The following is a 57671-nucleotide window of genomic DNA, read 5'->3' as shown; positions in this document are numbered from 1 at the left end:
CAGTTGCTCGATATGTTCGATGCCCTCGCCGTCTGCCAGTTTCTTCAGCATCGCGATACGCTCGCGCATTTCGCCGAAACGCCGTTTCAGTCCGGCCAATTGCAACCTGTCGATCTGTTCGGCGGACATTTGCTTCCAGTTCTGCAAGCTATGCTCGACCAGGGCCGCCGGGTCGGTCAGCAGCAGTTCGACCTGTTCTTCTGTTGTTGTTTTCAAGGGTCAGTCTCCTGGGATTCACCTGGCCGTCGATGTGCAACGGCCTTCATGGCTGAGCCAGTTTAGGGGCACAAAGGGCAAAACCATTTCCGGATTCCGCGGCCTTCAGCAGTTCCCCAAGCGGCTGTTTTTAATCAACTTATTGGCGAAATCAGGCGCACCCCGGCAGGGTTAATCCGTGTTCGGCGTGGTCAGCAACGCATGGAGCATGCGCGTCAGCATGCCAATGGTGTCTTCCTCTACCAGATAGGCCGGCTGTTCGATCAGCAGCGCACGGGGCAAGGCGGTGACGGCCTGATAAGCCAGAAAACCGGCCTTGGTGCGATCACGCACGCAGATCTCATCGGAAAACCGCTGCACCAGCGCCGGAATCACCATCGAGATCCAGAAGCGTTCGGGCTTGACGATCTCCAGGCGTACCAGCTCACCGTACCAGGCGCTCTTGATGCTCAACTCGGAATCGATCTGCACCCAGTGGTGCAAGGCGGCAAGCCCCGTGCGCAGCAGCATTTCGATGCCGTCATACAGGGTCGCCGATGCCGGTAGCGCGTGGATGTTGGCGATTGCCTGTAGCCGGATGTCAGCACGGTAATCCTCGAAAATGGCGGCGATCAGCGCTTCAATCGTGGGGAAATATTCGTAGATGGAACTGACGGCAACGCCGGAGTAATCGCAAAGTCGATAGATCGTCAGCGCCGCCCGCCCCTCCCTTTCAAGGATCTCGCGCCCTGCGGTTTTCAAGGCGTCGACCAGGGCGACCGAACGGGCCTGTTTCGGCCGCTTGCGGGGCCTGGCCGGCAGTTCGACCAGGACGTTGTCCTGCTGGCCTGATGGTGTATTTTCCCGACGGGCCACGGTGTCAGGGGGTCACGATGTTGAACGTGGGCTCAAAGCGGGTCAGCATGCCCAGCAGGGCCTTGAAGCGGTCCGCATCGCCTTCGAGCTTGATATCACCCTGTTTGAGCGCCGTCGGGAAGTCCAGCTGACGCAGACTGATCCGGTCCAACACGTCCTTGGTCATCGTCACCGTCACATCGGCCTTGGCGTGACTGGCGCGCTCGCGATACGTCAGCACACCGTTGCGCAAGGTCAAGGCGAACGGCTGACCGAGGTCAGAGAAGTTCCAGTTCAAGGTCATGTCATGGCCCTGGGCTTTGTCCGGGTCCATGCGCACGCTCAGCACATCCATGAACATTGCGGGGGTCGCCGCCCGTGTCAGGTCGGCAGTGGCCGGGGCGCCTTGTGGCGGCGCAACCTGACGCAGCTCCTGCGCACCGGTCAGGTACATGTTGCGCCAGATCGCCGATTCGCTGCGGTAACCCAACTGCTCCAGCGCGTCGGCCTGGGCTTGGCGAGCGGTTTGATTGTCAGGCTCGGCGAACACCAGGTGATTGCCCAGTTGCACCGCCCAGCGGTAGTCGCCCTGTTGCATCGCGACGCGCATCAATTCCAGCACCTTTTCGGCGCCGCCCATGGCCTGTACGTAATGTCTGGCGGATTCGACCGGCGGCAGCGGGTCCAGATTGGCCGGGTTGCCGTCATAGAACCCCAGATAGCGTTGATACACCGCGCGTGTATTGAAGCTCAGGGTTCCGTAGTAGCCCCTGGCGTACCACTTCTGATCGAGATTGCCGGGCAGTTTCTTGACCGTGTCAGCAATTTCCAGCGGGGTCATGCCCTGGTTGAGGAGGTTCAAGGTGCGGTTGTTGATGAAGGCGTACATGTCGCGCTGATCGGCCAGCATGTTGCGGATACCCTCGGCGCCCCAGGTCGGCCAGTTGTGCTGGGCGAACATCACCTGGGCCCTGTCGCCATAACGAACCAGGGCATCGTCGAGAAACTGCCACCAGGCCTTGGCATCGCGCACTTCCGCACCCCGTGGCGTAAGCACGTTGTGCATCGACATCACGGCGTTTTCGGCAATGCACAACGCCTGCATCTGCGGCAGGTACAGGTTCATTTCCGAGGGAGCCTCGGTTCCGGGGGTGAGCTGGAACTCGAATTGCACGCCGGCGATGACTTTCTTCACCACCGGTTGATCAATCAGGTCGGTCGGCGCAATGAGACTGATGGTACCGCCCACCGGGGCACCTTTGCCGATCCCCGTATCCACTTGCCCGCGCTCACTGCGCTCCACCGATGCGCCGCTCTGGTACTTGCCGCGGCGCAGCATGGCATTGCCGGCCAGGACGTTTTCCTGGATCGCATGCTCCATGAAACCGCTTGGAGCGAAGATGCGCACCTTGCCGGCCTTGACGTCGGCCTCGTCGACCACACCGCGCACACCGCCAAAATGATCGAGATGACTATGGCTATAGATCACCGCCACCACAGGCTTGCGCGGGCGGTTCTTGTAATAAAGCTCAAGGCCGGCCTTCGCGGTCTCGATGACGTAAAGCGGATCGATGATGATCAACCCGTCGTCGCCTTCGATGATGGTCATGTTCGCCAGGTCGATGCCGCGCAGCTGATAAATCCTGTCGGCGACCTGGAACAACCCGGCATTGGCGTTGAGCTGCGCCATGCGCCACAGGCTGGGGTTCACCGAATCCGGTGCCTGTTTCTGATTGAGGAAATCGTACTGGTGGGTGTTCCACACCGTTTTCCCATCGGCATTTTTGATCTCGCCTTCAAAGGCCGCCACCAGCCCTTTGCGGGCGGCGTCGTAGTCGGCGCGATCCTGGAAGGGCAGTTGATCCAGCACCGCGTGGTTGACGGCGACGGTTGACGGGCTGGCAGCCTTGGCCAGGTTGCCTTCGCCATCCAGTGCCCAGGTCGGGCTGTTGGCCAGGATGATGGCAGTGACCAATGCGGTCAGGGAATTGCGCATATCGACTCCTCTTGCTTGGATCGAGTCCACTGTTGTTATTCGGGCAAAGCTTGAATGCCATTGCACACAGGTTATGCCCCCCATTGCAGGCCCACCCCCCTCGTTTCGGGAGGGTCCGCTTTACGTGAAGCGCGAATAACCTCCGGCCCATGAGTGCACACGATTGCACACGACTTGAAACGGCCGGGGTAACTGAAATGACGCGCGACAGGACCGACGAAGACTTTCCCGCCCGGCGTCCGCCCGTCATGCGCGTCACCGCCAGAGACCTCGCCCAACGCATCGGCGTCGCCACCTCCACGGTCACGCGTGCTTTCGACGCGCAGTCGCGCATCTCGGACAAACTGCGCGAGCGCATCGTCGCCATGGCCGATGAACTGGGTTATCGACCCAATGCCATCGCCCGCTCGCTCAACAAACGCCGGACAGGCATCGTTGCACTGGTCATGGGTGATATGGCCAATCCGTTTTATCCCGCGCTGCTTGAAGCCTTCTCCCTGAAGCTGCGGCAGACGGACCGGCAATTGCTGCTCTTCGTGGTCCCGCCGGGGGGCGATGCAGACGAGTTGATGCCACAGCTACTGCAATACCAGGTCGATGGCATCGTGGTGACGGCGGCCAGGCTGTCGTCGCACATGGCGGATCTGTGTGCACGCCAAGGGGTGGCGGTGGTGTTCATGAACCGCCGCGTCGATGACCCGACCGTTTGCTCGGTGTGCTGCGATAACGAACGCATGGCCGCTGAAGTGGCCGACTATCTGGTGCGACAGCAACGCAGTGCCTGCGCTTTCGTGTCGGGTGATCCGGACATCTCCACCACCGCTGACCGCCTGCGCGGTTTCGAGCGGGGCCTGGCCATGCATGGCCAACACCTGGTGGCGTGTGTCGAGGGTGGATACACCTATGAAGGCGGGCGTCAGGCCGCGGCCCGACTGTTCCGCGCCGGTCAACCCGCCATCGATGCGGTGTTCTGTGCCAACGATGTGATGGCGCTCGGCGTACTCAGCCATCTGCGAATGAACACGTCTTTGCGCGTGCCCGAAGACGTCGCAGTCGTCGGTTTTGACGACATCCGGGCCGCAGCCTGGCCGGAAAACGACCTGACCACCGTGCACCAACCTGTGAACCGGATGATCGATTGCGCCATTCGATTGCTGGGCGACGGTGCTCCCGACGACGGCGTCAACCAACCGGTGCACGAGGTGCCCGGACGTCTGGTCCTTCGTTCCTCGGCGTAGCGCCGCTCCCCGGAACATCCTCTGCAAACCACAATAACAATCAGGAGACAGACATGAGTTCTACAGAGTCCCGCAACGATCGTGCGATGTACCGAAAAATAGCCTGGCGCATCATGCCGTTGTTGCTGACGGCCTATGTCGTGGCGTTTCTCGATCGGATCAACATCGGTTATGCCCAACTGCAGATGAAGGAAACACTGGCCTTCAGTGACGCGGTCTATGCCCTGGGTGCCGGTGTTTTCTTCATTGGTTATTTGCTGTTCGAAGTACCCAGCAACCTGATGCTGGAGAAAATCGGCGTGCGCAAAACGCTGCTGCGCATCATGGTCTGCTGGGGCATTGTCGCCATGGCGATGATGTTCGTGCAGACACCGACACAGTTCTATGTGCTGCGTTTTTTGCTCGGCGCCTTTGAGGCCGGCTTTACCCCGGGTGCGCTGCTTTATCTGACCCTCTGGTACCCGCCGGCCCGGCGTGCGGGCATGATCGGGATATTCCTGCTTGGGGCCATCGTGGCCAGTTTGATCGCCGGCCCGTTGTCCGGTGCCATCATGAAGTTTCTCGATGGCTTCAACGGCTGGCACGGCTGGCAGTGGTTGTTCCTGGTGCAAGGCCTGCCCGCACCGCTATTGGGTGTTATTGCCTGGCGAGTGCTGGTGGACCGCCCCGAACAGGCGACCTGGCTCAGCGCCGCAGAAAAGATCCGCCTGCGCCTGCAACTGGACGCCGAGTGTCAGTCGTCGACCAAGGCCAACCATGGCTCCCTGCGTGATCTGCTGGGCGATGCCAGGTTCTGGGCGTTGGCGCTGGTTTATGTGGTGATGGTCGCCGGCACCTATGCCATGGCCTTCTGGATTCCGACCCTGATCAGGAGCTGGGGCGTCTCCGATCTCATGCACATCGGCCTGTATGCCACCTTGCCGCAATTAGGCGCGGTAGCCGGGGTGATCCTGCTTGGCCGCAGCTCGGACCGTTTGCGCGAACGACGCTGGCATTTCATCGCCGGCGCGCTGCTGGCCGCGTGCGGCCTGGCGGTCATCGCCCTGGGCCAGGGCCAACTCGCCATTTCCTTGACCGGCCTGTGCCTGGCCGTGACCGGTATCGCCTCATTGACGCCGGTGTTTTTCGCCCTGGTTTGCGAGTACCTGCCCCGCACTTCGGTTGCGGTGGGCATCGCTCTGATCAGCAGCATAGGCAACCTTGGCGGCGCCATCGTTCCTTCACTGACCAGCGCCATCAATACCGCCAGTGGCGGCACAACCTACAGCCTGTATCTGGTGATGGTTCTCTACCTGCTGGCCAGTTTCATCATTGTGCTGGCGGCCCGCCGGCCCGTACCGGTTTTCCAGTCCGCCTGACGCGGCAAACCCTGAAACCCCAAGGAAATATCCCGTGATTCAACAACTCAAAAAGGGTCAATCGGCCCAGGCCAAGGCCAGCAATCAAGCCCAGGTGCGCGCGACCGTGGAAGGCATCCTCGCCGACATCGAGCAACGCGGTGACGCCGCGGTGCGCGAGTATTCCGAGAAGTTCGATAACTGGGCGCCGCAAAACATGCGCCTGAGCCAGGAGCAGATCGATGCCTGCATTGCCAGCCTGCCTCCTCAGACACTCGACGACATCAAGTTCGCCCAGGTGCAGATTCGCCGCTTCGCCCAGATCCAGAAGGATTCGATGCATGACGTCGAGGTCGAAACCCTGCCCGGCGTAGTCCTGGGCCACCGCAACATCCCGGTCAATTCGGTGGGTTGCTACATCCCCGGCGGCAAATACCCGCTGATCGCCAGCGCGCACATGAGCGTTCTGACCGCCAAGGTCGCCGGTGTCAAACGCGTGATCGCCAGCGCACCGCCATTCGAAGGCAAGCCGTGCCCGGAGATCGTTGCCGCCATGCACCTGGCCGGCGCGGACGAAATCTACTGCCTGGGCGGCGTACAAGCCGTGGCCGCCATGGCCATCGGCACAGAAAGCATCGTCGGCGTCGACATGATCGTCGGCCCGGGCAACGCCTATGTGGCCGAGGCCAAGCGTCAGCTGTTCGGTCGCGTCGGTATCGATCTGTTCGCCGGTCCCACCGAAACCCTGGTGATCTGCGATGACACCGTGGATGCCGAACTGGTTGCCGTGGACCTGCTGGGCCAGGCCGAACACGGCCCGACCTCCCCTGCCTATTGCGTGACCACCAGCAAAAAAATCGCAGAAGAGCTGCCGGCCGCCATCGACCTGGTCCTTTCGCGCCTGGACACCGCGCCGGTCGCGAGCGTGGCCTGGAACGACTTCGGTGAGATCTATTTGTGCGACACCGACGAAGAAGCCCTGGAGGTCGCCGAGCGCCTGTGCTCCGAACACGTGCAGGTGATGACCAGGGATCCGGCCTGGTACCACGATCGCATGACCAATTACGGCGCCCTGTTCCTCGGCCATCGCACCAATGTCAGCTATGGCGACAAAGTTATCGGCACCAACCACACGCTGCCAACCATGGGTGCCGGCCGTTACACCGGCGGGCTGTGGGTCGGCAAGTTCATCAAGACCCACACCTACCAGCGCGTGCTGACGGATGAAGCGAGCGTGATGATCGGCGAGTACTGCTCGCGCCTGTGCGGCTACGAACAGATGTCCGGACATAAAGAGCAGGCGGACATCCGCGTGCGCCGCATGAAGCAGGAGGCTTGAGGCCATGAGCAAACCTGTACCGCATGAGCGCGACGACTATCGTTACCTGCGCGACATCACCACGCGCTGGATGGACAACGACGTCTACGGTCACGTCAACAACGTTATCTACTACAGCTGGTTCGACACCGTGGTCAACGGCTGGCTGTTGGAGCAGAACCTGCTCGACTTCGAGCAGTGTCCAACCGTCGGTCTGGTGGTCGATACCCATTGCAGCTACTTTTCCTCCATCGCTTTCCCCGATCTGGTACGAGCCGGCCTGCGCGTGGCAAGCCTCGGCACCTCAAGTGTGCGCTATGAAGTCGGGCTGTTCGCCAACGACAACGCCCACGCATCGGCGCAGGGTCACTTCGTCCACGTCTACGTCGACCGCGTGACGCGCCGGCCGGTGCCGTTGCCGGCAGAGCTGCGCCGTGCACTGGAGAGCATCGAGGTCGCCTCATGAAAGACTTCAAGGGCCGCGTAGCGGTGATCACCGGTGCAGCCTCGGGCTTGGGCAAGGCGTTTGCCGAGCGTGCTGCTGCGCTAGGCATGCACCTGGTGCTGGCCGATATCCAGACCGAAGCACTCGAGGCCACTGTCACCGAGCTGCGCGCCCGCGGAGCCTCGGTGATCGGCCTGCGCACCGACGTCTCGCAGGCGGCGCAGGTCCAGGCGCTGGCCGATGCGGCACTGACAGCGTTCGGTGCAGTACACCTGTTGTTCAACAATGCCGGCGTTCTGGCTGGCGGCCTGGTGTGGGAGAACAGCGAGAAGGACTGGGACTGGATACTGGGTGTCAACGTGCGCAGCGTGATCCATGGCGTGCGGATCTTCACGCCACTGATGCTTGCGGCAGCTGCACGTAACCCGGACTACGAAGGGCACATCATCAATACTGCCTCGATGGCCGGGTTGCTCAATGCGCCAACCCTGGGCGCCTACAACCTCACCAAGCAGGCGGTGGTGTCGCTCAGCGAAACGCTCCATCACGACCTCGCGCTGGTTTGCGAGCAGGTGCACTGCTCGGTGCTGTGCCCCTACTTCGTACCCACAGGTATCAGCCAGTCCGCGCGGCATCGTCCGAACGAGCTGGCCAATTGTGACGAACCGACACGCTCACAAGCAGCCGCTCAGGCGCAGAACCAGAAGGCCACTGGCGCTGCCAAGGTCAGTGCCGGGCAGATTGCCCGACTGACCTTCGAAGCCATCCGCCAACGCAGTTTCTATATCTACTCGCATCCCCACGCCATGGGCTCGGTGCGCGAGCGTTTCGATGCGATTGTCGAGCAGCGCAATCCACCCGACCCGTATGCGGGCAAACCGGAACTGCGTGCGCAGTTGGTCGAGAGTTTGCGCAGCTGACTTACCCGGATCCGGTATCCATTCACGATAAGGAGACAGTTCATGATCGAAAGCATCAAACGGCTTGTCATGGCAGGCATGGCCTGCGCCGTGCTTACCGCTCCGCTGGCACAGGCCCAGTCGGCCAAACCCAACATCCTGGTGATCTGGGGAGACGACATTGGTTGGCAGAACGTGAGTGCCTACGGCATGGGCACCATGGGCTACACCACACCGAATATCGACCAGATCGGCATGGAGGGCATCCGTTTTACCGATCACTACGGGCAGCCATCCTGCACGGCCGGTCGCGCGGCGTTCATTACCGGGCAATATCCGATTCGTTCCGGGATGACCACCGTGGGCCAGCCGGGTGACAAGCTCGGGTTGCAAGCCGCCTCGCCGAGCCTGGCTGAAGTATTGAAGGAGGCCGGTTACCGCACCGGCCAGTTCGGCAAGAACCACTTGGGCGACAACAATCCCAACCTGCCGACGGTACATGGCTTCGACGAGTTTTTCGGCAACCTGTATCACCTCAATACCGAGGAACAGAGTGAGTACGCGGACTACCAGAATTTTGCCAGGCAGTATCCCGGCGGACCGCAGGCCTACGCCAAGAAGTTCGCCACCCGTGGTGTGCTGCACAGCTTCGCCAGCGACAAGGACGATGCCACGGTAGACCCGCGTTTCGGCGTGATCGGCAAGCAGACCATCGAAGACACCGGAGCGCTGACAACCAAACGCATGGAAGACTTCGATGGCGCAGAAGTGATTCCCCATGCACTGGACTTCATGCGCAAGGCGAAGAGCGACGACAAGCCGTTCTTCGTTTGGCTCAATACCAGCCGCATGCACCTGTACACCCATCTCAATGACAAATGGCAACACGCTGCCGACAAGTACACCCACGAAGACGACATGCAAGGCAGCGGCATGATGCAACATGACCACGATATCGGTCAGGTGCTCGAATTCCTCAAGCAGAACGGCCTGGATGAAAACACCATCGTCTGGTACTCAACCGACAATGGCCCGGAACACTCTTCCTGGCCACATGGCGCGACGACCCCCTTTCGCGGCGAGAAGATGACCACTTACGAAGGCGGCGTTCGTGTTCCGTCGATGCTGCGCTGGCCGGGGGTAATCAAGCCGGGGCAGATCAAAAATGGCATCCAGGCGCACCAGGACATGTTCACCACCCTGGCAGCGGCAGCGGGTGTGCCGGATGTGGTTGAGCGCATGAAAGTGCAGAAAAAACAGTACATCGACGGCATCAACAACCTCGACTACTGGACGGGCAAGGCGCCAGAAAGCGCGCGAACCAGCCTGTTCTACTACATCGAGAGCAAATTGACCGCCGTGCGCATGGGCCCGTGGAAGCTGCACTTCTCGACCAAGGAAGACTATTACGCCCCGATAAAAGCGTTGTTTGCGCCGCTGATGTTCAACCTGCGCAGTGACCCGTTCGAAAGCTACGACAGTAATGACTCCTACGGACACATGATCCAGAAGTCGTCGTGGATTTCCGCGCCGATGGGCGAGTTGATCGGCGCTCACCTCAAGTCCCTGGCCGAGTACCCGCCGGTGCAGACGGCCAAGTCGTTCGACCGTTCGAACCTGGTGCAGGACTTTCTCAGAAGCCAGCAGAAAACCCCCTGAAAAATCGGCCCCGGCGCACCTCACGCAACCCCATCGACCGGCTGTGCTCCGGCCTACCCCAAAGGAGGGGGCAAGTGCCCGGGGCATCGCTCTATCGTGGACGACTGCAACGGGCGATGGATCATCCCATGCCCCCGACTGGACACTGCCTGACGAGAGATGCCATGACTGACCTGCTGCTCAACGAGCGCGAGTTGCACTTCCAGCTTTACGAGCTGCTCGATACCGAAGCGTTGCTGCAACGACCGCGCTACGCCGAACACGATCGCGGCGTGTTCGACGCCTCTCTGACCACCGCCCGGCAGATCGCCAGCGAGCTGTTCGCCCCGCACAACCATAAAGCCGATGCCAACGAACCCACTTTCGATGGCGAGCGGGTCCACATGATTCCCGAGACCAAGGCCGCCTGGGATGCCTTTGCCCAGGCTGGCTTCCTGGCCGCTCACCACGACTTTGCCGATGGTGGCCTGCAGCTGCCGGAAGTTGTCCTGCGCACCTGCATGGCTTATTTCAATGCCGCGAATATCTCCACGGCTGCCTATTCCTTCTTGAGCATCGGCGCGACCAATCTGCTGAAAGCCTTTGCCGGTCCACATCTGCGCGAACGCTTCCTGGCGCCCATGCTCGATGGCCGCTTCAGTGGCACCATGGCCCTTACCGAACCTGGCCAGGGGTCAGCGCTTGGCGACCTGCGCACTTCGGCACGCTTGGCCGGCGACGGTACCTACCGGATCTTCGGTCAGAAAATGTTCATCTCCGGTGGCGACCACGAACTGACCGAGAACATCGTGCACATGGTGTTGGCCCGTATCGAAGGCGCACCGGCCGGTACCAAAGGCATTTCGCTGTTTCTGGTACCCAAGTTCCTGGTCAATGCGGATGGCAGTATCGGTGCGCGCAACGACGTAGCGCTCGCCGGCCTGCTGCACAAGCTGGGCAATCGCAACACCACTTCCACTGCGCTCAGTTTCGGCGAACACGATGGTGCCGTGGGTTATCTGATCGGCGAGGCGCATCAGGGACTGGGCTATATGTTCAAGATGATGAACGAGGCTCGTATCGGCGTTGGCCTCGGTGCCGCCAGTCTCGCTTATCAAAGCTACATTCACGCCCTGGACTATGCCCGGCAGCGTCCGCAGGGTCGTCTGCCAGGCAACAAGAGTCCGACAGCCCCTCAGGTGCGCATCGTCGAGCATGCCGATGTGCGCCGGATGTTGTTGCAGCAGAAGGTCTATGCCGAAGGCAGTCTGGCACTGTGCCTGTATGCCAGCAGTCTGGTGGAAGATGCGCACACCGCGGCCACGCCGCTGGAGCGCAACAATGCCGCCGAACTGCTTGACGTGCTGACCCCCGTGGTGAAGTCCTTTCCATCGCGCTACGGCCTGCTCGCGTCCGAGATTGGCGTTCAGGTCCTTGGTGGCGCCGGTTACACCCGCGAATACCCACTCGAACAGTACTACCGCGACAATCGCCTGAACCCGATCCACGAGGGCACCGAAGGCATCCAGGCGATCGACCTGCTGGGCCGCAAACTGGGCCCTCGTGGAGGCGACGGTTACCGGCTGTTCACCGCCGAAGTGCTGGCCACCCTGCTCGTCGCCAACAGTGACACGCATTGCGCGCCTCTGGCGGCGTTGCTGGCCGATGCCTTGAGCGTCCTCGAGCAAGTCACCGCCAGCCTGCAAGCGCAAGTGGCTTGCGATGCCAATCTCGGCATGGCCAATGCCACGCCCTATCTGGACCTGTTTGGTCGCGTGGTGGTTGGCTGGATCTGGTTGCGCAAGGCATTGCTGGCCAGTCGGGCCCTGAGTTCGGACACCGCCGGCAGCGATGCTGATTTCTATCAAGGCAAGTTGCAGGCTGCGCACTACTTCATGACCTGGGAACTGGCGTCGCTGGAATCCCAGGGGCGTCTGCTCATCGATGCCAATCATGTCGCCTTCTACATGCAGGACAGCTGGTTCTAGACCCTGTGCAGGAGCGAGCTTGCTCGCGATGGTCGTCAACGAAAACGCAGGGGTTCCTGGATGAGCGCGGCGTTCTGTAGACCATCGCGAGCGAGCTCGCTCCTACAGGGGCCGCGATAACAATAAACTTCAGGAAAGCATCATGAGCACTCTGGTCACCTACCACGTCGAAGACAATCTCGCACTGATCGGCCTGACATCAAAGCCCGTCAACGCACTCGGCCAACCGCTGCGTGCGGCCATTCTGGAAGCCTGCGACCGCGCAGCTAGCGACCCCGCCGTGTCGGCGATCATTCTGCACGGTGCAAACGGCTTGTTTTGCGCCGGCGCCGATATCAGCGAATTCGGCCTACCGGCATCATTCGCTGCCCCTTCCCTGCCAGATCTGCTGTTGCGCCTGACTCAGATCGACAAGCCGCTGATTGCCAGCATCGACCGCTTCGCCCTCGGTGGCGGGCTGGAGCTGGCGCTGGCCTGCGGCTACCGCATCAGTGCCGCCAACAGCCGTCTCGGGTTACCGGAAATCAACCTGGGTCTGCTGCCCGGGGCGGGCGGCACGCAGCGGTTGCCGCGGTTGATCGGTGCCGAACCGGCACTGGATATGATGATGTCCGGCCAGCCTGTCAGTGCTGACCGTGCCTTTGAGCTCGGCCTGATCGACCGCTTGATCGACGAAGACGAAGGTTTGCTTGATGGCGCACGCCGCTACGCCCGGGAAATCGTCCGTGAAGGTGCTTCGGCGCGTCCCGCAGAACGTCATTCCAACCCGGCCGCCGCCCTGCCCGATGACTTTTTCGCTCGCTATCGCGCCACCCATGAGCCTCGCTGGAAAAATCGCCTGGCGCCTCGCCTGGTGCTGGCTGCCGTCGAGTCGGCCTGTGTACTGCCGCTGCACGCCGGTCTGCAGCGTGAAGTCGCCCTGTTCAAGGAGGCCGAAGCCTCAGCCCAATCCCAAGCCCTGCGCCACGTGTTTTTTGCCGAGCGCGAGGCTGGCAAGGTGTCCGGTGTCAGTGCGTCCACAGCGCTACGTCCGATCGCCAGGGTTGCCGTAATCGGTGCGGGCACCATGGGCGGTGGCATTGCCATGAACTTCGCCAACGTGGGCATTCCAGTCACTCTGCTGGAGCTCAAACCCGACGCGCTGGAGCGAGGACTCGGGCAAATCCGCACCAGCTACGAGATCAGCCTGCAACGCGGCAGGCTGACCCAGGTCGAACTGGATCAGCGCATGGCCCTGCTGACCGGCACCCTCGACTACGCCGATATCGCCGAGTGCGATCTGGTCATCGAGGCCGTATTCGAAAGCCTGCCAATCAAACAACAGGTATTCCGCACTCTGGATGAGGTGTGCAAGCCCGGCGCGATTCTGGCCAGCAACACCTCCACCCTCGATGTCGACCAGATCGCCGCAGTGACTCGTCGACCACAAGACGTCATCGGCCTGCACTTTTTCAGCCCGGCCAATGTAATGCGCTTGCTGGAAGTGGTACGCGGCGGCCTCACTGCGCCCGACGTGCTCGCGACCGTACTGAAACTGGGCAAGACGATTGGCAAGATCCCGGTGGTATCCGGCGTGTGCTTCGGCTTCATCGGCAACCGCATGCTCGAGCCCTACTCCCGCGAAGCCCATCGTCTTGTGCTGGAGGGGGCGACTCCCGCGCAGATTGACCAGGTGCTGACCGACCTGGGCCTGGCCATGGGCGTGATGGCGATGCACGACCTGGCCGGGATTGACGTCAGCTTCCTGGTGCGCGAGTCCCGTCGTGAAGCGATTGCCCATGATCCGGGCTACTGCCGGATCGCCGACGAGCTCAATGCGCTCGGTCGCTTCGGTCAGAAGACCAGGCGCGGCGCGTATATCTATGAAGGTCGCGAACGCAAGGAAGACTTCGAGGTTATCTCGCTGGCCGAGCGCATTGCCGGCGAACTGGATATCCCGCGACGCCCGATCACCACTCGGGAAATTCATGATCGCTGCCTGTTCATGCTGATCAACGAAGGCATCCAGCTGCTAGACGAAGGCATCGCCGAACGCGCTGGCGACATTGATCTGGTCTGGATCAACGGTTACAGCTTCCCGGCCTGGCTTGGCGGACCGCTGCACTATGCCGAGCAAATCGGCCTGGACAACGTATTGGCCGGCATTCGCCATTACCGCAAGGCGCTCGGTGAGTACGGCGAGATGTGGTTCCACCCAGCCCCATTGCTCGAGCGTCTGGTCGCTGTCGGCAAGACCCGCATCGAACGAATCTGAATCTGATCGGCCCCCGTAGTGGGGCCGAGTCTTCCATCGACAGGAACAACAAAATGAAAGAAGCCGTCATCCTTTCCACTGCACGCACGCCGATCGGCAAGGCGTTTCGCGGTTCCTTCAATGTCACCACTTCCCCGACCATGGCCAGCTTCGCGATTCGTGCCGCTGTCGAGCGCGCCGGTATCGAGGCCGGTGAAATCGAAGACCTGGTGATGGGCACCGGGATGCCCGCCGGTACGGCTGGCTGGAACCTGGGGCGCATGAGCGCGTTGGCGGCCGGCCTGCCGCTGACCGTCAGCGGTCAGACACTGGATCGCCAGTGTGCTTCGGGCCTGATGGCCATCGCCACCGCCGCCAAGCAAATCATGGTCGACGGCATGCAGGTGACCATCGGCGCGGGCCAGGAACACATCAGCCTGGTGCAAAACCGTCATATGGATTGGGTTGGTAGTCAGCATGACGAAAATGTTCTGCGCAATGTCCCCCTCGCCTACATGCCAATGCTGCAAACCGCCGAACTGGTAGCCGAGCGCTACGCTATCAGCCGCGAGGCACAGGACCTTTACAGCCTGCAATCGCAACAGCGCACCGCCGCTGCGCAACAGGCAGGTTTGTTCAGCCATGAAATCGTGCCTGTCACGGTAACCCGGCAAGTGGTGGACAAGGCCAGTGGTGCGGTCCGCCATGAACAAGTCAATTTGAGTCTCGATGAAGGCAACCGCCCGCAGACGATCCTCGAGGACCTGAGCAAACTCAAACCCGTGATCGAAGGTGGCTGCATCACCGCTGGCAATGCCAGCCAGTTGTCCGATGGCGCCAGTGCCTGCGTGCTGATGGACGCGCGCCTGGCCGAACAGCGCAATCTGCAACCGCTGGGGCTGTATCGGGGCATCGCAGTGGCGGGTCTGTCGCCGGAAGAAATGGGCATTGGTCCGGTACTGGCCGTGCCAAAACTGCTGAAGCAGCATGGATTGAAAGTCGATGACATCGGCCTCTGGGAGCTCAACGAAGCCTTTGCCTGCCAGGTGCTCTACTGCCGCGACAAACTGGGCATCGATAACGCCAGGCTCAACGTCAACGGCGGCGCAATTTCAATCGGCCATCCGTATGGCATGAGCGGTTCGCGCATGGTCGGTCATGCCTTGCTGGAGGGTAAACGCCGTGGGGTCAAGTACGTGGTTGTCACGATGTGCGTTGGCGGTGGCATGGGTGCGGCCGGCTTGTTCGAGGTATTGTGATGGACGTTTTCAACGGTTTTTCTCTGGCCGGCAAGACGGTGCTGGTCACTGGCGCTTCCAGCGGCATTGGCGCGCATCTGGCACGTGTCGCCAGCGGAGCAGGTGCACGCGTGGTGCTGGGCGCTCGACGTATCGAGCGGTTGCAGCAGCTCGCTGATGACATTCGCGAGGCGGGTGGCGAAGCGCTTGCCGTGGCTTTGGACGTTACGGATCGGGACAGCGTTGAAGCAGCGTTTGACGCAGCCGAAGGCGCTTTCGGTGTGGTTGATGTAGTACTCAATAATGCCGGCATCGGCAATGGTCAACGTGTGCTGGAGATCAGCGAGGCCGATTGGCGTGCGATGCTGTCAACCAACCTCGATGGCGTCTGGCGCGTTGCCCAGTGTGCCGCGCAACGGCTCGCGAAAGCGCAGCGCCCCGGCAGCATAGTCAATATTGCCTCGATGCTCGGTCTGCGCGTGGGCACAGGTTACAGCCACTACTGCGCGGCGAAGGCTGGCGTGGTGCAACTGAGCAAATCACTGGCGTTGGAGCTGGCGCGTTACCAGATCCGGGTCAATGCGATTGCACCGGGGTACTTCAAGACCGAAATGAACGACGTCTATTTCGAGAGCGACAAAGGCCAGGCGTACATACGCGATACCGTGCCGATGCGTCGACTGGGAAGCCTGCAGGAACTGGAAGGCCCCTTCCTTCTGTTGGCGAGCGAGGCCGGGGCCTTCATGACAGGCGCGGTGCTGGCGGTGGACGGTGGCCATCTGGTTGGCAGCCTGTAGACAAAAGGCTCTTGCAGCTCGACCGGAAGTGCCGTTGCACTTCCGGTCGTTGAGGCGCGATCAGAATTCGAAACGGCTCAACGCGGCGTGGGGATCAAACGCCAGGTAACGCGATTGCCGATCACGCATGATCTTGATCATCGCAACCTCCGGATCACTGGAAAACACCAGACGTCCGCCACTGGCCACCAGGTGGTCCAGTAGCCGTTCTTTCTCGCCAACCAGACCTTCCGGATTGCGATCGTTTGCCGTCGTGACATCCAGGCGCAACCAGTGAGTGCCGGGGATCAGGTCGCCCGCGAACACCACCGGCCCGCCCGGCATGGCGATTTCCGGTATCAATTGCCCTGGTGTGTAACCATCGCTGAAGTGGAACTGCCAACCCTCACCCAACTCTTTGCACCGGGGTCCATCGACGAGCACCAACCGATCGCTGTTTTCAAGCCTGCGCACGATTTGCCGAACGAACAACGCGCGATCATGGGGATGGTTGTGCAGAGCACGGGACCAGTGACGCTCACCGGTGATGTAATGCGCAGCCGGAAACAGCAACCGCGGTGTATTGCCGTCATTGATCGCCGCGCTCATTTCGGGAGTCAGTTGCGCATGCAAGTGGGTCAGCACCACCGCACTGATATCACCTTCAGCGAGACCATGTTGCGCCAGGTTGTCCAGCAATCCCAAGGGTTGATTCTGGCAGCTGCAGGTCCGTCGCAGCGGCGCAAGCAACGCGCTGGCGCCCGCCAGAACCAGGATGTTCCTGCCTCCTTGCTGCACCAACAACCCTCGCGAAGCCAGATCCACCAGGTTGTCCTGGTCAGGCTTGATCCAGTCTGCCCATAACTGCCGCGGCGTATTGCCGAACATCACGCCACCATCAAGCTTGCGACTTCTACCAGTCAGAGTGGATAGACAACGGTTCACGACAAGTACCTCTCTGGATTCGCGCCGCCCTGCAGAACGTGCGACGGGCGCATTTTATGAGGCTTGCAGGTTAATCCTCCCTCTCTTCCTCCCCCCCACCCCAGCGGAGTGGGTCAAGAGTGTTCAACAATCAGGCCTTTTAAAAAAAGTGTCTGGTCGAGGTTACCGATTTCTGCCTGTTACCACCGCCAGCATCCGGTCGGTAGCAGCCCTTCGCGACCGGTTGAACCCTAAGCCAAAGGCGGCCAAATGAAATGCTCCACGAAAGCACGAACACAGTCCTTTTCTCAGCGCGTCCCCCCCGTTTAGAGAGGGTGGGGAACTACCAGGCGCGAGCAGTATTCACGCGGGGTGCACACACGGTTGCACGCAAGAGCGACGACCACATGTCGCGTACTCGCGCAGGATCATTCAATGAATCAACTCGAACAAAGCTTGCCGCTCGCCGGGGAGCGTCCTGGTGTCGATCTGGCGAGTATCTATCGCAAGATCATCTGGCGCTTGATGCCCTTTCTGCTGATCGCGTTCATCATCAACGCAATCGACCGCATTAATATCTCCTTCGCCAAACTGCGCATGGCCGAAGATATCCTGTTGAGCGATGCGGCCTATGGCATCGGGGTCGGGATCTTTTATTTCGGCTATATCCTGTTTGAAGTCCCCAGCAACCTGTACATGCAGCGCGTCGGTGCTCGCGCCACGCTCACCCGCATCATGGTGCTATGGGGTGCAGTCACCGTCGCGACGGCGTTTGTCACTACAGCCAACCAGCTCATCGCCGCACGTTTCCTTCTCGGCATGGCGGAGGCCGGTTTCTTTCCCGGTGTGATCCTGTACCTGACCTACTGGTTTCCTGCCGCCTTGCGTGGCCGCATTACGGCAGCGTTCATGATGTCGGGTGTCGTCGCCGGCTTCATTTGCGGTCCGCTTGCCGGTGCCATCATGACCCATCTCCACGGCTGGTCGGGCCTGCACGACTGGCAGATGCTCTTCGTTCTCACGGGTATCCCGGCCATCGTGCTCGGCCTGTTCGGCTGGTTCTGGCTGACAGACAAGCCGGGGCAAGCCAAGTGGCTCAGTCCGGAACAAAAACAGACGCTGGCCACCGCGCTGGCAACCGAGCCAGGCAAGATCCAGGGCGGTTTTAACCAGGTGCTGCGTAACCCTCGGCTGTATATCGCCGGGCTGGTGTACTTCTGCATCTACAGCGGCTCGAACACCGTGTCTTACTGGATGCCGACGTTGATTCGCGACCTTGGCCTGACCGACCTGAAAACCATAGGCATGATCACCAGCCTGCCCTACCTGAGCGCAATGGCAGGCATGTACCTGCTCGGCCGCAGCTCTGATCGCCACCTGGAACGGCGCTGGCACCTCGGCCTGACCATGTTGGTCAGCGCCTGCAGTTTCGCCCTGCTCGGTTTTGTCCAGGGCAACGCCATGCTTTCGATAACGCTTCTGTCGCTGGGCGCGGCGGCAGCCTTGTCCGCTGTGCCACTGTTCTGGACGATTCCACCGGCCTTCCTCAATACGGCCGGTGCCGCTGGAGGGATTGCAGTCATCAGCAGCCTCGGCAACCTGGCTGGCGTCACCAGCCAGGCCATGGTCGGTGCGATCAAGACCTCGACCGGAGATTTGTACCTGGCCTTCGATGTGATCGCCACCTTACTCGTTCTGGGTGCCTTGGCTTTACTGATCGGAATTCCCGCACACAGCCTCAATGAACGCCGCAACCAGAACTCAACCAAGGAACAAGCATGAACGAGAATTCGCTGAACGGCGCAGAAAGCCTGGTACAGACCCTGCTCGATTGCGGTGTGGACACCTGCTTCGCCAACCCTGGCACCAGTGAGATGCACTTTGTCGCGGCCCTGGATCGCATCCCCGGGATGCGCTGCGTGCTCTGCCTGTTCGAAGGCGTGGTTACCGGTGCGGCCGATGGTTATGCCCGCATCAAAGGCAAGCCGGCCGCCACCCTTTTGCATTGCGGGCCCGGCCTGGCCAACGGTCTGGCCAACCTGCACAACGCCAAGCGTGCCAACACGCCGGTGGTCAACATCATTGGCGACCAGGCCACCTACCACCGACCGTTCGACGCCCCGCTGACCGCCGACACCGAGGGCTGGGCCCGCCCGGTTTCGGTGTGGACGCGTACCGCCACCACAGCCGCTTCGGTCGGCGCGGCAGCCGCCACCGCGATACAGGCCGCCAGTGCCGCACCAGGCGGTGTGGCCAGTTTGATCCTGCCGTCGGACGTCTGCTGGGACGCTGGCGGCCAGGTGGCCAAGGCGCTGGCGCCGATCCCGACGCCCAAAGTCGCGCCGGACGTGGTGGCACAGATGGCGCGCGTGTTGCGCAGCGGCCAACCCACCTTGCTGCTGCTCGCAGGCAGCGCTTTGGAGCAGCAAGCCCTGAGCAGCGCCCACCGCATCGCCGCAGTCACCGATGCACGTCTGCTGTCGACCACCATGAACGCGCGGGTGGCCCGTGGCCGTGGGCGTCTTGCCGTCGAACGCCTGCCCTACTTCGGCGACATGGCCCGCGCCAGTCTCGCAGGCATCACCCAGGTGATACTGGTGGGTACACCGGCGCCTTCGACCTTCTTCGCCTACCCTGGCAAGTCGCCGCGTCCTTATCCTGAAGATGCGGTCGTGCATGTCCTGGCCCGCGCCGAAGAAGACCTGGCCGACGCGCTGGCACGCCTGGCGGACGAACTGAACGCTGCGCAGCTGGCAGCGCCCACCAGCCTGCCGGCCAACCCTGAACCCGGCAGCGGTGCCATCACCTCCCAGGCTGTGGCGCAAAGCCTTAATGCGCTGTTGCCAGAAAACGCCATCGTCGTTGATGAAAGCGTCAGCTTCGGCCAGGCCTTCTACCCCGGCACCCTCCATGCCGCGCAGCACGATTGGCTGCAGGTCACCGGCGGCGCCATTGGCGACGGTCTGCCAATGGCACTTGGCGCGGCCATTGCCGCCCCGGACCGGCGGGTAGTCGCGCTGCAAGCCGATGGCTCGGGCATGTACACCGTGCAGGCGCTATGGTCGATGGCCCGGGAAAAGCTCGACATCACCATTGTCGTTCTGGCCAACCGCAAGTACGCCATTCTCCAGCACGAGTTGGCGAGCGTAGGTGCCATCACCGGCAAAACCGCGCTGGACATGCTCGATATCGGCAATCCGGACCTGGATTGGGTGCAGCTCGCCAATGGCATGGGCGTGGCGGCCGCACGCGCCGACAGCATGGAGCAGTTCAACGAACTCTTTGTCACGGCCAATCGCCAGGCCGGGCCATTCCTGATCGAGTTGGTGATCCCGACATGAGCCATTCGCACCCGGACAGCATGCTCATTGACACCCTGCGCGGCATTGTCGGCCCGGCCGGCCTGCTGATGGCGGACGACTTGCAGCAACGTCACTGCGCCAAGCCGCAGCTCGCCCGGGTGCTGGTGCGTCCGGCCAGCACTGGCGAAGTCAGCGCGGTACTGGCGGCATGTCACGCTGCAGGAACTGCAGTGGTCACACAAGGCGGCCTGACCGGCCTGGCGCACGGTGCGGACTCCAAAGCCTGCGAAGTGATCCTCTCGCTGGAACGTATGCGCCAGATCACGTCAGTGGATACCACCCAACGCGTATTGGTGGCCGAAGCCGGCGTTAACCTCGAACAGGCCCAGGCCGCAGCCAGTGCTGCCGGCCTGCTTGTACCGGTTGACCTGGGGGCGCGCGGCAGTGCCACCCTGGGCGGCATGGTCGCCACCAATGCCGGCGGCAACAGTGTGTTGCGCTACGGCATGATGCGCGACAACGTCCGCGGTCTCGAGGTCGTGCTGGCAGATGGCACGGTACTGGACTCGATGAATCAACTCGTCAAGAACAACACCGGCTACGATCTCAAACAGCTCTTTATTGGCTCCGAAGGCACGCTGGGTGTGGTTACTCGCGTCGTGCTGCGCTTATGCGAGGCGCCGGACGGACATTGCACCGCACTGCTTGCCTTGTCCGACTTCGCTGCCGTGGGTCATCTGTTACGACGCCTGGACAAGGCCCTGGACGGCACGCTTTCATCATTCGAGGTGATGTGGCAGGACTTCTATCGAACGGTGACCACCCCACCGGCCTTGAGCCGCCCGCCGTTGCCACAGCATCACGCTTTTTATGTGCTGGTCGAAGCCAGTGGCAGTGCGCCCGAGCAGGATGAGCGCTTTGTGCGGGTACTGGGACAGGCATTGGAAGATGGCCTTGTAGCCGACGCTACGCTTGCCAACAGCGAACGCGAGCGCCAGGCACTCTGGGCTCTACGTGATGACGTGGCGCAACTGCGCCAAAGCGGCCCGCTGGTTGCGTATGACATCTCCTTGCCTTTGGTCGAAACCGACAGCTACGTGAAACGCCTCCACAGCGCAATCCTGGAGCGCTGGCCAACTGCCCGATGCTGGGCCTTCGGTCATCTGGGCGACGGCAACGTGCATATTGCCGTGCAGGTGCCAGACCTGGATGCCGAAGCTCGCGAAACGCTCGACAGCCTGGTCTACAGCCCCCTGCAAACGCTCAAGGGGGCAATCTCGGCCGAACATGGTATCGGCATGGAAAAGAAAGCCTGGCTGGGCGTCTCGCGTACACCGACGGAAATCACGCTGATGCGCGCACTCAAACAATGCCTTGATCCTGAGGGCGTGCTCAATCCGGGGCGTGTATTCGATCTGCAGTGATTACCTGGATAGACCGGGTAAAACCAACCTGAAGGAATTCAACGATGCCCGTCATTACCTCCATCGAAGACTTGCGCGTGCTCGCCAAGAGGCGCGTGCCGCGTATGTTCTATGACTATGCCGATTCCGGTTCCTGGACAGAATCGACCTATCGCGCCAACAGCGAGGATTTCGAACGCATCAAGTTTCGTCAGCGCGTCGCGGTCAACCTGGAAAATCGTACGCTTGAATCCATGATGGCTGGCCAGAAAGTCGCCATGCCAGTCGCCCTGGCACCCACCGGGCTCACCGGCATGCAGCACGCCGACGGCGAGATACTCGCAGCCAGGGCGGCCGAAAGATTCGGCGTACCTTTCACGCTGTCGACCATGAGCATCTGTTCGATCGAAGATATCGCGGCACATACCAGCAAACCATTTTGGTTCCAGCTCTATGTGATGCGCGACCGCGGTTTCATCCGTCAGCTCATCGAGCGGGCCAGGATTGCGGGCTGTTCAGCGCTGGTCCTGACCCTTGACCTGCAAGTACCTGGGCAACGCCACAAAGACATACGCAACGGCCTCTCGGCACCCCCCAGGCTTACCTTGCCCAACCTTCTGGACATGGTGACCAAGCCCCGCTGGTGCCGCGGCATGCTCGGCACGTCGCGACGCAACCTCGGGAATATTCTTGGCCATGTCAGCGGCGTCAGCGACACCGCCAGCCTGGCGCACTGGGCCGCCCAACAGTTCGACCCTGGCCTGTGCTGGGAAGACATCGAATGGATCAAGCAACAATGGGGCGGCACCTTGATCATCAAGGGCATCCTCGATGCAGAAGATGCACGCCTGGCGGTGCAACACGGAGCCGACGTGGTGATCGTGTCCAATCATGGCGGTCGCCAACTCGACGGCGCACCCTCCTCAATCGCGGCCTTGCCAGCCGTCGTCGAAGCGGTTGGTGAGCAGGTCGAAGTGCACATGGACGGCGGCATCCGCTCCGGGCAGGACGTGATCAAGGCACTGGCGCTCGGCGCCAAGGGAGTCTACCTCGGTCGCGCATTCCTGTATGGCCTGGGGGCGATGGGCGAGGCAGGCGTCAGCAAGTGCCTGGAGATCATTCGCAAGGAACTGGACCTGACCATGGCATTCTGCGGCGTTACGGATGTGAAAAAGGTCGACAGCGCAATCTTGTTATCCGGCACCGAAGTGTCCCGTTCATCAATGGTTTAATGAAACAAAACGCCCATTAAGGATATCGGCCCAGCTCAAGCAAAAACCTATTTGAAGCTTTCAAGTGAACGCTCGCTGGCGACTGGGAGATCTGATTGCCAGATTATCCCTGAGCAATCAGAGGTGGTCTCGCGCTCCGTAACCAACGGTTTACGCCAAGCAGTTGCGGTGGCAATCCCAGGAATCTTCTACAGACAGATTGGGGGCCTTCATGAACATGAATTTGTGAACATTTGGCTCCCCACACCTGCCGAAAACCTACTGGTTATCAGGTATCGACCGCTCATGAACAATAAACATCGCCTACTTGTTAAATCCTGCATCAGGATGGAACTGCTCCCCTATGTGTCCGTATGTCGTCAAAATTCAAAGTCATGTAGAGCGCCCTCCAACTCTCGCTTCTGAGTGTGCGAAACCTGATCCCGCAGTACCCGGTTGCTGACTGCCAATTGCAGGTCAGTGAAGCGAATGATCTCGCCAGCATAGATCCGGTCATGCAATTGGCGAGCGCCTGGTAAAGCCCTCCAGACAGCGCTAAAGGGCTTTGCTTGCGGTACTTAAACTTCAGGTTTGAGGCCACTTTTCTTAGCAAAGAAAACCAGCAGCACTTCGATGATCTTCGCTTCAATGGCATTGAAAATCACTTCTTGCCCCTTGCTGGCCCGCTTCAACTTGTGGCGAAGACGAAGGATAACGCCGGTTAGAGCAACACCAGCCAAGCCAGCCAAGCCGACTCCAACCGGGTACATAATCGGAGTCGCAGAAATGATGCCTGCGGACATCAACCAGCCTGTGATACCAGTAGCGCCCACAGTGGTACCGAAATAGCCGGCGCTACCGATGATCGCTGTCGCTACGCCAGAAGCAGACAAGGCGCCAACGCCCAGAAGAGCTCCTGATCCGAACAGCAACGACGAGATAGCGGCGGAACTCAGATAGGTACCCGTAACGTATCCGCCCGCGCTGGAGACGATCAGGCCACCAGCGGCATGGGGCACAAGGGAGCCGCCTGCTGCAAGAGCGGAGATGATCGGAATTAATGGGAAAGCCATACTTCGAAACCTCTACTCTGGTGTCCAGTTATTATCGAATGATAGCAAAAGAATGGCTCATGCAAATCTATTACAGAGCTATCACCGCGCAGTTGGTGACGTTGGTCGGGATGGGCTGCAATCGCCAAACAGCCGACGTGGCTGCCAGGCCTCGGGACAGCCGAAAGTTTCAAACGGCGACCCCGGTGGCGTCGGGTTGCACCCTGCCCCGCCGGCGTTCAAACCACAGATAGACCACCGGCGTGGTGTAGAGCGTCAGTATCTGCGACACCGCCAGGCCGCCGACAATCGCAATGCCCAACGGCTGCCGCAACTCGGAACCGGCACCATGCCCGAACGCTAGCGGCACAGCACCGAGCAAGGCGGCCAGCGAGGTCATCAGGATCGGTCGCAAGCGCAACAGGCAACCTTCGCGCACCGCTTCCCGGGGCGGCAAGCCCCGTTGCTGGGCCTGTAGCGTGAAGTCGACAATCATGATCGCGTTCTTCTTGACGATACCGATCAGCAAAATGATGCCGATCATCCCCAGCACCGACAGATCCTGACCACAGAGCATCAACGCCAGCAGCGCGCCGAAACCGGCCGACGGCAAGGTCGAAATGATCGTCAGCGGGTGAATCGCGTTCTCGTACAGCACCCCCAGCACGATATAGACGGTGAGGATCGCCGCCAGAATCAACCAGGGTTGCGACTTCAACGAGTCCTGGAACGCCTGGGCGGTGCCTTGGAAACTGCCCGACACGGTGTCGGGCATGGCCACCGCCAGCGACGCCTGGTTGATCGCGGAAACCGCTTCACTCAAGGCATGGCCGGGCGCAAGGTCGAACGACAGGGTAATGGCCGGGAACACGCCCTGGTGGTTGATGATGATCGGCACCTGTTCGGCCTTGACGCTGGCCAGCAGGTTCAGCGGCACCAAGGCCCCGGAACTGGCGCGAACAAACAGATGCTCAAGGGTGGCAGTCGACGTTTGCCAGCCCGGATCGAGCTCAAGAATCACATGGTTCTGATCAAGCTGGGTGAACATCGTCGCAATCTGCCGTTGGCCAAAGGCGTCATACAACACATCGTCGATGGCCTGCACGGTCACCCCCAGGCGCGCTGCCGTGGGACGGTCGATCACCAGGGTCGATTGGGCGATGGCCTGCTGCTGGTCGGAGGTGACGTGTTGCAACTGCGGCAAAGTCTTGAGTTTGTCCAGAAGCACCCCGGCCCAGTGGTCCAGTTCGACACTGTCCGGGTCTTGCAGGGTGTACTGGTACTGGGTCTTGCTGGCCCGACCACCGATCTGGATGTCCTGGTTGGCCTGCATGAACACTTTGACCCCGGACAACCGCTCGAGCGACGGTTGCAGACGACGGATCACCTCGGCGGCACTGGCGGTGCGCTCGCTGAACGGCTTGAGGTTGATCATCACCTTGGCCTGACTGACCGTCGGGTTCGGGCCGATCCAGAAGTACACCCGGGCCACGGCCGGGTCCTGGCCAATGATTTCGGCGGCATGATTGACCTGGGCGCGCATGGCGATGGGCGAAATATCCGCCGCCGCTTCGGCAACGCCCTGAATCAAACCGTTGTCCTGTTGCGGGAAGAAGCCCTTGGGGATGCCGACGTACAGCACCGCCGTCGCCGCCAGGGTGGCGATGGCCACCGCCAGGGTGATGCGCTGATGATCGAGCACCCAATCCAGACTGCGGCGATAGCCGTTGTGCAGACCATCGAACACTCGCTCGCAGGCCCGGGCAAAGAGCCCCTCTTCCTGGTCGGCGTGGGGCTTGAGCAACCAGGCGCAAAGCATCGGGGTGATGGTCAGGGAAACGATACCGGACATGATGATCGCGACACTGACGGTCACCGCAAACTCGCGCATCAAGCGGCCGACAATGCCTGACATCAACAGAATCGGCAGGAACACTGCAATCAGCGACACCGTCATCGAAACAATGGTGAACGCCACTTCCCTCAGGCCGTCAACCGCTGCTTGCAGCCGCGACTTGCCCATTTCCAGGTGCCGCACGATGTTCTCCATGACCACGATGGCATCGTCGACCACGAAGCCGACGGCAATCGCCAGGCCCATGATCGACAGGTTGTCGAGGCTATATCCCAGCAGGTACATCACCCCGAACGTGGCCACCAGCGACAACGGAATGGTCAGGCTCGGGATCAGCGTTGCCGTGGCTTTGCGCAGGAACACGAAGATCACCACGACCACCAGGGCAATCGACAGCAGCAAGGTGAGCTGCATGTCATTGACTGAGGCTTCGATGGTCTGGGTACGGTCGCCTACCACCTGCACCTGTACGTCGCGCGGCAGCGAGGCGGTCAGTTCAGGCAATTTGGCCTTGATCGTGGCGATGGTCGACAGCAGGTTGAAACCCGGTTGTTTGTGGATGTCGACGATCACCGTGGGCTCGGCCCCCAATTGTGCAGCTTGTTGGGTGTCCTCGGCGCCGTCGATCACCCGGCCAAGATCACCGAGCTTGATCGGCATGCCGTTCTTGTAGGCGATGACCTGATCGCGGTAGTGCTGCGGGTCGAGCAGTTGATCCGTCGCACCGAGGGTAATCGAATGGCTTTGGCCATCGAGGGTGCCCTTGGGCTGATCCAGGGTACTGACGCCGATTACACCGCGCACATCCTCCAGGGTCAGGCCGCGTGCGGCCAGTGCATCGGGATCGATCTGCACCCGTACCGCAGGTTTCTGTTCGCCGTGAAAATCCACCAGGCCGACGCCGGGCATCTGCGACAAGCGCTGGGCAATGTAGTTGTCGGCGTAGCGATCGAGCTCCGGCAACCTGCGCACCGGGGACGTCACCGCCAGCGACATCACAGTACCTTCGGCCGGGTTGACCTTGTTGAAGGTTGGCGCGCTGGACATGGTCTTGGGCAGGTTCGGTGTGGCGGTGTTGATCGCGGTTTGCACATCCTGCGCAGCCCCGTCGATGTCTCGCGACAGGTCGAATTGCAGCACCACCTGAGTTTTGCCCGCCGCGCTTGACGAGGTCATCGACGTCACTTGCGGCACGGCGGCAAACGCACGCTCCAGAGGAGTCGCCACCGAGGACGCCATGGTTTCGGCGCTGGCCCCGGAGAGTTTGGCGGTGACCTGGATGGTCGGGAAATCCACCGTTGGCAACGGTGCCACCGGCAGATGAAAGTAGGCAAAGGCGCCAAGCAGCATGACCCCGAGGGCCAGCAGGCTCAGCCCCACACGCCGTTTAATCAGTCCGGCCAGCGCATTCATTGGGCAGCCTCCGCCAGATCGGGCGCGGCGTCGGTCTTGACCGGCGTGACCTTCAGCCCCGGTGCGACGCGAGACTGGCCCTGCACCACCACGGTCTCACCGGCTGTCAGCCCCTGACGAATCCATTGCTTGCCATCGACCACGGTGGCGGCATCCACCTGCCGGGGTCGCACGCGCTGGTCGGCATCCACCACGTAGACGAAGTTACCCTGACGCCCCGATTGCACGGCATCGGCCGGCACCACGGGCACGTCCTTGTGGGTTTGCACCAGTAACCGCGCGCTGACCAGTTCACCCGGCCAGAGTTTTGCGGCGGCATTGTCGAACTGCGCCTTGAGCTGGATCTGGCCACTGGCGGCGGTCACCTGACTGTCGATGAAACTCAACTGGCCGCGGGCGATTTCCTGTTGGCCATCGCGGGTCATCGCCACCACCTGCAACGCGCCTTTGGCGTTCTCTTCGAGAATTTCCGCCAGTTCATCCTGGGACACTGCGAAGGCCACGGAGATCGGATTCATCTGAGTAATCGTCACCAAACCGGTGGCTTCGGCGCCATGGGCAATGGCGCCAACATCCAGCAGACGCTGGCCGGTGCGCCCGGTCAACGGGGCCTTGACCTGGGTGAACGCCAATTGCAGGCGCGCCGAATCCAGCGTCGCCTGATCCGCCTGTACCGTGGCCTGTTGGGCGGCCAGTTGCGCGCGGTAGGTGTCAACGTCCTGGGTCGGCCCGGCCTTGGCAGCGGCCAGTTTGCTGGCGCGGTCGAGGTTGACCTTCAAGTTGGCCAACTGTGCCTGGTCCTTGGCGACCAGAGCCTGAGCCTGGGCGACCTGAGCCTGATACACCCGTGGATCGATCACCGCCAGCAGGCTGCCGGCGGTGACATTCTGCCCTTCATTGAACAAGACTTTTTGCAGTTCACCGTCGACCCTCACCCGCACGTTGACGCTGTTGAGCGCCTGCACATTGCCGATTGCACTGATCCAGATCGGCAGGTCCTGGCGGCTGACCTGGGTCATTTGCACCGGCACGGCACCGGCATCGACCTTCACGGGCGCGGCATGGGCCTGCCGGCTCCATTGAAAGCCGCCAATGGCAACGGCCAGCGAGAGCACCACCAGCCCTGCAAACATAACGCGACGACGTGGGTTCAAGGCATTCATGGGTGAGCCACCTGAGCAGAGGTATTGGAAGCGAGGGTGTCAGCCGAAAAGTCCCCGCCCAGGGCGCGGAACAGGCCGACGGCGGCCTGCAAATGCTGGAGGCGCACCTGCAACAACGTGTCTTCGGCCTGGTATTGAGTGCGCTCGACAATCAGCAGTGTCTGGAAATCGGTGGAGCCAAGGCGGTAGCGCACCTGTGCCAGCCGTGCAGCCTCGCGGGCCGAATCCACGGCGGACTGGTTCAGTGCGTAGCTCTTGTCGAGTTCACGGGCGGCGCTGAGCTGGGTTTCGACATCCTGCAGGGCTTCGACGATCGACTCGCGATAACTCGACGCCAGTTCCTGAACATGGGCCTGATCGAAATGCAGTTGACCCTTGAGCTGGCCACCGGCGAAAACCGGTTGGCCGAGGCTGCCGATGACGCTCCAGATTTGCCCGCCGGCGAGCGTGTCGACGCCGCCCAGAAGGTCGAGCGACAGGTTCGGCAAGAGCGCGGCCCGGGCGACACCCACGTCGAAATTGGCGGATTTCAGACGGGCTTCGGCCGCCTGAATATCCGGACGCTGGCGCAACAAACCAATCGGCAGGCCGGTGGCGGGTTGCGGCACTTGCAGGGTCTTCAGGCCGTCACTTTGCAGGTGAAAGTCTTCGGGCTGCGCGCCCACCAGTACGGCCAACTGGTACAACGCCAGGTCCCGCTGCTGACGCAGTGGTGGCATTGCCGCTTCAAAGGTCTGCATGGCATTGCGCTGCTGCTCGACTTCGAGGTTCGACACCGCCCCCTGGCTAGCCTGAATCTGCACCAGGTCCAGCACCTGCCGCGCATCGTCGGCAATGGATTGGGCCAGACGCAGCCGGTCCTCCAGGGACAGCACCTCGAAATAGCGGTCGGCAATGCTCGCGCCAAGGCTCATGCGCAGGGTTTGCGCATCAAACACCGTGGCATTGGCCAAGGCATCGGCAGAGTCTGCGGCCGCACGCTGTTTGCCCCAGAAGTCCACTTCATAGGTGGCTTCGGCAAACACGCTGCGTTTTTCCGTGGTGCCGTAGTTGTTCTGCCGCTGGTAATTGCCGCCCAGGTTCAACGCCGGGTATTGCGCCGCACCGGCCACCTGCGCCGAGGCGCGGGCCTCATCGATACGGCTGACCGCCGCTTTGAGGGTATAGTTGGAGACCAGGCCACGGGCGATCAATTGATCCAGCTCGGCGCTGTGAAACTCGCGCCACCACTGGCCGCCCCGGGCCGCCGGGCTGTCGACCGGGCCATTGAACTGCTGCGCCAGGGGCAACTGGGGTTGCTGGTATGGCGGCATCATCGAGCAGCCGCCAAGCACCAGCACGCCGAGCAACGCCAATGAAACGCTTGAAAAATACGCACCGCGCCTGCTGCGCGCCGCCAAGGTTGAAACCGACATGGGCAAGCTATCCCCGCTGAAGCCTCTGTGGAGCGATCCACGAATGCAGCGAAGATAGCGAGGGGTGCCTGCCAGAGCGTTCGTCGGCAGATAAACTTTTGTTTAACCTTGTACCGGCGACACCTCGAAGCTGTAGCCGGCACCGGGCACGGTCCGGATCAGCGAGTGGTCGAAACCTTCATCGAGTTTGCGCCGCAAGCGATGGATGTGTTTGTCGATGACGTTGTCGTTGGGGTCGAAGGCGTAGTCCCAGGCACTGTCGAGCAGCATGTCGCGGGTCACCACCTGACCGCTGTGGCGCATGAGTTTCTCCAGCAACAGCGCCTCGCGATGCTGCAAGGCAATCACCCGGCCCTGGCGCACGGCGGTGCGTGTGGCGCAATCGAGTTGCAACTCACCCACCTGCAGCTGGCGCGCCGCGCCGGCGACCGGATCGCGCCCACGCAACAAGGCGTCGAGCCGCGCCAGCACTTCGGCGAAGGCATAGGGCTTGGCCAGATAGTCATCGCAACCGGCCTGCAGACCTTCGACCTTGTCGGCGGTGGACGCCTGCGCGCTGAGCATCAGGATCGGCACCCGCAGTTGCTGCTTTCGCACAGCCTTGATCAGACCGACACCGTCGAGGCCGGGCAAACGGCGATCGAGGATCAGCACGTCGTGGATTTGTTCAAGGGCCATGCCCAGACCACTGTTGCCATCGCTGGCGATATCGACGACATGCCCACTTTCGCTCAACCCGCGCAGCAGGTAGGCGGCTGTCTGGGCGTCGTCTTCAACCACAAGAATGCGCACGGCGGTTTCTCCGGAAATCAAACCTGAACTTTTGTTTAACTGGCGGGAACGTGGCGCCGCCGCCGGCTATGTCACACTATGCCACCTCTGCCCGATCAAGTGAGCGGTTCAACTGCCATGACCCATGTTCTGGTCGTCGAAGACGACTTGCCCACCTGCCGCGAAATCGAAGCCGCCCTGTGTGACCACGGCTTTACCGTGAGTTGCGTCCACAACGGTCGCGAAGGTCTGCTCAAGGCCTTGAGTGAGCCGTTCGACCTGATCGTCCTGGACCGCATGCTACCCGGCGGCCTCGACGGGCTCGGCGTGCTCACCGCCTTGCGTGCCGCGAGTGTCAGCACCCCGGTGTTGATCCTCAGTGCCTTGAGCGCGCTGGATGAACGGGTTCGCGGCCTGCGCGCAGGCGGTGATGACTACCTGACCAAGCCCTTTGAATTCATCGAGCTGACCGCACGTCTGGATGCCTTGAACCGTCGCCGCGCCGAACCGGTCGCCGAGGCCCGGGAAACGCGTTTACGGGTCGCCAACCTGGACATCGACTTGCTGAGCCGCACGGTCCGGCGTGGTGAGCGGGTCATTGACCTTGTGCCCCGTGAGTACGCGTTGCTTGAGCACTTGATGCGCCATGCAGGGCAAGTGGTCACGCGCACCATGCTGTTCGAAGCAGTGTGGAACTACGCCTACGACGAGCGCACCAACGTCATTGAAGTCCACATGGGCCGTTTGCGGCGCAAGATCGATGGCGAAGATGAACCGTCGATGATCCATACCATTCGTGGAGCCGGTTATGTCCTCCGTTCGCCTGAGTGAGATCCCGCGTACCATCAGCTTTCGCACCGGCTTGCTGTTTCTCGGGCTGTTCGGCTGTTCCTTCCTGGCGCTGTTCGGCTACGTCTATTGGCAAACGGCGTTCTACCTGAAATCCGAAGCCGATACCGCGCTGTATCGCCAGGTGGAAAACCGCAGCGCACAGGACCCCGAGTTGCAACTCAGGGAAATCCGCAATCACGCGGTGCAGGATATCGAAGCGCGCCTGCCCCACAGTCTGTTCGACGAACAAGGCCGGTTCATTGCCGGGGCCATTCAGCAGTTGCCGCCCTTCTCCGCCTACGACAAGCCTCAGGAGTTCGATTGGCGCAAGACCAACGGTCGCCAGCGCCCGATTCGCTTCATCGTCCATCGCCTGGCCGACGGCAAGACCTTGCTGGTGGCCCAGGACATCCACGACATACGCGAATTCGACGAGCTGCTGATCAAGGCGCTGGTTTCCGGTGGCGTGCTGTTGCTGGTGGTCGGTCTGTTTGGCGCGGTGGTGTTGGGCTATTCGGCCCACCGGCGACTGGACAAGGTCAGTCGCTCGATCAAGGGCATCATCGAAGGCGACTTGACCGGCCGACTGCCGATCCTGGGCACCAACGACGACATCGACCGCCTGGCCTCGGTGGTCAACGGCATGCTCGATGAACTGGAGCGCTTGATGAGCGAGGTCAAGGGCGTATGCGACGACATCGCCCATGACCTGCGCACCCCGCTGACCCGCCTGATCGCCGGCCTTGAGCGCACCCAACGGCGAGGCCTGGATGAAGCGCAATACGCCGCCAGCATCGATGCTGCGCTGAACGAGGCCAAAGCCCTGTTGCTGACGTTCAAGGCCTTGCTGCGTATCTCGGAAATTGAAAACAGCGCTCGGCGCAGCCACTTCGCATCACTGGACCTGAACCTGATCAGCGCCGATGCCGCCGAACTGTATGAACCACTGGCCGAGGAGCGCGGCATCAGCCTCACGCTCAACGAAAGCCAGTCTCCTGCGACCATCTCCGGAGACGCACAGCTGTTGTTCGATGCGATCTGCAACTTGCTGGACAACGCCATCAAGTTTTGTCCCGACCATAGCTGCGTGAGTCTGTCGGTGATCGCTGATCATGGCACCGTCGGGATTCGTGTCACGGACAATGGACCGGGCATTGCCCAAGGTGAGCGCGAAGCCGTGTTTCGTCGGCTGTACCGTGCCGAGTCGAGCCGGCACACACCGGGCAATGGCCTGGGGTTGAGTATGGTCTCAGCCGTTGCGCGCTTGCATGACCTGAAACTGACTGTCAGTGATGCGGCGCCTGGCTGCCGGATCGATCTACTTGGCAAGGCGGTGTTGGCGGGCACATCTGCGCCCCAAAGCCTTACCTGATCAGCAGGATTGCCTGATCGTTCGGCTGTGGTGGGCCGAAAGACATCAGGTGGGTCCGAAGTGCCTGAAGATGGGCGCGCTCTTGCGCGTCCAGGTGTTCTTCGACAGCGCGACAAAGCCTCCCCCCGCATTTATCCCCCTCCGCCGTCGCAACAAATCCAGCCCCACCGCCAACCTGTCGAAAAATTCATTTTGCGGAGAACAGGGCGAAAGGCCGTGAGCGTCAGGATGAGTCCAGGCCAACAAACACTGTGTTGGCTCAACTCACTACTGGAGAACACACATGAACAGCCTAAAAGCCCTTTTGATCGTGACCTTGATGACTGCCTCCGTCGCCGCAATGGCAGAAGGCGGTGGCGATACCGTGATGGCCAAAATGGAAGCCGCCAGGGCAACCGCCATGACCACGCTTCAACAGTCAGAGGCTGCCACGGCTACCGCCACTGTCAGTAACCCGAACACCTCCTCCAATGACATCTCGCGCTCAAATTGACGGGACTTGAACCCCGTCAACTTTCAGAAATCTTGCGCGGTATCGGTTAAATCATCGAGGCTCTACAGGTTATGAATCGTCCAACTCCAAAGGCAGCCAACTACAGCATTGCGTTGGTTAACTACAAAACACTTGATCTGACCAAAACCTGTCTCGCGCTTTTGCAGGAGGCACTGCGCGGGACAGGTGTTCCGGTGATTGTGGTGGATAACCACTCCGACGATGCGAGCAGCGAGTACTTGCGCACGCTGGACTGGATTGAACTGATCGAACGTAAACACACAGGCTGCGAAGCGGGAAACATTGCCCATGGCCGCGCGCTGGATCTCGCCTTGGCACGGGTTGAAACCGACTATCTGTTTCTGTTGCACACCGATACCTTCATTTACGATCCGGTGATCTTCACAATGATGCTCGACCAGTGCACAGGGCAACGCGAAGTGGCTGCCGTCGGCTGCCTGGAGCAATTGGATCGGGGCGTCGTTCGCTCGGCCTGGCGCCTGGCCTCACGTTTTTGCAAGCACTACGCCCGACGGAGTCTGTTGGCGCTCGGCGTTCGGGCAAGAGCGCCCAAGCCGTTTCGAGAAAAGCACCTGAAGAGCTTTTGCACGCTGTGGAATGTGGCGCTCATCAAGCAACACGGCTTTCACTTTCAAATGGATGAGCGTAATCCGGGTTATGAATTGCAGGATCGAATGACTGCCCTCGGCTACCCGGTGCGTTTTATATCATCGCGAAAAATGTTCCGTTACCTGGATCACATTCAAAGCGGCACCGTATCGGCGATGGGCGGTTATGCGCGCAATCACCGCAGGGTCCGGATGTACGACCAGATTATCCAAGGGAGACCCCTGAGAGTCTGGTGAATGGATAGAACCGCATGCGCGTGCTCTTTGCTGCCGCTTTTTACCTCGACTTCCCATATCGCTGCGCGACCTTCTTCCGCATCAAGGCCGTTTTCACCGACATTGCTGTTGGAGCCCACCGTGACGTAAAGCTTCGTTCCATCTGGGTTGGCAAGTACATTCTTTGTCCAGTGGTTCGGCGTGGCCATCACCGTCGGCATCGCGCAAGCCGGTTGGGCACATTCAATGTTCTAACCTCGCGATGGCCTTCTATGGCGCAATGATGGGACAGGCAAAATCCCGGCGAAGTATCGCGACGCTTATCCGCCACAAACACCGCGCCTGACGCAAATCATATTTGCCTGAAATGCACGAATGCGCGGTTCCAAAGCCAGTCAATATCGCAAACCAAGCCTTGGGCTCACACCAGGTTCAACAACGCCTCGCGTAGCAGCCTGGCGGCGGGCGAGTCCGGCACGTTTTTGCGCGAAACCAACTCATACGGTTCGCTGCGCGAGGTGATGGGTAGCGGCAGCGTGGTGGTGAAACCGTAGGCGGAGCAGAACTTCGCCACGTCGGTCGAGACCAGCGCGACGAGGGTCGGGTTTTCCTGCAGCAGCGATAAGGTGGCGAACGCTGATGTCGTCTCCAGCAGGTGCACCGGAAAACGCAGGTCGGCCTCGTGAAACTCTCGTTCCAGCAGCAAACGCATCGGCATGTTGGCGCGATAGACGACCCAGCGGTAATCCACCAGGTCCTTGAGCGACAACTGCCGGGCATAGGCAAACGGATGTTGGGTGCTGGCGATTACCGCCAGGGTTTCCTCCACGAACGTCGAGCTCTCATACAGATAGGGCGTGGTGCTGATGGTAGTACGACAGATCGCCAGATCCAGGCGCCCCGCGTCAACCTGGCTGAGCAGCGCGGCGCTGGTGTCTTCGACGATCTCGATGGACAACTTCGGGTGATCGGCAATCACCCGGCTGATCGCCGTGGTCAACAGCGGCACGGCGCCCATGATAGTGCCGACCGACACGCGTCCGCCCTCTCCGCTTTTGATGCCGATGATCTCTTCGCGCAGGTGCGCGAGATCGGTCTGGATCAACCGGGCGTAGCGAATGACAGAGCGTCCGGCGTCAGTGGGTTCAAGCCCGCGGTTAGTGCGAGTGAATAGCGAAGTGCCGAAGGTGGTTTCAATTTCCTGCAGCGCTTTGCTGGCACCAGGTTGTGTCAGCGCGACCTGTTTGGCCGCGCCCAGCAAGGAGCCGTGCTCATCAAGGGCTATCAGTAAACGCAGCTGCTTGATGTGCAGGCGGGACATGATCGAGTTCAGTGAGGGCGTCATCAGGGTTAACTTAAAGTTATAGAGGTATCGAAAGTTGTCAGTATCGAGGCTCGCCACGACGGACCTATAGTCCACCCCACAGCCAGGCAATGCAATGGGTTTGGCCAGAGAACGAAAGTCCGCCTGCCGTAGACCGGTTGCAACAATAACAATCCTGTATAACTTGCGGTGAATCATGTCCCTGATCAATTACGTCACCAAGATCCAGTTCGGCTACGACAGCCTGCAGCACCTGGCCGCCGAAGCCGAGCGCGCCGGCATCACCCGGCCGCTGATCGTTACCGACCTCGGCGTGCGCAATGCCGGCATTGTCGACAAAGTCATCAAAGCCCTCGGCGCTGAGCGTGCTCCGACGATTTTCGACGCCACCCCACCCAACCCGAACGAACACGCCGTGCGTGAAGCCGTGGCGCAATACCACCTCGGTGAATGCAACGGCATCATCGCCGTCGGCGGTGGTTCCTCCATCGATCTGGCCAAGGGCGTGGCGGTCTGCGCCACTCACGACGGTCCTTTGCAAAGCTTTGCGGTGATCGAAGGCGGACTGGATCGCATCACCCCGGCCACCGCGCCGTTGATTGCGATTCCGACCACGGCTGGCACCGGTAGCGAAGTGGGTCGCGGCGCCATTCTGATCCTTGATGACGGGCGCAAGGTCGGCGTGATCTCGCCGTATGTAGTACCCCGCGTGGCGATCTGCGATCCGGAATTGACCCTGGGCCTGCCGGCAATGCTCACCGCTGCCACCGGCATGGACGCCATCGCACATTGCATCGAAACCTTCATGGCGCCGGCCTTCAACCCCGCCGCCGACGGCATCGCCCTCGATGGTCTGTGGCGCGCCTGGGAACACATCGAGCGTGCAACGGCCGAGCCCGGTGATCGCGAAGCGCGGATGAACATGATGAGCGCTTCCATGCAGGGCGCCCTCGCCTTTCAAAAAGGCCTGGGCTGTGTGCACAGCCTTTCCCACGCATTGGGCGGGATCAATCCGAAGCTGCACCACGGCACCTTGAACGCGATCTTCCTGCCGGCGGTCGTGCACTTCAACGCCGATGCCCCGACCGTGCGTGAGGAGCGAAAACTCGAACGATTGCGCCATGCCATGGGCCTTGAAGCAGGCGCCAATATCGGCGCGGCCATCGAAGACATGACCCGGCGCCTGGGCCTGCCGACCCGGCTGAGCGAGATCGGCGTGGACGAAAGCCTGTTCGCCGGCATCGTCGAAGGCGCGCTGCACGATCACAGCCACAAGACCAATCCCCGCGAAGCGTCCTCTGCGGACTACCTGTCGATGCTCGAACAGTCGCTGTAAGCAGCCGCTATCCAACAACAATAAATCAGGAGGCATCCGCGTATTCGGCCCGGCCGACACCAGCGGAACAATCATGAAACCCACCGTCCTTATCGAACGGCAAGACACCATTGCCATCGTCACCCTCAGTCACCCGGGGAAAATGAATGCCCTGACCCTGTCCATGTGGCAGGACCTGGGTGACGTCATGACCGAATTGTCCGCCGACCTCAGCGTGCGTTGTGTGGTACTGCGTGGCGCCGGCGAACAGGCCTTTGCCGCTGGCGCCGATGTCGGCGAGTTCCCGGCCGTGCGTGGCAATCAGGCGCAAGCCCGGATCTATGCCGAAGTCACTTCGACGGCGATGCGCGCGGTTGCCGACTGCCCGCACCCGGTGATCGCGATGATCCACGGCGTGTGCGTCGGCGGCGGCCTGGAAATAGCTGCACTCTGTGACCTGCGCATCTGCGGCACCTCCAGCCGCTTCGGCGCGCCGGTCGGCAAGCTCGGGCTGGTCATGTCCTATGACGAAATGGCTGGCCTGGTGGCGCTGGCCGGGCGCTCGACCACCCTGGAAATTCTTCTGGAGGGTCGCATTCTCGACGCCAACGACGCTTACGTGAAAAACCTCGTGACCCGTGTCGTAGCCGACGTCGACGTCGAGTCCGAAACCCTCGCCACGGCCAAGCGCATCGCCAACGGCGCGCCGCTTGTCGCTCGCTGGCACCGCCAGGCTGCACGACAACTGGAAGCCGGTATCGCACCCACCGACGAACAGATCGACAGCAGTTATTCCTGCTACGACACCCAGGACTTCCAGACCGGCCTGAACGCTTTCATCGCGAAAGCCAAACCACAATTCGAGGGCAAATAACATGGGACCGCTGACAGGCATGCGCGTTGTAGAACTGGCTCACATCATGTCCGGACCGGTGTGCGGCATGATGCTGGCTGACATGGGTGCGGACGTGGTGAAAGTCGAGAAAGTCCCGGATGGCGATGACTCGCGCCGCTTCTCGCCGATCATGGCCAGCGGTGAATCCGCCTCGTTCATGGTGGTCAACCGCAACAAGCGCGGGATCGGCCTTAACCTGAAAACCGATGGCGGCCGTGACGTGTTGCGGCGCCTGCTGATGGACGCCGACGTGGTCACGGAAAACTACCGCGCCGGCACCATGGAAAAATTCGGCCTGGGCTATGAAACCCTGAAAGTCCTCAATCCAGGGCTGATCTATTGCGCGATCTCCGGCTACGGTCGCAGCGGACCGTTCGGCGAGAAAGGCGGCTTCGACCTGATCGCCCAAGGCATGAGCGGCATGATGAGCATGACCGGTGAAGCCGGACGCGAGCCAGTCAAGGCCGGTTCGCCGGTAGCCGATATCAACTCGGGCATCCTCGCCGCCCTCGGCATCTGCGCCGCCTACGCCGCCAAACAGAAAACCGGCCTGGGGCAGATGGTCGATACCTCGCTGTTCGAAGCCGGCCTGCAACAGATGTACTGGCCGGCCGCGGCGTATTTCGCCGATGGCACCATCCTGCCGAAAATGGGTTCAGCCAACTCCACCAGTGCGCCGTATCAGGTGTTCCGCACCGCCGATGGCTGGATCAACATCGGCGCCGCCAACCAGGCCAACTACGAGCGGCTGGTCGAGGCGCTGGCCGTCCCGCAGCTCAAGGCCGATCCGCGTTTTGCCAGTAACGCGCTGCGCATGGAGCACCGCTTGGCTTTGGTGGAAATTCTGAACGAAGTGCTGGTGGCGCGCACCACCGATCAATGGATGGTGCTGTTCGACAGCCTCGGACTGCCTGCCGGACCTGTCCTCGACATCGCCGCCGCCCTGGCACACCCGCAAACCAAGGCGCGCGGCATGGTCGTCGAGACCGAACACCCCACTGAAGGCCGCGTGCGCGGCATGGGCCTGCCGATTCACTTCTCCGACATGGACAACGCCGCGCCTGCGACCAGCCGCCCTGCGCCACTGCTCGGCGAACACACCCGCGAAGTGTTGAAGGAAAGCGGTTACGCGCAAAACGAAATCGACGAACTGATCCGCAGCCAGGCCGTGGTGGCACTGGCGTCCTGAACCTTTGCAGGAGCGAGCCTGCTCGCGATGGACGTTAACGATAACGCGTGTTTGCTGGATAAACGCGGCGCTCTCAAGTTCATCGCGAGCGAGCTCGCTCCTACAGAAAAGCCGCGTTTGCAGTGACCCGATTTTTTAAAACAACAAAAACAACAAGGTGAACATCATGAGCCGTATCTTGACCGAGTCCGTTAGCCGCCGATCCTTCCTGGTGTCTGCCGGCGTCACCGTGGGTGGTGCTTTCGCCGCCAACCTGCTGCCTTCCGGCGCCTTCGCCGCGACCAAACCCATTGTGTTGCGCTACACCAGCAGCCTGCCCGACACCCACCCGCTGAACAAGCAGATGAAAGCCGCCTCAGAAGCCATCAAGGTCGAAACCAATGGCGCAGTGGACTTGCAGATCTACGCCAACGGCGCCATGGGCGGCGACACCGACATGCTGTCCCAGGTGCGCGCCGGGGCGATCGATTTCATTCCGTTGCCCGGCGCGATTCTTTCGACACTGGTGCCGGCCATGTCGATTGAAAGCATGCCGTTCGCTTTCAAGGACTACGACAGTGTCTGGGCCGCGCTGGACGGCAAGCTGGGCGAGCACGTGCGCGCCAAGACCGAGAAAGTCGGCCTGATCCCGATGGAAAAAGTCTGGAACAACGGATTCCGCCAGATCACCAGTTCGACGCGGCCGATCAACACCCCGCAAGACCTCGCCGGCTTCAAACTGCGTGTTCTGGTCAGCCCGCTGTGGACGTCGATGTTCAGTGCCCTGGGCGCCTCGCCGACCGGCATCAGCATCAACGAAACCTACTCGGCGTTGCAGACCAAGGTCGTCGATGGCCAGGAAAACCCGCTGGTGGTGGTCGAGTCCGCGCGCTTCTATGAAGTACAGAAATACTGCTCGCTGACCGACCACATCTGGGGCGGTTTCTGGATCGTGGCGTCGGGCAAGACCTTTCCAAAACTGCCCGCCGATGTCCAGGAAATCGTCTCGCGGCAGATCAACGCCGCCGCTCTGGTCCAGCGCCAACAGGTAATCGATCTCAACTCCAGCCTGGAGCCATCCCTGACCGCCCACGGCATCGCCTTCAACAAAGTCGACCGTGCATTGTTCAGGGCTGACCTGCAATCGAAAGGCTTCTACACCCAGTGGAAGGAAAAGTACGGCCCCGAAGCCTGGAGCTTGCTCGAGCAGTACGCGGGTCAACTGTCCTAAGCCGGAGACACAGTCATGAAAAATCAAATGCCAATGACGGATGTCGCACCCGCTGAAGGACTCAGCCCACACCACGCCACGTTTCGCCTGGGACGCACGCTGGACACCGGCCTGCGCTGGCTGACTGAAGGCAGTGCGGCGCTGCTGGTGGTGATCGAAGTCACGTTGCTGTTCTGCAACGTGTTCTCGCGCTATGTACTCAACCAGCCGATCGTCTGGGGGGATGAACTGGCGTCGCTGCTGTTCCTGTGGCTGGCGATGCTCGGTTCGGTGGTGGCGATGCGTCGCGGCGAGCACATGCGCCTGACTTCGTTCATCGGGCGCTTGCCGGTAGAAAAACGCGCATTCGTCGACACCTTGGGCGCAGTCATCGTCATCACGTTCATCGGACTGCTGTTCACTCCGGCCTGGGAGTACGTCAGCGACGAGTGGATCATCACCACCGCGGCCCTGGAAATCCCCAACGCCTTTCGCGTGTCAGCCATCGCGGTCGGCCTGAGCCTGATGCTGATGACCTGTGTCGCGCGGCTGTTGACCAGCGCCCGGCTGATCGATTTCTCGGTGTCAGTGGCGATGCTCGCCTCTCTCGCCGCGCTGTTGTGGGTGGCGCAAGGCACGATGCTGGTGATGGGTAACTGGAACCTGGTGATCTTCTTCATGATCGGCGTGATGGCGATGATCGTCATCGGCGTGCCGATCATGGTCGCGTTCGGCCTGGCAACGGTGGCGTACCTGTCGACCATGACCAGCACACCGCTGACCCTGGTGGTCGGGCGGATGGACGAAGGCATGGCTAGCCTGATCCTGCTGGCCATCCCGTTGTTCGTGTTCCTGGGCGCACTGATCGAAGCCATGGGCATGGCGCGGGCGATGATTCGCTTCCTGTGCTCGTTGATCGGACATGTGCGCGGCGGCCTGTCGTATGTGCTCATCGGTGCCATCTACCTGATCTCCGGCATTTCCGGGTCCAAGGCTGCCGACATGGCCGCCATCGCCCCGGCGCTGTTTCCGGAAATGAAGAAACGCGGCGAAGACGAAAACGAGCTGGTGGCAATGCTCAACGCCTCCGGGGCGATGTCGGAAACCATTCCGCCAAGCCTGGTGCTGATCACCATCGGTTCGGTAACCGGCGTGTCGATTTCCGCACTGTTCACCGGCGGCTTCATGCCGGCAGTCGTGGGCGCAATTGCCATGGCGGCGGTGGTCTGGTGGAAAAACCGCAAGAAAGATGCTTCTACCGGTAAACGCGCCACGGGCAAGGAAATCGGCCACTCGCTGCTGGTCGCGTTGCCGGCCCTGGCCCTGCCCTTCGTGATCCGCACCGCCGTGGTTGAAGGCGTCGCTACCGCGACCGAAGTCGCCGCCATTGGCGTGGCGTACACCTTCATCGTCGGTCTGCTGTGCTATCGCTGCTTCGATTGGCGCCGCTTGTATCCGATCCTGGTCGGCACCGCGTCGTTGTCCGGCGCGATTCTGATCATCATCGGCAGCGCCACCGCCATGGCATGGGCGCTGACCCAGTCAGGCTTCTCCCACCAGTTGGCGCAAGTGATGTCGACGGTGCCGGGCGGCGCACTCGGCTTTCTGATTATCTCCGCGGTGGCGTTCATCCTGCTTGGCAGCTTTTTGGAAGGCATCCCGGCCATCGTCCTGTTCGGACCGCTGCTGTTCCCGATCGCCAAAGCCATGGGCATCAACGACGTGCACTACGCCATGGTCGCGATCTTCGCCATGGGCCTGGGCTTGTTCGCCCCGCCGTTTGGCGTGGGGTTCTACGCCGCGTGCGCCATTGCCAAGGTCGACCCCAGCGGTGCCATGCGTCGGGTCTGGCCGTACCTCGGCGCGCTGGTGGTGGCCCTGGCGGTGCTGATCGCCGTGCCGTGGGTTTCCATCGGCTTCCTGCCTGCTGCCTGAATTGCCCTTTGACTTGACCAAGAGGTTTTCCATGAATTTCTCCACAATGCATGCAGGCTCCACCACCGAACGCCGACTGACCGTCGACAAGGAGCGCACCATCTCGTTTCTCGGCGAAGACTTGCGTATCTACGCCACGCCGCGCCTGGTCGATGACATCGAACAGACCTGCCTTGATTACCTGCTGACCTTCCTCGATGAAGGCGAGAACACGGTGGGGGCCGCGGTCGATATTCGTCACGTCGGCGCCACGCTGCTGGGAATGTCGGTGAGCATCGTTGCCACAGTCACGCGGATCGAAGGTCGCAGTGTCACCTTCAATGTCGAAGTGCGCGATGACGTTGAACTGGTGGCTACGGCGGCGCACACCCGCGTAGTGGTGAACGTCGCCAAACTGCGTAGCCGCGTCCTGGCCAAGGCCGAAGCAGCCGCTGCGGGCGATGTCGACGATAACGTGCTCAGCCCTTCCCCATTGACTGCGACGCGCTGAACAAGGGACGACGTCATGATCACGCTGCACGAACGCAATGGCTTGCCGAACCTTGCCGCCGAAGACGCGCTGCCGATAGTCGATGCCCACCATCACTTGTGGGACCTGGGCAACGGTCGTTATCCGTGGCTGCAGGACGAATATCACGAGGATTTTTTTCTGGGCGACTATCACAGCCTGTGCCGTGATTTCCTGCCGGACACCTTTCTGGCTCTGACCGCAAAGCAACGGTTGGTCGGCACCGTGCATGTCGAAGCCGAGCGTGCACGCGATGAGCAAGTCGCCGAAACCCGGTGGCTGGAACAGGTGAACGCCCGTTATGGCTTCCCAAGCGCCATCGTCGCCCACACCTGGTTCGATCGCGAAGACAGCGCCGAGATGCTCGCCGCCCAGGCTGCGCGGCCACTGGTCAAGGGCATACGTTCGAAACCGCTGACCTCGGCGTCGCCGGACGTGTCAATTACCGGGGCCAAGGGCACCATGCAGGACCCGAAATGGCTGGAAGGATTTGCGCGACTGGCTGATCACGATCTGTCATGGGACTTGCGCGTGCCGCCGTGGCACCTGGTCGAGGCGGCCGGGGTGGCGGCGATGTTTCCGCAAATCCGTATTGCGCTCAATCACACCGGCTTTGCCTGGGATCGCAGCCCGCAAGGCATGGCACGCTGGCGCAAAGGCCTGGAAGCACTTGCCTTGCAGCCCAACGTGCACATCAAGTTGTCGGAGTTCGGCCTGAAGGACTCGCCCTGGAACTACGCCGATAACCGGGTGGTGGTCCTGACCGCGCTGGAGATTTTCGGCCCCGAACGCTGCATGTTCGCCAGCAACTTTCCGGTGGCCGGGCTGCGCGCTTGCTACGACACGATTGCCAATGGCGTGGCCGACATGCTCGCACCGTTGGGCCGTGCAGTGCAGGAAGCGGTGTTCGCCGGTAACGCTCAACGCTTTTATCGCCTGGAGCATCTGCATGGATGAGCTATCGACTATCGACTGGCGGGCACGCTTTCTGGCCAGTGGCGACGACTCGGACCTGCCCATCGTCGACGCGCATCAACACTATTTCGACATCGAAGCCCATTACTACCCGTGGCTGAACGATCGCCCGTTGCGACCGTTCCGCTATGGCGATTACTCGTCCATTTGCCGCAACTTTCTGCCGGCTGACTATCGCCGACTCGCCGGCAAGCATCGCGTGGTGCAGACCGTTGTCATAGAGGGTGAATGGGACCCGGCAACCCCTGCGGATGAAGTGACGTTTGTCGAATCACTGGCGCACAGCGAATCCAGTGTGGCGGCGATGGTTGCACAGGCCTGGCTGGACCGTGAAGACGCTTTCGACCTGTTGCGCCTGTACGCAAATCACCCGCTGGTGCGTGGCATCCGCCACAAACCGACGGTGACCAGCCGCGAGGCCTGGCGTGCAGACTTTGCAGAACCAGGCTCCATGCGTGACCCGCGCTGGCGTGAGGGCTACGCACAATTGGCGAAAAACGGCCTGCACTTCGAGTTGCAGGCGCCCTGGTGGCATCTGCCGGAAGCCGCCGAGCTGGCCCGGGACTATCCCGACGTGACCATCGTGGTCAATCACACCGCGTTGCCGGCGGATCGGTCCGAAGCAGGCCTGGCCGGGTGGCGTACCAACCTTGCGCTGCTGGCGCGGGAGCCGAACGTTGCCTTGAAGATTTCCGGCATCTGCATCCCCGGCAAGGCTTGGCCAGTCGAAGCGAACCGGAGGGTGGTGAACGACGCGATTTCGATTGTCGACGTCAGCCGTTGCGCGTTCGCCAGCAATTACCCGGTCGATGGTGTGGTGAACAGCCTCAGCGAAGTCCTCGACGGGTTCAAAGCCATTGTTCGCGACCGCCCCATCGCTGAGCGGCTGGCCCTGTTTCATGACAACGCCCGACGCCTCTACCGGCTCACTTGAACCCGATTGCACCGCTCATCAGGAGTCCAACATGTTTGAAGTTTCAGGCCACAACTACATCGCCGGCACACGTTCGGCAAACGGTACGACCACCCTGCATAGCTACGACGCCAGCACCGGGGAAGCGCTGCCGTACCGCTTTCATCAAGCGACAACGGACGAGGTGAACGCGGCCGCGCAAGCAGCCGCCACGGCTTACCCGACCTTTCGCAACCTTTCTGCTGCACGTCGTGCCGATTTTCTCGACGCGATTGCCACAGAACTGGAAGCGTTCGATGAACCGTTCATCAACCTCGTGTGCCGGGAAACCGCCCTGCCCGCCGCGCGCATCCAGGGTGAGCGGGCCCGCACCAGCGGCCAGATGCGCCTGTTCGCCACGATGCTGCGGCGCGGTGATTTCTACGGTGCGCGCATCGACCGTGCGCTGCCGGACCGCCAACCGTTGCCCCGCCCGGACCTGCGCCAGTATCGCACCGGCCTCGGACCGGTCGCGGTGTTCGGTGCCAGCAACTTCCCGCTGGCCTTTTCTACCGCGGGCGGCGATACCGCCTCTGCCCTCGCCGCCGGTTGCCCAGTAGTGTTCAAAGCCCACAGCGGGCACATGGCGACCGCCGATTACGTCGCCGATGCGATCACTCGCGCCGCGCGAAAAACCGGCATGCCTGAAGGTGTCTTCAGCCTGCTTTACGGCAGTGTCGGTGAAGCACTGGTCAAGCATCCGGCGATTCAGGCGGTCGGTTTCACCGGTTCGTTGCGCGGCGGTCGGGCCTTGTGTGACATGGCAGCGGCACGCCCGCAACCGATCCCGGTGTTCGCCGAGATGAGCAGCATCAACCCGGTGTTGCTGTTGCCCGAAGCGTTGAAGGCACGCGGCGACAAAATCGCCACCGAGCTGAGCGCTTCGGTGGTACTGGGTGCGGGTCAGTTCTGCACCAATCCCGGTTTGGTACTGGGCATTCGTTCGCCGGAATTCACCGCTTTCCTTGAGCGTTTTGCCGGATTGATGAATGAACAACCCGCACACACCATGCTCAACAGCGGTGCCCTGAAAAGCTACTGCCACGGCCTGGACAATCTGCGGGCTCACCCCTGCATAACGCACCTGGCCGGCGCCGTTCAACAGGGTAATCAGGCGCTGCCACAAGTGTTCAAGGCCGACGTCAGCCTGTTGATCAACGGCGATGAATTGCTCCAGGAAGAAGTATTCGGCCCGACCACTGTCGTCGTCGAAGTCGCCGACCACGCCGAGTTGATGCAGGCCTTGCACGGCCTGCGCGGGCAGTTGACCGCCACCCTGATGATTGAAGACACGGAAGCCGGCAGTGTCAGCGACGTGCTGGCCCTGCTGGAACAGAAAGTCGGGCGCGTATTGTTCAACGGTTACCCCACGGGCGTGGAGGTCTGCGACGCGATGGTCCACGGCGGACCGTACCCGGCGACGTCGGATGCGCGCGGCACGTCGGTCGGCACCCTGGCGATCGATCGCTTCCTGCGCCCCGTGTGCTACCAGAACTGCCCCGACAACCTGTTGCCAGATGCCCTGAAAAACGCCAACCCGCTGGGCATCGCCCGTCTGATTGACGGCGTCAGCCACCGCGAAGCGCTGTAGGTCACCGGTTTCAACTAACGCCCACTGATAGCAACAACTTCCATGCCTGTGAACAACAGGCATCGGATTCGCTCGTCCCGAAAACCGCTGCACCCACAATAAAAACAGAGGAAGTCTCATGCACGTTCAACGTCACCCGAAACAACGCTTTTGTACATTGCTGCTGGCCGTAACTGCCGCCGTGATGATCAATACCGCAGGCACTCAATTGGCCTTTGCCGACACCACCCCCACCGCGACGACAGCGCCCATGCAATGTGCCACTGAAGCCACACCCCGCTACACCAAAACCCCCACCGGTTACCTCATGGTGTTGCGCACGGGTGACAACGCGTTCAAGGAACTGACCAAACTGGCGATTGCCGAGAAGATCCCCAGCGCCTCGATCAGCGGGATCGGTTTCGGCAACGTGAAGTTCGGTTTCTGGAACAAGGACAAAAAGGACTTCGACGCCAAGACCTTCAGCAACGTCGAGATGGCCAGCATTACCGGCTCGGTGGCGTGGAAGAACGATCAGCCTTCGATCCACATGCACGGAGTCGCCGGCGACGCCACGTTCCAGGCCTATGGCGGCCACATTCTGGATTTCGAAGTCACCACCGGTTCGATGGAAATCACTGTGATCTTGCACCAGCGTCGTCTGGAACGCGGGATTGACCCGTGCATCGGCGCCAACGTACTGGGTATCTGATTCCAGCAGCAGGCTCCCGCCGACAGCGCATCTGTGACGGCGGGAGTCACCCTTCTCAATTCCAACTACAAAAACAAGGGTCGCTTCATATGAGCAACAAGAACACGGTTGTAACCCTGGCTCTGGGTGTCATTGCACTCAGCACCCAGGCACAGGCTGACTTTTTGAGTGACAGCAAAGCCACGCTGGGGATGCGCAATTTCTACTTCAACAATGACAACCGCGACGGCTCGGCCGCCCCCTCGAAAACCGAAGAGTGGGCACAGGGCTTCATGCTCGACTACAAGTCGGGCTACACCGATGGCGTGGTGGGTTTTGGCGTCGACGCGCTGGGTTTGCTGGGCGTTACCCTGGACAGCGGCAAAGGACGGCATGTCGGCAGCTCGATGATTCCTTCGGACAGCGACAACAGCGCCGTCGATGAGTGGAGCCGGTTGGGGTTGACCGGCAAGGTCAAGGTCTCGAAATCCGAACTGCGCCTGGGCACGTTGATGCCGAAGCTGCCGATCCTGGTGGCCAACGACGGACGCCTGCTGCCGCAGACATTCGAGGGCGGGCAAATCACTTCGAGCGAGTTCAAGGATCTGACCCTGACGGGTGGCCGGATTGAACACGCCACGGGGCGGGGTTCAAGCGATCAGACCGGCCTGGCCGCCACGGGCGGTACCCGTGAAAGCAACGCGTTCGACTTCGCTGGCGGCGACTGGAAAATCACCAGGGACCTGACCGCCCAGTATTACTACGCCAACCTGGAAGACTATTACACCCAGCAGTTTTTCGGCCTGATCCACACACTGGCGATCTCGGACAATCAATCCCTGAAAGCCGACCTGCGTTACTTCAAGACCGACTCGTCCGGTAGAAACAGCTCGGGCACCCCGGGCTACAGAATCAGTGGCTACACCCAAGGCAGCGATGGCGAGATCGACAACCGAACCTGGAGTGCCGCGCTGATTTACGCCTTGGGTGCCCATGGGTTTACGGCGGGTTACCAAAGCGTTTCCAACGGCAGTAATTTCACTCAGCTCAATCAGGGCAATTTGCCGGACAAAGGCGCCGGAGGGGCCAGTCTTTACCTGTATACCGATCGCCTGATCCAGACCTTCACCCGCGCGGGCGAGCGCACAGCCTTCGGTCAGTATGCGTATGACTTCGTAGCCGTGGGAGTACCGGGTTTGAAAGCGTCGGTCATGTACCTCAGCGGGGACAATATCAAGACGACATCCGGTGATAACCAGAAAGAATGGGAGCGAGATATCAGCCTGGACTACGTACTCCAGTCCGGTACGTTTAAAGGGGTTGGATTCGCTTGGCGCAATGGCAAGTCGAACAGCGACGCGTCCCGCAACCAGGACCAGAATCGGTTGATCGTGAGCTATAGCATTGCGCTGTTTTAGCCACCGGACATCACGATATCGCTCAATTCGAGTACGCGGGCCTGCGGGAGGGACTCAACCATGACTGCCTGCCCCCGGACTTGATGAACGCTCCATCGGGGTGTTGACCCGGCACTCACCTTTGCGACTCCTGCATTGCAGGAGTCCATGCTTGCGCATCAAGGCCGATACAACCCGCTCGAGCCCACTGTCACCTTATTTATTTGACTTGAGTATTAGTTATACCGGTATGGATTGTTGTCAATACCGCCCCGTTATTTAGCATGCATATACTTGCGCACACTGCTTCCGAGTCTATGGACAAGAGTTCTCGGGCACCCGTTGATAATGGGTAAAGCTTATTGTCATACCAACGAGGCAATGTATTTCGCTTATCAACTACATCACTCGGATCCGGTTCGAGCGATTACCAACTGCTACTGGAACAATCGATGTAAGGCACACCTGATGGACATCGCGCCGGCCGGCGCGACCCCACCCGAACAACAATAATAAGAGTGTTGATATGATTCCTGAATCCGCAACCGAAGTTGCAGGTCTCGAGCGTAGTGCTGCCCGGACCTCGTCCCTGAAGAAGTACCAGAGCATCACCGTGGTGTTGTTGTTGCTGATTGGTATCGTCAACTATCTGGATCGCAGCGCGCTCTCGATCGCCAATACCTCGATCCAGAAAGACATGCTGATCAGCCCATCGCAGATGGGCATCTTGCTGTCGGCATTTTCCCTGGCCTACGCGTTCGCCCAGCTGCCGCTGGGCATCATCATCGATCGACTGGGCAGTAAAATCTCGCTCGGCGCCGCCTTGCTGACCTGGTCCGTTGCGCAATCGGTATCCGGGCTGGTGAACAGTTTTGCCGGCTTCATTGGCCTGCGGATCCTGCTGGGGGTGGGTGAAGCGCCGATGTTCCCATCGGCGGCCAAGGCCTTGTCGGAGTGGTTCGAGGCAGAGAAACGCGGGACGCCGACCGGCATCGTGCTGTCTTCGACATGTATCGGGCCATGCCTGGCCCCGCCGTTGTTGACGCTGTTCATGATCAATTTCGGCTGGCGCGGGATGTTCGTCATCACCGGGCTTATCGGCATCGTCCTGGCCACGTGCTGGCTGATGTTCTACAAGAGCAAAAAACAGTACCTGGCCGAGCTGGCCGCCAGCGGTCAACCGTCGCCGGAGGTTGCCCAGGTCGCCGAAAAAAGCGCTGAGCCGGCACCGCGCAAGGCGCTGCTTGCCGACTGGTTGAGCCTGTTCCAGCACCGCAGCACCTGGGGCGCGGTGCTGGGTTTCATGGGCGTCATCTATATGCTCTGGCTGCACCTCACCTGGTTGCCGGGTTACTTCGAGCGCGAACATGGCCTGGGCCTGTACAAAACCGCCTGGGTGGTCTCGCTGGCCTACCTGTTCGGCGCCTTTGGCACCATTGCCGCCGGGCGCATTTGCGACCGCATGGTCAAGCGCGGCATGAGCGTGTTGGGCAGCCGCAAGGTGACGGCCATTTCCGGCCTGTTGCTGGCGGCCACGTTCACCCTGCCGTTGTCGTTTGGCAGCAGCCTGACCCTGAGTGTGGTGCTGCTGTGTCTGGCGTTGTTCAGCATCAACCTGGCCAGTTCAACGGCCTGGATGATCGCCAATACCATTGTCTCCACACGGCGGGTCGCCTCCTTTGGCTCGATCCAGAATTTTGGCGGTTACATCGCCGGGTCCATCGCGCCGATCGTCACCGGATTCAGCATTCAGCACTCGGGCTCCTTCGCCACGGCCTTCATGGTCAGCGCGGTGGTCGCAGTGGTCGCGGCACTGGCCTACTGGGTACTGCTCAAAGGGCCGGTTGGCGACTGAAGTTATCTATTGATCGAACACTATAGAACTGGAGGATTTATGCCCAAGGGTTATTGGATTGGCCGGGTCGACGTCAGTGATCTGCAGGAGTATCAGCGCTACGCCACGGCCAACACCGTGGCTTACAAAAAGTATGGCGCGCGGTTTGTCATTCGCGCCGGGCGATTCGAAACGGTGGAGGGTCAGAGCCGAGCGCGCAACGTGGTGATTGAATTCCCCAGTTATCAGGCTGCCATCGATTGCTGGAACTCCCCGGAATATCAGGACGCGGCGAAGATTCGTCAGCCCATTTCCATCATTGATCTGATCATTGTCGAGGGGTATGACGGACCGCAACTCGATTGAGCCTGGCAGTCGTATCACTTAATCATTAAAAGAGGTCAGCATGGAACTTGGAATCGAAGGGCGTTGGGCACTGGTCTGTGGTGCGAGCAAAGGCCTTGGCAAAGGTTGCGCCAAAGCCTTGGTAGCGGAAGGAGTGAACGTTGTGATTACTGCGCGCAATCTCCGGGCGCTGGAAGACACAGCCACTGAACTGCGTCTGCTGAACAGCAAGGTCACGGTTAAGACCGTGGTCGGCGACATCACCACCGTCGCCGGGCGCGAAGCGGCACTGGAAGCCTGTCCGGTGCTCGATATTCTGGTGACCAACGCCGGAGGTCCGCCGCCGGGAGACTTCCGCGACTGGACTCGCGAGGACTGGATGGCCGCCCTTGACGGCAACATGCTCACACCAATCGAGCTGATCAAGGCCACCGTCGATAATATGGCTGAACGCGGATTCGGTCGCATTGTGAACATTACCTCGGGCGCGGTAAAAGCGCCGATCGGCATATTGGGGCTGTCCAACGGCGCTCGCAGCGGCTTGACCGGTTTCATTGCCGGATTGGCGCGCCAGCCGCAGCTGGTTTCCAATAACGTCACGATCAACAACTTGCTGCCGGGGCTGTTTGACACCGATCGCCTGCGCGAATCGACTCAGGCCGCTGCCAATGCGGCCGGCCAGGCGCTTGACCAGGCGCTGGAGAAGAAACGCGGGGCCATCCCTGCCGGCAGGTTCGGTACTGCTGACGAGTTCGGTGCGCTGTGTGCGTTCATGTGCAGCCGCCACGCGGGCTATCTCACCGGGCAGAACCTCTTGCTGGACGGTGGCGCCTATCCGGGGACCTTCTAAGGGCAGGCCGATTCCCTGAACACGTGGGCACAGTCGATCACACTCGTTCTCAGGCAGCTTGGCGAAGCGCTCTTGTTCTCGCTTTGCTGCCGATCACCCGATGTGATCATCCCCTGCTCCGTCAGCCTTTGAGCAAGTGCCGAATACGTACAGGCTTGCCAGCGATTTGAAAGCGCCGGGCAGCTGATTCGATTTTCAACTCCGCGCGAGTGACTCGACCGTGGTGGCGTAGATGGTCGTACCAGGACTCGTCAAAAAACAACTCGATCCACAGTTGCGGATTTTCGGTGTCCTGCATCAACTGCCAGGAAAATGAACCATTGCGCTGCCGCATCCTGCGCACCTCTTCCATAGCCTCTTTGAAGGCATCGGCATCCACCGTGGCGATCTCATATTCGAGTGAAACCATGACAGGCCCACGCTCACCTTCAACGTCGACCCCCATCAGCGGTTGCGGCCAATGCAGCGAAGGGGCCAGGTCTTCCGCGCTCAGCGCAGGCAGTTTGACCCTCCAGCCCAACCCTGCTCCCATCACCATGATTACGGCGGCAAGACTCAGCGATATCGAGATCGAAAACCAGCTGGCGATCAGTCCCCATAGCACACCGCCCAAAGCCATGCTGCCAAAGAAAGTCAGGATATAGACCGCCAACGCCCTGGCCCTTACCCACGCAGGTACCGATGTTTGCGCAGACACCTGAAAGCTGGACAGTACCGCGATCCAGGCTGCACCACTGAGGAACATCACAGGGATAAGCAGATAGAAATCCTGAATCCATGCCAATGCCAGCAAGACTGCCGCATAGACAAGGCTGGCCGATGCCACCAGCAGATTGACAGCAACATGCTGGCGAATCCTGGGTAGCAACATTGCACCCGCGACCGCCCCGATCCCGACGCAACCGAGCAAGATCCCGAATTGCTCAGCGCTGCCCTTCAGCTCACTTCGCACAATCAGTGGAAGCAAGGACATGCCGGCGCTTGCACCCAGGAAAAAAGCCAGGGCGCGCACCAGAACTCGCTGCAGGTGCCGTGAACTACGGGTATAACGCCAACCCGTACGTATAGCGCCAAACAGGCGTTCTGCCGGCAATACGGTCTGTTGTGGCGTGCGATGCCACAAGGCGAGCACCGCGATAACGCCAAAGAAGGACACGGCATTGACGGCAAATGTCGCCCATGGCCCTACCAGGCTGATGATGATGCCAGCGATGGCCGGTCCGAGTGCTCGGGCAACGTTGACCCCCACGCTACTGAGCGATATCGCGGCGGGCAGATCACTGGCCGGAACCAGCTCAGGTGTCAACGCTGACCATGCCGGCATAGTCAGCGCCGTTCCAATCCCCATGGCCAGAGTAAACAGAAGTAAAAGCGTAGTGCTCATCAGGTCCGCAAAGGTGATCAACGCGAGCGCCAGTGCAATGACGGCCATCCCTGCCTGGACAGCCAACAGGTAACGCCGTTTGTCGACGATGTCGGCCAGCGCACCAGCAGGTAGCGCTAGAAGGAACATGGGCGCGGCACCCGCTACTTGTACCAGCGACACCATGAACGGACTGGCCGACAAGGAGGTCATCAGCCACCCGGCACCGACCTCATGCATCCACGTCCCTATGCTCGATGCAATGCTGGCGAGCCACAGGCTGAGAAACAGTCCATGGCGAAGCGGTTGCCAGGCCGTACCCGGTGCCTGCTCTTCAGTCATCGTGCTCACCATTTCCTCCCTACTCCTCCCTGCAGTCTGCTCAGGAGTGACCAACGATGCGACAGACTCCTGCCCCATGCCAATATTCCGGATATTCCGGATATTCCGACAAAGTGCGCCTCATCCTCTGGTGGGGAAGAGGCGCTTACGGATCAGTGACCTTCCGATGCGTTAAACATGGTTTTGGCATAAATCAAACCAAGACCATAAGCGCCACCGTGAGCGATAGAGGTTTTCACCGTCTCGTTATAGGTGTCGCTGCGAGCCCAGTCACGTTGCAGTTCCAGGAGGTATTGAAGCGAGGTCATCGGGCGCGCACCTGCTTGAACCATACGTTCGATAGCGCGCTCATGAGCCTCATCTGAAACGTCACCACACGCATCGCAAATGACGTAGACCTCGAAGCCTTGTTCAAGCGCCGAGATCGCCGGTCCAACGATGCAGACCGAGGTCCAGAGACCGGCAAGAACGATTCTGTTGCGACCGATCCTGTTCACGGCGACGGCGATACGCTCGTCCTCCCAGGTGTTCATGCTGGTACGGTCAATCAGCTCCTGGCCGGCGAAGACCGAGGTGATTTCTTCAAACATGGGGCCCGAAAAGCTTTTTTCGGCGACGGTGGTAAGAATGGCAGGAACGCCAAATTCCTTCGCTGCTTTGGAGATCAGTGCCGCGTTATTACGCAGTGATACAGCGTCGATAGATTTGGTCGCAAATGACATCTGTGACTGAAAGTCGATCAGGATCAGGGCGTGGTTGCTCGGATCAATCAGGCCTTTGCCCGGTGCTGCTTTTGCGGTTGCCATAACACTTCTCCAGATATGTTTTGAGAAGCGCCATTTTCGGTTTCGCTGGAGCAGAGCGATTGTACGGATGTGCGAATCTGGAGGATTTGTGCTGAGAGAATTTCTTTTGCCTGCAGTCACCTCGCGATAGCGCTGCAAGACCAGCAGCGAAGGTGTAGCTGCCGGAGCCCATGACCGGGCTTATTGTCACTTGTTAGTTGACAGTCAAACGCTTTATAGCCGCTTTTTCACATTACGGCACCTCATTAGTCTGTGCTCACGGTGTTGCTGAGACCCAAGCCCCAGCACCGCAGCAGCCCGATCCCAAGGCAAGCAAAAACTCTGACGACTTAAAAAGGATTTGCACATGAGCATCAGGAAAACCCTCGCCGCTTGCCTCCTCGTCCTGTCCATCGGCAACGCGTTCGCTGCACAAAGCGCTGGAGTGCAATCCATGAGCCTTTTCTCTGCCCACCTGTTGCCTTGGAGCGCCCTGCTGCTGGTGCTCGACGCTCTGCTCTGGCACCTCGTTCCGTTCAAGCATCGCGCGCCAAAGGTCGGCGTGCGTCTGGTGCTGTTTCTGGCGTTCAGTGCGCTGCTCATCAACGCCGGCGTCAGCCCGTTGCAGGCGCCGTCGTTTGCCGATGACCCGGTGGCGCAACTCGGTGCGACGGCGCTGGGGATTGTCTGGTGGCTGTACGCCGCACGGGTGCTGACCGAGGTGTTCGGCCTGGCGCTGATGCGCCGCATCGGCCACAGCGGCCGCCTGTTGCAGGACGTTATCGGTGCCCTGGTGTTTCTGGCCTCCATCGTCGCGGCCGCCGGTTATGTGCTGGATCTGCCGGTCAAAGGTCTGCTCGCGACTTCGGGCGTGTTCGCCATCGTTGTCGGTCTGGCGCTGCAGAGTACGTTGGCCGACGTGTTTTCCGGCATTGTGCTCAATACCACCAAACCCTATCAGGTGGACGACTTTGTCGTTATCGATGGCGTCGAGGGCAAGGTGCTCGACATCAACTGGCGCGCCACGCACCTGTTGAGCAGCGCCGGCACGATGGCCGTGGTACCGAACTCGGTGGCGGCCAAGGCCAGGATCGTCAATCTCAGCCGTCCGAGCAATCTTCACGGGGTGTCGATCAGCATCCGGGTGCCGAACCACATCCGCCCCCGTCGAGTACTCGATGCCCTCGACCGCACCCTGCAAGGCAGCAGCAGCCTGTTGCTCGACCCTGCACCCAAGGCTGTGTTGAAAGAGGCCGGCGAAGAGATGTCCGAATACGTTGCCAGCGGTTTCATCGCCGAGCTCGGCAAGAAAAGCGAAGTGCGCAATCAGCTGTTCGACCTGGCCCACCGGCACCTCGAAGCCGCGGGTATTTCCCGGCAGCCCGATGGTGTGATCGAGCCTTCGACCCGCGCCCGGGCGTTGCTCGATGAAGTGAAAGTCTTCCGCTCCCTGAGCGCCGAGGAGCGTGATCGCCTGGCCCGGAACATGGTTGCGCAGCAATACGCGGCCGGTGAGGTGGTGCTGGATCTGGAAGAAGTACCGGACAGCCTGTTCGTCATCGCCACCGGCGTGGTCAGCGCCACGGTCGCCGACGGCAGCCTGCAGATTGAAGCCGGGCGCATGGGGCCGAGTGAAATCATGGGCGAACAAAGCATCCTCGCCGACACGCCATCCCAGGCACGGTTCACTGCCATGACCTCATGCATCATCTACCGCCTCGACAAATCCCTGACCCGCAGTTGCATGGAGCAACGACGCGAAGTCGACCGGGCGCTGAACAAGCTGCAAGCGGTGCGGCAGCAGAACAGCCGGATGGCGTTGATGGCCAAACCGGTGGCGGTCAGGAAAGGTGGTTTTCTGGGGTGGTTGCAGAGCCGTTGAACAACTGTCAGGCACTGACCTTGTCGGTGTCGCACAGATCGTAATGATTCACAGATACCGTTCCATCGTGTTTTCAACCAGGCACCCGTCTTTGGACTTTACTGAATCATAGGCACTTGAAAGGCGGGAATTAACACCGTTCAACTCGCGAGCCAAAGCCTTGCGAAAAAAATAAAGCCCCCTACGCAAAGCTGTTTTTCCAGAAGGGATGGTGCCGCCCCACCGTACCGTGCGCCAGAACGCTCCCATCAACACGGATATTTGTCATGGCCCATGTTCAGCACAACACCACCTGCATGTCGACCACGCAAACGCGAAAAGCCACGACCGGTGGTCTCACTCCCTGGCGGGAAAACCTGGTCAAGCAATTGATCCTCGACCGCCTCAGCGACCCTCTGGAAATCACCGAACTGGCACGGGCCTGCGCGTTGTCCCGCAGTCATTTCTCCCGTACCTTCAAATGCAGCACCGGTCTGTCGCCCCAGGACTGGATCCGTTGCCAGCGCATCGCCCGGGCCAAGCAACTGATCGAGAAAACCAACCTGACCCTGACGCAAATCGGCCTGGAGTGCGGCTTCTGCGATCAGGCGCACTTCAGTCATATTTTCACCCGCAGCGAAGGCATCACGCCCTTTGCCTGGCGCTGTCGGGCGGTGCGATCCACACCACCAGGCCGCCTCCATCGCTAACCGCTGAAATTCAAGGGATCGATCCACCCGGCTCGATCCAGACACCAATACCCCAAATACGCGACACCGTTGCGACAGGGAGCGAAGGACATGACAGTCAAGCGAATGGACAACGTCCTGATCGTTGTCGACGATCTCGAAGCGGTGAAGGCGTTCTTCATCGAGTTGGGCCTCAAGCTTGAGGGCCAAACCACGGTGGAAGGGTCTTCTGTCGGGAGCCTCATAGGGCTTGGAAACGTACGGGCGACCCTCACGATGCTGCGCACTCCCGATGGGCAGGGAATTGAACTGGACAAATTCCATACGCCAGACGCAATCAGGTTTGGACCCGTGGACGCGCCAATGAACGCTTTGGGTCTTCGTCGCATCATGTTTGCCGTCGATGACATCGATGCGGTCGTTGCACGGATGCGGGCCCATGGCGCAGGACTGATTGGCCAGATGCAGTACGAGAAATCATACCGGCTCGCCTACATTCGCGGGCCTGAGGGCATCATCGTCGGGCTTGCCGAGCAACTCGGCTAAGGCGCACGGCTCGCTCCCGCGCACGACGTTCACCGCGCAGGCAGGCAACCGCCTGACCCCTTGCATGCCGGCCTTGAAGCTCTATGGAGAGCCGGAACGAAGGACACCTTTGGGCCGGACTGAGTCGAGGGCGCGGGCTTGCTCCAGACGGCGTTCCGACGATGGACGTTAACGATGACACGGGAAACCTGATGCCCCGCGGTGCGCTCGGGTTTTTCGCGAGCGGGCTCGCTCCTACAGGCGCCAGAAAAACAAAACCCCTACCTGCATACGCAGATAGGGGTTTCGGAATTTAATCTTGACGATGACCTACTCTCACATGGGGAAACCCCACACTACCATCGGCGATGCATCGTTTCACTGCTGAGTTCGGGATGGGATCAGGTGGTTCCAACGCTCTATGGTCGTCAAGAAATTCGGGTACCGAGTCGTGGCCGGCTGGCCGCGCTTCAGCAAATTGGGTATGTGATGGAAATCGGTGTTTTGTGAGCGTCGAACTTTCGGTTCTTGCGTCTTCACACACCGCAATCTGATGCTTCTTTCGAAGTAGTCAAATTGCTTGGGTGTTATATGGTCAAGCCTCACGGGCAATTAGTATTGGTTAGCTCAACGCCTCACAGCGCTTACACACCCAACCTATCAACGTCGTAGTCTTCGACGGCCCTTCAGGGGACTCAAGGTCCCAGTGAGATCTCATCTTGAGGCAAGTTTCCCGCTTAGATGCTTTCAGCGGTTATCTTTTCCGAACATAGCTACCCGGCAATGCCACTGGCGTGACAACCGGAACACCAGAGGTTCGTCCACTCCGGTCCTCTCGTACTAGGAGCAGCCCCTCTCAAATCTCAAACGTCCACGGCAGATAGGGACCGAACTGTCTCACGACGTTCTAAACCCAGCTCGCGTACCACTT

Annotated in this window: 47 protein-coding genes, 2 rRNA genes and 1 pseudogene (2 of these 50 cut by a window edge); 35 read left to right on the top strand and 15 right to left on the bottom strand. The window is 60.8% G+C overall.

Annotated features, from left to right (window positions below; translation table 11 throughout):
- From ACEN8E_RS13495 to ACEN8E_RS13485, 3 genes are all read right to left on the bottom strand, one after another.
- A protein-coding gene (locus ACEN8E_RS13495; RefSeq protein WP_495593044.1) for a hypothetical protein crosses the window boundary here: on the bottom strand, positions 1–216 show its start. The gene continues 1215 nt to the left of window position 1, outside the view; only the first 216 of its 1431 coding nucleotides appear in the window; it begins with the start codon at positions 214–216; its stop codon lies beyond the left edge, outside the window.
- Between the two features lie 171 nt (positions 217–387).
- On the bottom strand, positions 388–1071 hold the full coding sequence (locus tag ACEN8E_RS13490) for a TetR/AcrR family transcriptional regulator (RefSeq protein WP_495593043.1): 684 nt from the start codon (positions 1069–1071) through the stop codon (positions 388–390).
- A gap of 4 nt (positions 1072–1075) precedes the next feature.
- On the bottom strand, positions 1076–3046 hold the full coding sequence (locus tag ACEN8E_RS13485; protein ID WP_495593042.1) for an alkyl/aryl-sulfatase: 1971 nt from the start codon (positions 3044–3046) through the stop codon (positions 1076–1078).
- Positions 3047–3243: 197 nt separating this feature from the next.
- Between ACEN8E_RS13485 and ACEN8E_RS13480 the strand changes: the two genes are divergently transcribed.
- The 10 genes from ACEN8E_RS13480 to ACEN8E_RS13435 all read left to right on the top strand — a co-directional run bounded on the left by ACEN8E_RS13480 (position 3244) and on the right by ACEN8E_RS13435 (position 16177).
- A complete protein-coding gene (locus ACEN8E_RS13480) occupies positions 3244–4284 on the top strand; it encodes a LacI family DNA-binding transcriptional regulator (RefSeq protein ID WP_495593041.1) in 1041 nt (346 codons plus the stop codon).
- A gap of 53 nt (positions 4285–4337) precedes the next feature.
- Entirely contained in the window at positions 4338–5642 is a 1305-nt protein-coding gene (locus tag ACEN8E_RS13475; protein ID WP_495593040.1) for an MFS transporter, read from the top strand.
- Positions 5643–5676: 34 nt separating this feature from the next.
- On the top strand, positions 5677–6960 hold the full coding sequence (gene hisD / locus ACEN8E_RS13470) for a histidinol dehydrogenase (protein ID WP_495593039.1): 1284 nt from the start codon (positions 5677–5679) through the stop codon (positions 6958–6960).
- Positions 6961–6964: 4 nt separating this feature from the next.
- On the top strand, positions 6965–7405 hold the full coding sequence (locus ACEN8E_RS13465) for an acyl-CoA thioesterase (RefSeq protein WP_495593038.1): 441 nt from the start codon (positions 6965–6967) through the stop codon (positions 7403–7405).
- The gene (locus tag ACEN8E_RS13460; RefSeq protein ID WP_495593037.1) at positions 7402–8304 is read left to right on the top strand and encodes an SDR family oxidoreductase; all 903 of its coding nucleotides are present in this window, start codon (positions 7402–7404) and stop codon (positions 8302–8304) included. Before ACEN8E_RS13465 ends, ACEN8E_RS13460 begins: the two co-directional genes overlap by 4 nt.
- A gap of 42 nt (positions 8305–8346) precedes the next feature.
- The gene (locus ACEN8E_RS13455; protein WP_495593036.1) at positions 8347–9942 is read left to right on the top strand and encodes an arylsulfatase; all 1596 of its coding nucleotides are present in this window, start codon (positions 8347–8349) and stop codon (positions 9940–9942) included.
- A gap of 164 nt (positions 9943–10106) precedes the next feature.
- Complete coding sequence (locus ACEN8E_RS13450; RefSeq protein ID WP_495593035.1) at positions 10107–11909, top strand: acyl-CoA dehydrogenase; 1803 nt, start codon at positions 10107–10109, stop codon at positions 11907–11909.
- 142 nt (positions 11910–12051) lie between these two features.
- Positions 12052–14163, top strand: coding sequence for a 3-hydroxyacyl-CoA dehydrogenase NAD-binding domain-containing protein (locus ACEN8E_RS13445; protein ID WP_495593034.1), 2112 nt, complete (start codon positions 12052–12054; stop codon positions 14161–14163).
- A gap of 53 nt (positions 14164–14216) precedes the next feature.
- Positions 14217–15401: an acetyl-CoA C-acyltransferase gene (locus ACEN8E_RS13440; RefSeq protein WP_495593033.1), complete on the top strand. Its 1185-nt coding sequence runs from the start codon at positions 14217–14219 to the stop codon at positions 15399–15401.
- Positions 15401–16177: an SDR family NAD(P)-dependent oxidoreductase gene (locus ACEN8E_RS13435; RefSeq protein WP_495593032.1), complete on the top strand. Its 777-nt coding sequence runs from the start codon at positions 15401–15403 to the stop codon at positions 16175–16177. Before ACEN8E_RS13440 ends, ACEN8E_RS13435 begins: the two co-directional genes overlap by 1 nt.
- A gap of 60 nt (positions 16178–16237) precedes the next feature.
- Here the strand turns inward: ACEN8E_RS13435 and ACEN8E_RS13430 are convergent, their stop codons facing one another.
- Positions 16238–17044: an MBL fold metallo-hydrolase gene (locus ACEN8E_RS13430; protein ID WP_495593031.1), complete on the bottom strand. Its 807-nt coding sequence runs from the start codon at positions 17042–17044 to the stop codon at positions 16238–16240.
- A 471-nt stretch (positions 17045–17515) separates the two neighbouring features.
- Here ACEN8E_RS13430 and ACEN8E_RS13425 point away from each other — a divergent pair, with 471 nt between their 5' ends.
- Genes ACEN8E_RS13425 through ACEN8E_RS13410 form a run of 4 tightly spaced genes read left to right on the top strand, consistent with a single transcriptional unit; the run spans position 17516 to position 23017 of the window.
- Positions 17516–18862: an MFS transporter gene (locus ACEN8E_RS13425; RefSeq protein WP_495593030.1), complete on the top strand. Its 1347-nt coding sequence runs from the start codon at positions 17516–17518 to the stop codon at positions 18860–18862.
- Complete coding sequence (locus ACEN8E_RS13420) at positions 18859–20421, top strand: acetolactate synthase large subunit (RefSeq protein WP_495593029.1); 1563 nt, start codon at positions 18859–18861, stop codon at positions 20419–20421. The genes ACEN8E_RS13425 and ACEN8E_RS13420 overlap by 4 nt, the downstream gene beginning before the upstream one ends.
- Positions 20418–21806, top strand: coding sequence for an FAD-binding oxidoreductase (locus ACEN8E_RS13415; protein ID WP_495593028.1), 1389 nt, complete (start codon positions 20418–20420; stop codon positions 21804–21806). Before ACEN8E_RS13420 ends, ACEN8E_RS13415 begins: the two co-directional genes overlap by 4 nt.
- Before the next feature lie 44 nt (positions 21807–21850).
- Positions 21851–23017, top strand: a complete 1167-nt coding sequence (locus ACEN8E_RS13410; protein WP_495593027.1) for an alpha-hydroxy acid oxidase — start codon at positions 21851–21853, stop codon at positions 23015–23017.
- A gap of 557 nt (positions 23018–23574) precedes the next feature.
- On the opposite strand, the gene ACEN8E_RS13405 is transcribed toward ACEN8E_RS13410, so the two are convergent.
- The 5 genes from ACEN8E_RS13405 to ACEN8E_RS13385 all read right to left on the bottom strand — a co-directional run bounded on the left by ACEN8E_RS13405 (position 23575) and on the right by ACEN8E_RS13385 (position 30686).
- The gene (locus tag ACEN8E_RS13405; protein WP_495593026.1) at positions 23575–24069 is read right to left on the bottom strand and encodes a hypothetical protein; all 495 of its coding nucleotides are present in this window, start codon (positions 24067–24069) and stop codon (positions 23575–23577) included.
- 169 nt (positions 24070–24238) lie between these two features.
- A complete protein-coding gene (locus ACEN8E_RS13400; protein ID WP_495593025.1) occupies positions 24239–27316 on the bottom strand; it encodes an efflux RND transporter permease subunit in 3078 nt (1025 codons plus the stop codon).
- A complete protein-coding gene (locus ACEN8E_RS13395; protein ID WP_495593024.1) occupies positions 27313–28479 on the bottom strand; it encodes an efflux RND transporter periplasmic adaptor subunit in 1167 nt (388 codons plus the stop codon). Before ACEN8E_RS13395 ends, ACEN8E_RS13400 begins: the two co-directional genes overlap by 4 nt.
- Complete coding sequence (locus ACEN8E_RS13390) at positions 28476–29894, bottom strand: efflux transporter outer membrane subunit (RefSeq protein ID WP_495593023.1); 1419 nt, start codon at positions 29892–29894, stop codon at positions 28476–28478. The genes ACEN8E_RS13395 and ACEN8E_RS13390 overlap by 4 nt, the downstream gene beginning before the upstream one ends.
- A 102-nt stretch (positions 29895–29996) precedes the next feature.
- The gene (locus ACEN8E_RS13385) at positions 29997–30686 is read right to left on the bottom strand and encodes a response regulator transcription factor (protein ID WP_495593022.1); all 690 of its coding nucleotides are present in this window, start codon (positions 30684–30686) and stop codon (positions 29997–29999) included.
- 117 nt (positions 30687–30803) lie between these two features.
- Here ACEN8E_RS13385 and ACEN8E_RS13380 point away from each other — a divergent pair, with 117 nt between their 5' ends.
- The 4 genes from ACEN8E_RS13380 (at position 30804) to ACEN8E_RS13365 (ending at position 34227) form a co-directional block, all read left to right on the top strand.
- Positions 30804–31496, top strand: coding sequence for a response regulator transcription factor (locus ACEN8E_RS13380; protein WP_495593021.1), 693 nt, complete (start codon positions 30804–30806; stop codon positions 31494–31496).
- A complete protein-coding gene (locus tag ACEN8E_RS13375) occupies positions 31474–32868 on the top strand; it encodes a sensor histidine kinase (RefSeq protein WP_495593020.1) in 1395 nt (464 codons plus the stop codon). The genes ACEN8E_RS13380 and ACEN8E_RS13375 overlap by 23 nt, the downstream gene beginning before the upstream one ends.
- Before the next feature lie 283 nt (positions 32869–33151).
- On the top strand, positions 33152–33361 hold the full coding sequence (locus ACEN8E_RS13370; protein WP_495593019.1) for a co-regulatory protein PtrA N-terminal domain-containing protein: 210 nt from the start codon (positions 33152–33154) through the stop codon (positions 33359–33361).
- Positions 33362–33432: 71 nt separating this feature from the next.
- The gene (locus ACEN8E_RS13365; protein WP_495593018.1) at positions 33433–34227 is read left to right on the top strand and encodes a glycosyltransferase family protein; all 795 of its coding nucleotides are present in this window, start codon (positions 33433–33435) and stop codon (positions 34225–34227) included.
- Between the two features lie 26 nt (positions 34228–34253).
- On the opposite strand, the pseudogene ACEN8E_RS13360 reads toward ACEN8E_RS13365, so the two are convergent.
- Positions 34254–34403 (bottom strand): annotated as a pseudogene (locus ACEN8E_RS13360) (sorbosone dehydrogenase family protein); the annotation flags it as partial.
- Between the two features lie 224 nt (positions 34404–34627).
- Positions 34628–35551, bottom strand: coding sequence for a LysR family transcriptional regulator (locus ACEN8E_RS13355; RefSeq protein ID WP_495593017.1), 924 nt, complete (start codon positions 35549–35551; stop codon positions 34628–34630).
- A gap of 175 nt (positions 35552–35726) precedes the next feature.
- On the opposite strand from ACEN8E_RS13355, the gene gbd reads away from it, so the two are divergent.
- The 14 genes from gbd (at position 35727) to ACEN8E_RS13285 (ending at position 51175) form a co-directional block, all read left to right on the top strand.
- Positions 35727–36866, top strand: coding sequence for a 4-hydroxybutyrate dehydrogenase (gene gbd / locus ACEN8E_RS13350; protein WP_495593016.1), 1140 nt, complete (start codon positions 35727–35729; stop codon positions 36864–36866).
- A gap of 73 nt (positions 36867–36939) precedes the next feature.
- On the top strand, positions 36940–37719 hold the full coding sequence (locus tag ACEN8E_RS13345; protein ID WP_495593015.1) for an enoyl-CoA hydratase-related protein: 780 nt from the start codon (positions 36940–36942) through the stop codon (positions 37717–37719).
- Position 37720: 1 nt separating this feature from the next.
- Positions 37721–38929: a CaiB/BaiF CoA transferase family protein gene (locus tag ACEN8E_RS13340; RefSeq protein WP_495593014.1), complete on the top strand. Its 1209-nt coding sequence runs from the start codon at positions 37721–37723 to the stop codon at positions 38927–38929.
- Positions 38930–39095: 166 nt separating this feature from the next.
- On the top strand, positions 39096–40139 hold the full coding sequence (locus ACEN8E_RS13335; protein WP_495593013.1) for a TRAP transporter substrate-binding protein: 1044 nt from the start codon (positions 39096–39098) through the stop codon (positions 40137–40139).
- 15 nt (positions 40140–40154) lie between these two features.
- A complete protein-coding gene (locus tag ACEN8E_RS13330) occupies positions 40155–42053 on the top strand; it encodes a TRAP transporter large permease (RefSeq protein WP_495593012.1) in 1899 nt (632 codons plus the stop codon).
- Between the two features lie 31 nt (positions 42054–42084).
- Positions 42085–42543 (top strand): thioesterase family protein, encoded by a 459-nt coding sequence (locus tag ACEN8E_RS13325; protein ID WP_495593011.1) that lies wholly within the window; start codon positions 42085–42087, stop codon positions 42541–42543.
- A gap of 15 nt (positions 42544–42558) precedes the next feature.
- Positions 42559–43518 carry an amidohydrolase family protein gene (locus tag ACEN8E_RS13320; protein ID WP_495593010.1) on the top strand — a complete coding sequence of 320 codons (960 nt, stop codon included), beginning with the start codon at positions 42559–42561 and terminating at the stop codon, positions 43516–43518.
- Positions 43511–44470: an amidohydrolase family protein gene (locus ACEN8E_RS13315; protein WP_495593009.1), complete on the top strand. Its 960-nt coding sequence runs from the start codon at positions 43511–43513 to the stop codon at positions 44468–44470. Before ACEN8E_RS13320 ends, ACEN8E_RS13315 begins: the two co-directional genes overlap by 8 nt.
- A 31-nt stretch (positions 44471–44501) precedes the next feature.
- Positions 44502–46079 carry an aldehyde dehydrogenase (NADP(+)) gene (locus tag ACEN8E_RS13310; protein WP_495593008.1) on the top strand — a complete coding sequence of 526 codons (1578 nt, stop codon included), beginning with the start codon at positions 44502–44504 and terminating at the stop codon, positions 46077–46079.
- 118 nt (positions 46080–46197) lie between these two features.
- Complete coding sequence (locus ACEN8E_RS13305; protein WP_495593007.1) at positions 46198–46770, top strand: PPC domain-containing DNA-binding protein; 573 nt, start codon at positions 46198–46200, stop codon at positions 46768–46770.
- Positions 46771–46859: 89 nt separating this feature from the next.
- Positions 46860–48167 (top strand): OprD family porin, encoded by a 1308-nt coding sequence (locus ACEN8E_RS13300; RefSeq protein WP_495593006.1) that lies wholly within the window; start codon positions 46860–46862, stop codon positions 48165–48167.
- A 568-nt stretch (positions 48168–48735) separates the two neighbouring features.
- Positions 48736–50001, top strand: coding sequence for an MFS transporter (locus ACEN8E_RS13295; protein WP_495593315.1), 1266 nt, complete (start codon positions 48736–48738; stop codon positions 49999–50001).
- 39 nt (positions 50002–50040) lie between these two features.
- Positions 50041–50346: a DUF1330 domain-containing protein gene (locus ACEN8E_RS13290; protein ID WP_495593005.1), complete on the top strand. Its 306-nt coding sequence runs from the start codon at positions 50041–50043 to the stop codon at positions 50344–50346.
- A 40-nt stretch (positions 50347–50386) separates the two neighbouring features.
- On the top strand, positions 50387–51175 hold the full coding sequence (locus ACEN8E_RS13285) for an SDR family oxidoreductase (protein WP_495593004.1): 789 nt from the start codon (positions 50387–50389) through the stop codon (positions 51173–51175).
- 121 nt (positions 51176–51296) lie between these two features.
- Here ACEN8E_RS13285 and ACEN8E_RS13280 read toward each other — a convergent pair whose 3' ends face one another.
- Positions 51297–52880, bottom strand: a complete 1584-nt coding sequence (locus tag ACEN8E_RS13280) for an MFS transporter (RefSeq protein WP_495593003.1) — start codon at positions 52878–52880, stop codon at positions 51297–51299.
- A 152-nt stretch (positions 52881–53032) separates the two neighbouring features.
- On the bottom strand, positions 53033–53686 hold the full coding sequence (locus ACEN8E_RS13275) for a hydrolase (RefSeq protein ID WP_495593002.1): 654 nt from the start codon (positions 53684–53686) through the stop codon (positions 53033–53035).
- A 433-nt stretch (positions 53687–54119) separates the two neighbouring features.
- Between ACEN8E_RS13275 and ACEN8E_RS13270 the strand changes: the two genes are divergently transcribed.
- The 3 genes from ACEN8E_RS13270 to ACEN8E_RS13260 all read left to right on the top strand — a co-directional run bounded on the left by ACEN8E_RS13270 (position 54120) and on the right by ACEN8E_RS13260 (position 56761).
- A complete protein-coding gene (locus tag ACEN8E_RS13270) occupies positions 54120–55547 on the top strand; it encodes a mechanosensitive ion channel domain-containing protein (RefSeq protein WP_495593001.1) in 1428 nt (475 codons plus the stop codon).
- 266 nt (positions 55548–55813) lie between these two features.
- On the top strand, positions 55814–56236 hold the full coding sequence (locus ACEN8E_RS13265; RefSeq protein WP_495593000.1) for an AraC family transcriptional regulator: 423 nt from the start codon (positions 55814–55816) through the stop codon (positions 56234–56236).
- A 90-nt stretch (positions 56237–56326) separates the two neighbouring features.
- Positions 56327–56761 (top strand): VOC family protein, encoded by a 435-nt coding sequence (locus tag ACEN8E_RS13260; RefSeq protein WP_495592999.1) that lies wholly within the window; start codon positions 56327–56329, stop codon positions 56759–56761.
- A gap of 296 nt (positions 56762–57057) precedes the next feature.
- Here ACEN8E_RS13260 and rrf read toward each other — a convergent pair.
- Positions 57058–57173 (bottom strand): 5S ribosomal RNA (gene rrf / locus ACEN8E_RS13255).
- Positions 57174–57331: 158 nt separating this feature from the next.
- Positions 57332–57671: ribosomal RNA gene (locus ACEN8E_RS13250) — 23S ribosomal RNA — on the bottom strand; it runs 2552 nt beyond the window's last position.

The sequence above is a fragment of the Pseudomonas sp. Pseusp9 genome, assembly GCF_059491265.1.
This window is presented reverse-complemented; position numbering and strand designations above follow the sequence as displayed.

Excerpts from the sequence above, each read along its gene's own strand:
- ACEN8E_RS13285 (WP_495593004.1), top strand. The coding sequence starts at position 50,387 with ATGGAACTTGGAATCGAAGGGCGTTGGGCACTGGTCTGTGGTGCGAGC.
- ACEN8E_RS13400 (WP_495593025.1), bottom strand. The coding sequence starts at position 27,316 with ATGAATGCGCTGGCCGGACTGATTAAACGGCGTGTGGGGCTGAGCCTG.
- ACEN8E_RS13445 (WP_495593034.1), top strand. The coding sequence starts at position 12,052 with ATGAGCACTCTGGTCACCTACCACGTCGAAGACAATCTCGCACTGATC.
- ACEN8E_RS13270 (WP_495593001.1), top strand. The coding sequence starts at position 54,120 with ATGAGCCTTTTCTCTGCCCACCTGTTGCCTTGGAGCGCCCTGCTGCTG.
- ACEN8E_RS13405 (WP_495593026.1), bottom strand. The coding sequence starts at position 24,069 with ATGGCTTTCCCATTAATTCCGATCATCTCCGCTCTTGCAGCAGGCGGC.
- ACEN8E_RS13395 (WP_495593024.1), bottom strand. The coding sequence starts at position 28,479 with ATGAATGCCTTGAACCCACGTCGTCGCGTTATGTTTGCAGGGCTGGTG.
- ACEN8E_RS13415 (WP_495593028.1), top strand. The coding sequence starts at position 20,418 with ATGAGCCATTCGCACCCGGACAGCATGCTCATTGACACCCTGCGCGGC.
- ACEN8E_RS13305 (WP_495593007.1), top strand. The coding sequence starts at position 46,198 with ATGCACGTTCAACGTCACCCGAAACAACGCTTTTGTACATTGCTGCTG.
- ACEN8E_RS13260 (WP_495592999.1), top strand. The coding sequence starts at position 56,327 with ATGACAGTCAAGCGAATGGACAACGTCCTGATCGTTGTCGACGATCTC.
- ACEN8E_RS13435 (WP_495593032.1), top strand. The coding sequence starts at position 15,401 with ATGGACGTTTTCAACGGTTTTTCTCTGGCCGGCAAGACGGTGCTGGTC.
- ACEN8E_RS13320 (WP_495593010.1), top strand. The coding sequence starts at position 42,559 with ATGATCACGCTGCACGAACGCAATGGCTTGCCGAACCTTGCCGCCGAA.
- ACEN8E_RS13280 (WP_495593003.1), bottom strand. The coding sequence starts at position 52,880 with ATGACTGAAGAGCAGGCACCGGGTACGGCCTGGCAACCGCTTCGCCAT.
- ACEN8E_RS13335 (WP_495593013.1), top strand. The coding sequence starts at position 39,096 with ATGAGCCGTATCTTGACCGAGTCCGTTAGCCGCCGATCCTTCCTGGTG.
- gbd (WP_495593016.1), top strand. The coding sequence starts at position 35,727 with ATGTCCCTGATCAATTACGTCACCAAGATCCAGTTCGGCTACGACAGC.
- ACEN8E_RS13430 (WP_495593031.1), bottom strand. The coding sequence starts at position 17,044 with ATGTTCGGCAATACGCCGCGGCAGTTATGGGCAGACTGGATCAAGCCT.
- ACEN8E_RS13455 (WP_495593036.1), top strand. The coding sequence starts at position 8,347 with ATGATCGAAAGCATCAAACGGCTTGTCATGGCAGGCATGGCCTGCGCC.
- ACEN8E_RS13265 (WP_495593000.1), top strand. The coding sequence starts at position 55,814 with ATGGCCCATGTTCAGCACAACACCACCTGCATGTCGACCACGCAAACG.
- ACEN8E_RS13485 (WP_495593042.1), bottom strand. The coding sequence starts at position 3,046 with ATGCGCAATTCCCTGACCGCATTGGTCACTGCCATCATCCTGGCCAAC.
- ACEN8E_RS13375 (WP_495593020.1), top strand. The coding sequence starts at position 31,474 with ATGTCCTCCGTTCGCCTGAGTGAGATCCCGCGTACCATCAGCTTTCGC.
- ACEN8E_RS13460 (WP_495593037.1), top strand. The coding sequence starts at position 7,402 with ATGAAAGACTTCAAGGGCCGCGTAGCGGTGATCACCGGTGCAGCCTCG.
- ACEN8E_RS13410 (WP_495593027.1), top strand. The coding sequence starts at position 21,851 with ATGCCCGTCATTACCTCCATCGAAGACTTGCGCGTGCTCGCCAAGAGG.
- ACEN8E_RS13370 (WP_495593019.1), top strand. The coding sequence starts at position 33,152 with ATGAACAGCCTAAAAGCCCTTTTGATCGTGACCTTGATGACTGCCTCC.
- ACEN8E_RS13450 (WP_495593035.1), top strand. The coding sequence starts at position 10,107 with ATGACTGACCTGCTGCTCAACGAGCGCGAGTTGCACTTCCAGCTTTAC.
- ACEN8E_RS13365 (WP_495593018.1), top strand. The coding sequence starts at position 33,433 with ATGAATCGTCCAACTCCAAAGGCAGCCAACTACAGCATTGCGTTGGTT.
- ACEN8E_RS13275 (WP_495593002.1), bottom strand. The coding sequence starts at position 53,686 with ATGGCAACCGCAAAAGCAGCACCGGGCAAAGGCCTGATTGATCCGAGC.
- ACEN8E_RS13420 (WP_495593029.1), top strand. The coding sequence starts at position 18,859 with ATGAACGAGAATTCGCTGAACGGCGCAGAAAGCCTGGTACAGACCCTG.
- ACEN8E_RS13345 (WP_495593015.1), top strand. The coding sequence starts at position 36,940 with ATGAAACCCACCGTCCTTATCGAACGGCAAGACACCATTGCCATCGTC.
- ACEN8E_RS13475 (WP_495593040.1), top strand. The coding sequence starts at position 4,338 with ATGAGTTCTACAGAGTCCCGCAACGATCGTGCGATGTACCGAAAAATA.
- ACEN8E_RS13440 (WP_495593033.1), top strand. The coding sequence starts at position 14,217 with ATGAAAGAAGCCGTCATCCTTTCCACTGCACGCACGCCGATCGGCAAG.
- ACEN8E_RS13315 (WP_495593009.1), top strand. The coding sequence starts at position 43,511 with ATGGATGAGCTATCGACTATCGACTGGCGGGCACGCTTTCTGGCCAGT.
- ACEN8E_RS13310 (WP_495593008.1), top strand. The coding sequence starts at position 44,502 with ATGTTTGAAGTTTCAGGCCACAACTACATCGCCGGCACACGTTCGGCA.
- ACEN8E_RS13465 (WP_495593038.1), top strand. The coding sequence starts at position 6,965 with ATGAGCAAACCTGTACCGCATGAGCGCGACGACTATCGTTACCTGCGC.
- ACEN8E_RS13480 (WP_495593041.1), top strand. The coding sequence starts at position 3,244 with ATGACGCGCGACAGGACCGACGAAGACTTTCCCGCCCGGCGTCCGCCC.
- ACEN8E_RS13330 (WP_495593012.1), top strand. The coding sequence starts at position 40,155 with ATGAAAAATCAAATGCCAATGACGGATGTCGCACCCGCTGAAGGACTC.
- ACEN8E_RS13300 (WP_495593006.1), top strand. The coding sequence starts at position 46,860 with ATGAGCAACAAGAACACGGTTGTAACCCTGGCTCTGGGTGTCATTGCA.
- ACEN8E_RS13355 (WP_495593017.1), bottom strand. The coding sequence starts at position 35,551 with ATGACGCCCTCACTGAACTCGATCATGTCCCGCCTGCACATCAAGCAG.
- ACEN8E_RS13290 (WP_495593005.1), top strand. The coding sequence starts at position 50,041 with ATGCCCAAGGGTTATTGGATTGGCCGGGTCGACGTCAGTGATCTGCAG.
- ACEN8E_RS13380 (WP_495593021.1), top strand. The coding sequence starts at position 30,804 with ATGACCCATGTTCTGGTCGTCGAAGACGACTTGCCCACCTGCCGCGAA.
- ACEN8E_RS13340 (WP_495593014.1), top strand. The coding sequence starts at position 37,721 with ATGGGACCGCTGACAGGCATGCGCGTTGTAGAACTGGCTCACATCATG.
- ACEN8E_RS13390 (WP_495593023.1), bottom strand. The coding sequence starts at position 29,894 with ATGTCGGTTTCAACCTTGGCGGCGCGCAGCAGGCGCGGTGCGTATTTT.
- ACEN8E_RS13425 (WP_495593030.1), top strand. The coding sequence starts at position 17,516 with ATGAATCAACTCGAACAAAGCTTGCCGCTCGCCGGGGAGCGTCCTGGT.
- ACEN8E_RS13325 (WP_495593011.1), top strand. The coding sequence starts at position 42,085 with ATGAATTTCTCCACAATGCATGCAGGCTCCACCACCGAACGCCGACTG.